General features: G+C 66.8%; 50 protein-coding genes, 1 tRNA gene and 1 pseudogene (2 of these 52 only partly in view). 19 read left to right on the plus strand and 33 right to left on the minus strand.

The genetic code is table 11. From position 1 onward, the window contains the following. Positions 1-496 carry the 5' portion of a TetR family transcriptional regulator gene (locus AB0J95_RS00795; RefSeq protein WP_364750413.1) on the minus strand. 131 nt of this gene lie to the left of the window's left edge, so only the first 496 of its 627 coding nucleotides appear in the window; its start codon is at positions 494-496; its stop codon lies off the left edge, out of view. A gap of 109 nt (positions 497-605) precedes the next feature. Between AB0J95_RS00795 and AB0J95_RS00800 the strand changes: the two genes are divergently transcribed. Continuing rightward, on the plus strand, positions 606-1,409 hold the full coding sequence (locus AB0J95_RS00800; protein ID WP_364750416.1) for a lipase: 804 nt from the start codon (positions 606-608) through the stop codon (positions 1,407-1,409). Here the strand turns inward: AB0J95_RS00800 and AB0J95_RS00805 are convergent. From AB0J95_RS00805 to AB0J95_RS00830, 6 genes are all read right to left on the minus strand, one after another. Continuing rightward, complete coding sequence (locus tag AB0J95_RS00805) at positions 1,399-2,202, minus strand: ABC transporter permease (protein WP_364750419.1); 804 nt, start codon at positions 2,200-2,202, stop codon at positions 1,399-1,401. The genes AB0J95_RS00800 and AB0J95_RS00805 overlap by 11 nt on opposite strands. Further along, positions 2,199-3,158 (minus strand): ATP-binding cassette domain-containing protein, encoded by a 960-nt coding sequence (locus tag AB0J95_RS00810; RefSeq protein WP_364750422.1) that lies wholly within the window; start codon positions 3,156-3,158, stop codon positions 2,199-2,201. The genes AB0J95_RS00805 and AB0J95_RS00810 overlap by 4 nt, the downstream gene beginning before the upstream one ends. A 107-nt stretch (positions 3,159-3,265) precedes the next feature. Further along, positions 3,266-4,678 (minus strand): hypothetical protein, encoded by a 1,413-nt coding sequence (locus tag AB0J95_RS00815; protein ID WP_364750424.1) that lies wholly within the window; start codon positions 4,676-4,678, stop codon positions 3,266-3,268. A 15-nt stretch (positions 4,679-4,693) separates the two neighbouring features. Next, on the minus strand, positions 4,694-6,106 hold the full coding sequence (locus tag AB0J95_RS00820; protein WP_364753378.1) for a HAMP domain-containing sensor histidine kinase: 1,413 nt from the start codon (positions 6,104-6,106) through the stop codon (positions 4,694-4,696). Continuing rightward, positions 6,106-6,801 carry a response regulator transcription factor gene (locus tag AB0J95_RS00825; RefSeq protein WP_364750427.1) on the minus strand — a complete coding sequence of 232 codons (696 nt, stop codon included), beginning with the start codon at positions 6,799-6,801 and terminating at the stop codon, positions 6,106-6,108. Before AB0J95_RS00825 ends, AB0J95_RS00820 begins: the two co-directional genes overlap by 1 nt. Positions 6,802-6,849: 48 nt before the next feature. Continuing rightward, positions 6,850-7,458: a trimeric intracellular cation channel family protein gene (locus AB0J95_RS00830; RefSeq protein ID WP_364750430.1), complete on the minus strand. Its 609-nt coding sequence runs from the start codon at positions 7,456-7,458 to the stop codon at positions 6,850-6,852. A 146-nt stretch (positions 7,459-7,604) separates the two neighbouring features. Between AB0J95_RS00830 and AB0J95_RS00835 the strand changes: the two genes are divergently transcribed. The 4 genes from AB0J95_RS00835 to AB0J95_RS00850 all read left to right on the plus strand — a co-directional run bounded on the left by AB0J95_RS00835 (position 7,605) and on the right by AB0J95_RS00850 (position 11,121). Beyond that, positions 7,605-8,576 (plus strand): SGNH/GDSL hydrolase family protein, encoded by a 972-nt coding sequence (locus AB0J95_RS00835; protein WP_364750433.1) that lies wholly within the window; start codon positions 7,605-7,607, stop codon positions 8,574-8,576. Between the two features lie 15 nt (positions 8,577-8,591). Next, positions 8,592-9,239 carry a histidine phosphatase family protein gene (locus tag AB0J95_RS00840; RefSeq protein ID WP_364750436.1) on the plus strand — a complete coding sequence of 216 codons (648 nt, stop codon included), beginning with the start codon at positions 8,592-8,594 and terminating at the stop codon, positions 9,237-9,239. Between the two features lie 78 nt (positions 9,240-9,317). Next, positions 9,318-9,482: a 50S ribosomal protein L33 gene (gene rpmG, locus AB0J95_RS00845; protein WP_364750439.1), complete on the plus strand. Its 165-nt coding sequence runs from the start codon at positions 9,318-9,320 to the stop codon at positions 9,480-9,482. A 154-nt stretch (positions 9,483-9,636) separates the two neighbouring features. Next, on the plus strand, positions 9,637-11,121 hold the full coding sequence (locus AB0J95_RS00850; RefSeq protein ID WP_364750442.1) for a GGDEF domain-containing protein: 1,485 nt from the start codon (positions 9,637-9,639) through the stop codon (positions 11,119-11,121). Here the strand turns inward: AB0J95_RS00850 and AB0J95_RS00855 are convergent. Further along, a complete protein-coding gene (locus AB0J95_RS00855; protein WP_364750444.1) occupies positions 11,097-11,744 on the minus strand; it encodes a response regulator transcription factor in 648 nt (215 codons plus the stop codon). The genes AB0J95_RS00850 and AB0J95_RS00855 overlap by 25 nt on opposite strands. A gap of 225 nt (positions 11,745-11,969) precedes the next feature. Between AB0J95_RS00855 and AB0J95_RS00860 the strand changes: the two genes are divergently transcribed. Beyond that, the gene (locus AB0J95_RS00860) at positions 11,970-15,185 is read left to right on the plus strand and encodes a penicillin acylase family protein (protein WP_364750447.1); all 3,216 of its coding nucleotides are present in this window, start codon (positions 11,970-11,972) and stop codon (positions 15,183-15,185) included. 346 nt (positions 15,186-15,531) lie between these two features. Here the strand turns inward: AB0J95_RS00860 and AB0J95_RS00865 are convergent, their stop codons facing one another. From AB0J95_RS00865 to AB0J95_RS00920, 12 genes are all read right to left on the minus strand, one after another. Beyond that, positions 15,532-16,893, minus strand: coding sequence for an integrase (locus tag AB0J95_RS00865; protein ID WP_364750450.1), 1,362 nt, complete (start codon positions 16,891-16,893; stop codon positions 15,532-15,534). Further along, positions 16,890-17,102, minus strand: coding sequence for a helix-turn-helix domain-containing protein (locus tag AB0J95_RS00870; RefSeq protein WP_364750453.1), 213 nt, complete (start codon positions 17,100-17,102; stop codon positions 16,890-16,892). The genes AB0J95_RS00865 and AB0J95_RS00870 overlap by 4 nt, the downstream gene beginning before the upstream one ends. Before the next feature lie 14 nt (positions 17,103-17,116). Continuing rightward, positions 17,117-18,697: a replication initiator gene (locus AB0J95_RS00875; RefSeq protein WP_364750455.1), complete on the minus strand. Its 1,581-nt coding sequence runs from the start codon at positions 18,695-18,697 to the stop codon at positions 17,117-17,119. Positions 18,698-18,717: 20 nt separating this feature from the next. Further along, complete coding sequence (locus AB0J95_RS00880; protein ID WP_364750458.1) at positions 18,718-19,107, minus strand: hypothetical protein; 390 nt, start codon at positions 19,105-19,107, stop codon at positions 18,718-18,720. After that, positions 19,104-20,588 (minus strand): FtsK/SpoIIIE domain-containing protein, encoded by a 1,485-nt coding sequence (locus AB0J95_RS00885; RefSeq protein ID WP_364750460.1) that lies wholly within the window; start codon positions 20,586-20,588, stop codon positions 19,104-19,106. Before AB0J95_RS00885 ends, AB0J95_RS00880 begins: the two co-directional genes overlap by 4 nt. A gap of 327 nt (positions 20,589-20,915) precedes the next feature. Next, on the minus strand, positions 20,916-21,146 hold the full coding sequence (locus AB0J95_RS00890; RefSeq protein ID WP_364750463.1) for an AMED_5909 family protein: 231 nt from the start codon (positions 21,144-21,146) through the stop codon (positions 20,916-20,918). Positions 21,147-21,161: 15 nt separating this feature from the next. Beyond that, the gene (locus AB0J95_RS00895; protein WP_364750466.1) at positions 21,162-21,350 is read right to left on the minus strand and encodes a hypothetical protein; all 189 of its coding nucleotides are present in this window, start codon (positions 21,348-21,350) and stop codon (positions 21,162-21,164) included. Then, the gene (locus AB0J95_RS00900) at positions 21,347-21,577 is read right to left on the minus strand and encodes a hypothetical protein (protein ID WP_364750468.1); all 231 of its coding nucleotides are present in this window, start codon (positions 21,575-21,577) and stop codon (positions 21,347-21,349) included. The genes AB0J95_RS00895 and AB0J95_RS00900 overlap by 4 nt, the downstream gene beginning before the upstream one ends. Before the next feature lie 4 nt (positions 21,578-21,581). Beyond that, positions 21,582-22,028, minus strand: coding sequence for a hypothetical protein (locus AB0J95_RS00905; RefSeq protein WP_364750470.1), 447 nt, complete (start codon positions 22,026-22,028; stop codon positions 21,582-21,584). 11 nt (positions 22,029-22,039) lie between these two features. Continuing rightward, on the minus strand, positions 22,040-22,336 hold the full coding sequence (locus AB0J95_RS00910) for a hypothetical protein (RefSeq protein ID WP_364750473.1): 297 nt from the start codon (positions 22,334-22,336) through the stop codon (positions 22,040-22,042). Positions 22,337-22,434: 98 nt separating this feature from the next. Further along, positions 22,435-22,998 carry a flavoprotein gene (locus AB0J95_RS00915; protein ID WP_364750475.1) on the minus strand — a complete coding sequence of 188 codons (564 nt, stop codon included), beginning with the start codon at positions 22,996-22,998 and terminating at the stop codon, positions 22,435-22,437. Next, positions 22,998-24,239, minus strand: coding sequence for a helix-turn-helix transcriptional regulator (locus AB0J95_RS00920; protein WP_364750478.1), 1,242 nt, complete (start codon positions 24,237-24,239; stop codon positions 22,998-23,000). Before AB0J95_RS00920 ends, AB0J95_RS00915 begins: the two co-directional genes overlap by 1 nt. Positions 24,240-24,704: 465 nt before the next feature. Between AB0J95_RS00920 and AB0J95_RS00925 the strand changes: the two genes are divergently transcribed. The 4 genes from AB0J95_RS00925 to AB0J95_RS00940 all read left to right on the plus strand — a co-directional run bounded on the left by AB0J95_RS00925 (position 24,705) and on the right by AB0J95_RS00940 (position 27,761). Further along, positions 24,705-24,869, plus strand: coding sequence for a YegP family protein (locus AB0J95_RS00925; RefSeq protein ID WP_364750481.1), 165 nt, complete (start codon positions 24,705-24,707; stop codon positions 24,867-24,869). A 191-nt stretch (positions 24,870-25,060) separates the two neighbouring features. Continuing rightward, the gene (locus AB0J95_RS00930; RefSeq protein WP_364750483.1) at positions 25,061-26,086 is read left to right on the plus strand and encodes an S-4TM family putative pore-forming effector; all 1,026 of its coding nucleotides are present in this window, start codon (positions 25,061-25,063) and stop codon (positions 26,084-26,086) included. Positions 26,087-26,112: 26 nt separating this feature from the next. Continuing rightward, positions 26,113-26,973 (plus strand): nucleotidyltransferase, encoded by an 861-nt coding sequence (locus AB0J95_RS00935; RefSeq protein ID WP_364750486.1) that lies wholly within the window; start codon positions 26,113-26,115, stop codon positions 26,971-26,973. Between the two features lie 715 nt (positions 26,974-27,688). Then, positions 27,689-27,761, plus strand: a tRNA-Arg gene (locus AB0J95_RS00940). Between the two features lie 194 nt (positions 27,762-27,955). On the opposite strand, the gene AB0J95_RS00945 is transcribed toward AB0J95_RS00940, so the two are convergent. Next, on the minus strand, positions 27,956-28,861 hold the full coding sequence (locus tag AB0J95_RS00945; RefSeq protein ID WP_364750488.1) for a MerR family transcriptional regulator: 906 nt from the start codon (positions 28,859-28,861) through the stop codon (positions 27,956-27,958). A gap of 44 nt (positions 28,862-28,905) precedes the next feature. On the opposite strand from AB0J95_RS00945, the gene AB0J95_RS00950 reads away from it, so the two are divergent. After that, positions 28,906-29,640: a maleylpyruvate isomerase family mycothiol-dependent enzyme gene (locus AB0J95_RS00950; protein ID WP_364750490.1), complete on the plus strand. Its 735-nt coding sequence runs from the start codon at positions 28,906-28,908 to the stop codon at positions 29,638-29,640. Positions 29,641-30,012: 372 nt separating this feature from the next. On the opposite strand, the gene AB0J95_RS00955 is transcribed toward AB0J95_RS00950, so the two are convergent. Continuing rightward, complete coding sequence (locus AB0J95_RS00955; RefSeq protein WP_364750493.1) at positions 30,013-30,459, minus strand: DinB family protein; 447 nt, start codon at positions 30,457-30,459, stop codon at positions 30,013-30,015. 737 nt (positions 30,460-31,196) lie between these two features. On the opposite strand from AB0J95_RS00955, the gene AB0J95_RS00960 reads away from it, so the two are divergent. Then, positions 31,197-32,468, plus strand: coding sequence for an MFS transporter (locus AB0J95_RS00960; RefSeq protein ID WP_364750496.1), 1,272 nt, complete (start codon positions 31,197-31,199; stop codon positions 32,466-32,468). Positions 32,469-32,478: 10 nt separating this feature from the next. Here AB0J95_RS00960 and AB0J95_RS00965 read toward each other — a convergent pair whose 3' ends face one another. The 4 genes and pseudogenes from AB0J95_RS00965 to AB0J95_RS00980 form a co-directional block, all read right to left on the minus strand. Next, positions 32,479-32,988, minus strand: coding sequence for a hypothetical protein (locus tag AB0J95_RS00965; RefSeq protein ID WP_364750498.1), 510 nt, complete (start codon positions 32,986-32,988; stop codon positions 32,479-32,481). Positions 32,989-33,061: 73 nt separating this feature from the next. After that, the gene (locus AB0J95_RS00970; protein ID WP_364750500.1) at positions 33,062-34,099 is read right to left on the minus strand and encodes an aldo/keto reductase; all 1,038 of its coding nucleotides are present in this window, start codon (positions 34,097-34,099) and stop codon (positions 33,062-33,064) included. 33 nt (positions 34,100-34,132) lie between these two features. Then, positions 34,133-34,975: pseudogene (locus AB0J95_RS00975) on the minus strand (NAD(P)-binding domain-containing protein); the annotation flags it as partial. Then, positions 34,966-35,865, minus strand: a complete 900-nt coding sequence (locus AB0J95_RS00980; RefSeq protein ID WP_364750503.1) for an NAD(P)-binding domain-containing protein — start codon at positions 35,863-35,865, stop codon at positions 34,966-34,968. The gene AB0J95_RS00980 and the pseudogene AB0J95_RS00975, both read right to left, overlap by 10 nt. Positions 35,866-35,925: 60 nt before the next feature. Here AB0J95_RS00980 and AB0J95_RS00985 point away from each other — a divergent pair, with 60 nt between their 5' ends. The 4 genes from AB0J95_RS00985 to AB0J95_RS01000 all read left to right on the plus strand — a co-directional run bounded on the left by AB0J95_RS00985 (position 35,926) and on the right by AB0J95_RS01000 (position 42,853). Continuing rightward, positions 35,926-39,015, plus strand: coding sequence for a BTAD domain-containing putative transcriptional regulator (locus tag AB0J95_RS00985; RefSeq protein WP_364750506.1), 3,090 nt, complete (start codon positions 35,926-35,928; stop codon positions 39,013-39,015). Positions 39,016-40,559: 1,544 nt separating this feature from the next. Beyond that, a complete protein-coding gene (locus tag AB0J95_RS00990; RefSeq protein WP_364750509.1) occupies positions 40,560-40,922 on the plus strand; it encodes a hypothetical protein in 363 nt (120 codons plus the stop codon). 60 nt (positions 40,923-40,982) lie between these two features. Continuing rightward, positions 40,983-41,318 (plus strand): hypothetical protein, encoded by a 336-nt coding sequence (locus tag AB0J95_RS00995; RefSeq protein ID WP_364750511.1) that lies wholly within the window; start codon positions 40,983-40,985, stop codon positions 41,316-41,318. A 68-nt stretch (positions 41,319-41,386) separates the two neighbouring features. Then, positions 41,387-42,853 (plus strand): amidohydrolase family protein, encoded by a 1,467-nt coding sequence (locus AB0J95_RS01000; protein ID WP_364750514.1) that lies wholly within the window; start codon positions 41,387-41,389, stop codon positions 42,851-42,853. Between the two features lie 89 nt (positions 42,854-42,942). Here AB0J95_RS01000 and AB0J95_RS01005 read toward each other — a convergent pair whose 3' ends face one another. From AB0J95_RS01005 to AB0J95_RS01015, 3 genes are read right to left on the minus strand one after another with little or no spacing between them, the layout of a single operon-like run. Then, positions 42,943-43,458: a DinB family protein gene (locus tag AB0J95_RS01005; RefSeq protein ID WP_364750516.1), complete on the minus strand. Its 516-nt coding sequence runs from the start codon at positions 43,456-43,458 to the stop codon at positions 42,943-42,945. Positions 43,459-43,468: 10 nt separating this feature from the next. Continuing rightward, positions 43,469-44,917 (minus strand): carboxylesterase family protein, encoded by a 1,449-nt coding sequence (locus tag AB0J95_RS01010; RefSeq protein WP_364750519.1) that lies wholly within the window; start codon positions 44,915-44,917, stop codon positions 43,469-43,471. Between the two features lie 15 nt (positions 44,918-44,932). After that, complete coding sequence (locus AB0J95_RS01015) at positions 44,933-45,292, minus strand: helix-turn-helix domain-containing protein (RefSeq protein WP_364750522.1); 360 nt, start codon at positions 45,290-45,292, stop codon at positions 44,933-44,935. A gap of 263 nt (positions 45,293-45,555) precedes the next feature. Between AB0J95_RS01015 and AB0J95_RS01020 the strand changes: the two genes are divergently transcribed. Next, entirely contained in the window at positions 45,556-46,365 is an 810-nt protein-coding gene (locus AB0J95_RS01020; RefSeq protein ID WP_364750523.1) for an NADP-dependent oxidoreductase, read from the plus strand. Here the strand turns inward: AB0J95_RS01020 and AB0J95_RS01025 are convergent. Both AB0J95_RS01025 and AB0J95_RS01030 read right to left on the minus strand, forming a co-directional pair. Beyond that, positions 46,340-47,293, minus strand: coding sequence for a ring-cleaving dioxygenase (locus AB0J95_RS01025; RefSeq protein WP_364750526.1), 954 nt, complete (start codon positions 47,291-47,293; stop codon positions 46,340-46,342). The two genes, AB0J95_RS01020 and AB0J95_RS01025, sit on opposite strands and share 26 nt — an antisense overlap. Positions 47,294-47,366: 73 nt before the next feature. Then, complete coding sequence (locus tag AB0J95_RS01030; protein ID WP_364750528.1) at positions 47,367-48,872, minus strand: CocE/NonD family hydrolase; 1,506 nt, start codon at positions 48,870-48,872, stop codon at positions 47,367-47,369. A 157-nt stretch (positions 48,873-49,029) separates the two neighbouring features. Here AB0J95_RS01030 and AB0J95_RS01035 point away from each other — a divergent pair, with 157 nt between their 5' ends. Continuing rightward, entirely contained in the window at positions 49,030-51,372 is a 2,343-nt protein-coding gene (locus tag AB0J95_RS01035; protein ID WP_364750531.1) for a Tex family protein, read from the plus strand. 529 nt (positions 51,373-51,901) lie between these two features. On the opposite strand, the gene AB0J95_RS01040 is transcribed toward AB0J95_RS01035, so the two are convergent. Both AB0J95_RS01040 and AB0J95_RS01045 read right to left on the minus strand, forming a co-directional pair. After that, complete coding sequence (locus tag AB0J95_RS01040; protein WP_364750534.1) at positions 51,902-52,648, minus strand: tRNA(His) guanylyltransferase Thg1 family protein; 747 nt, start codon at positions 52,646-52,648, stop codon at positions 51,902-51,904. Positions 52,649-52,714: 66 nt separating this feature from the next. After that, the gene (locus tag AB0J95_RS01045) at positions 52,715-53,665 is read right to left on the minus strand and encodes a LacI family DNA-binding transcriptional regulator (RefSeq protein ID WP_364750537.1); all 951 of its coding nucleotides are present in this window, start codon (positions 53,663-53,665) and stop codon (positions 52,715-52,717) included. A 2,576-nt stretch (positions 53,666-56,241) separates the two neighbouring features. On the opposite strand from AB0J95_RS01045, the gene AB0J95_RS01050 reads away from it, so the two are divergent. Then, a protein-coding gene (locus AB0J95_RS01050; RefSeq protein WP_364750540.1) for a BTAD domain-containing putative transcriptional regulator crosses the window boundary here: on the plus strand, positions 56,242-57,671 show its 5' portion. Its footprint extends 1,921 nt past the window's final position; only the first 1,430 of its 3,351 coding nucleotides appear in the window; it begins with the start codon at positions 56,242-56,244; its stop codon lies off the right edge, out of view.

Genomic DNA, 57,671 nt, shown 5'->3' on the forward strand with positions numbered 1-57,671 from the left:
GTTCCTCCACCAGGTGCAGCAGGCCGAAGCCCAGTCCGAGGGCGACGAAGGCGCGCGCACCCGAGGTGCCGCGGGGAGCCCCGGCCGCGTTCAGGCCCGCGACGGCCCAGTCCTGATAGGAGCGCAGGGCGTTACGCGCGGCGTCCTGCAGTTCGGGGGTGCGGGCCGCGTTGAGCAGAACCTCGTAGAAAGCCAGGCGTTTTCCCTTCTCCAGGCCCATGACCTGGTTCGCGTACCACTCGGCGACCTCGGCCGGCGGCGCCTCGTCGACCCGGTCCCCGGGCAGCGCCATCTCCTCGGCGCGCTGCCGGACGAACGCGGTCAGCGCCTCGGCGATCAGCTCGTCGATCGACGAGAAGTAGTAGCTGGCCGTGGCCAGCGGGACTTCGGCGCGTTCGGTCACCGCCCGGTGCGTGGTGCCGGCGACCCCGCGTTCGCCCACCACCTCCACGGCGGCGGCTAACAGGGCGTCTCGTCTCTGGGAGCGTCGGGCCATGCTGGAACGGTACCGAACAAATTTCTTGGATGTAATTCTTGGAAGGTCTTCCAGATTTGGGGTAGCGTCCGCCGCGTAACCGGATTCCCACGCTCAGTGAGGAGTGCAGATGAATCGGGTGCTCCGGCGGTTTGTCGCCCTGTCCACCGCCGCCCTGACCGCGTTCGGGCTCGCCGCCGCACCGGCGAACGCCGCGAGCGGAGGCATCAACGACTGGTCCTGCCGACCTTCGGCCGAACACCCCCGTCCGGTGGTGACCGCGCACGGCCTGTTCGGCAACGGCCCCGGCAACTTCCTCGCCGTGGCACCGATGCTCGCCGGCCAGGGCTACTGCGTCTTCACCCCCACCTACGGCCAGTCCGTCCTGCCCGGCGTCGGCGGCACCGACTACGTGCAGAACTCCGCCAAGGAGTTCGGCCAGTACATCGACAAGGTGCTGGCCGCCACCAAAGCGTCCACAGTGGACGTCGTGGGTCACTCCGAGGGCGGCATCATGCCGAGGTTCTACCTGAAGTACCTCGGCGGCGCCGCCAAGGTGCACCACTTCGTCGCACTCGCCCCGCCGAACCACGGCACCACCATGAGCGGCATCGCCGAGCTGGCCAAGCTCTTCCCCGGCGCCAGCCAGATCCTGGTCGGCGGCCTGTGCCGGGCCTGCCTGCAGCTCGTCGACGGCGCCGACTTCGTGCGCGACCTCAACGCCGGCGGCGAAACCCAGCCGGGCGTGCGCTACACGGTGATCGTGAGCACCACCGACTTCCTGGTGACCCCGATCGCCACCTCCTTCCTCAACGGACCCAACGTGCGCAACATCGTCATCCAGGACGAGCACCCGGGCGCGGTCATCGGCCACATCGGACTGGCCTACGACCCGATCAGCCTGGGCTACATCTCGGCGGCGCTCAGCGGCTGACCGCCTTGCGGTACCGGAGGATGGCCAGCGGCACGAAGATCGCCAGGATGATCGCCGTCCAGATCAGCGATGCCAGCACCGAGTGCCGCAGCGGCCACGCCTCCGGCACGCCTAACGCCGGATGCGTGTTGCCGAACAGTTCCCTGGAGGCCTGGGTGACCGCGGAGACCGGGTTCCACTCCGCGATCACCTTGAGCACCGAGGGCAGGTTCTGCGACGGCACGAAGGTGTTCGCCACGAACGTCAACGGGAAGATCACCATGAAGCTGGCGTTGTTGAACACCTCGGGGCTGCGGATCCACAACCCCACCACGGCCATCATCCACGACAGCGCATAGGCGAACAGCAGCAGCAAGGCGAAGCCCGCCAACGCCTCCAGGATCGACGAGTGCACCCGCCAGCCCACGATCACGCCGGTGACGGACATGACCACCAGGCTGATGATGTTGATGACGACGTCGCTCGTGGTCCGGCCGACCAGCACCGCGGACCGGGCCATCGGCAGCGAGCGGAACCGGTCGATGATGCCCTTCTGCATGTCCTCGGCCAGGCCGAGCCCGGTCCAGGTGGCGCCGAAGACCGCCGTCTGCACGAAGATCCCGGCGATCAGGAACTCCCGGTAGGGCACCCCCGGGATGGAGATCGAGCTGCCGAACACGTACGCGAACAGCAGCACGAACATGATCGGCGACAACGTCGTGAACACCAGCAGGTCCGGCACCCGCTTGATCTTGATCAGGTTGCGCCGGGCGACGGTCATCCCGTCGCCGAACGCCATGGCCACGCTCGTCACTTCTCCCCCTCGTCCTCGACCGCCTCGTGCCCGGTGAGCGCGAGGAACACGTCGTCCAGCGTCGGCCGCCGCAGGCCGACGTCCAGCACCTTCACCGACTGCTCGTTGAGCAGCGCCAGCGCCTCCACCAGCACCGTCGACCCGCCGCTGACCGGCACGGTGACCCGTTTGGACCCGCCGTCGATCTGGATCTCGCCCACCGAGACCGCCGTCAGCACCGATCGCGCCGTCTCCAGGTCCGCGGCGTCGCTGAGCACCAGCTCCAGCCGCTCCCCGCCGACCTGGTCCTTCAGCTCGTCGGAGGTGCCCAGCGCGATGACCTTGCCGTGGTCGATCACCGCGATCCGGTCGGCGAGCCGCTCCGCCTCCTCCATGTACTGCGTCGTCAGCAGCAGCGTCGTGCCGCTGGCCACCAGCCCTTCGACGACGTCCCAGAGGCCGAACCTGGCCCGCGGGTCCAGCCCCGTGGTCGGCTCGTCCAGGAACAGCACCTTGGCGCTGCCGACCAGCGCACCGGCCAGGTCAAGCCGCCTGCGCATGCCGCCGGAGTAGCCCTTGACCGGCCGGTCGCCCGCTTCGACCAGGTCGAACTGCTCCAGCAGCTCCCGGGCTCTCGCCCGGCTGCGTTTGGCGCCGAGGTGGTAGAGCCTGCCGACCATGTCCAGGTTCTCGAACCCGGTCAGGTGCTCGTCCACGGCCGCGTACTGCCCGGACACGCCGATCTGCGAGCGCAGCTCGGTCGCGTCGGCGACCACATCCAGACCGGCCACAGTGGCGCGGCCGCTGTCCGGCTGCAGCAGGGTCGTGAAGACGCGCACCGAGGTCGTCTTCCCGGCCCCGTTGGGTCCGAGCAGCGCCATCACCGTGCCTTCCGGCACCGTCAAATCCAGTCCATCAAGGGCCGTGACCTGGCCATATCGCTTGACCAGTCCTTCCGCGAAGATCGCGTCCGCCATGTCGCTCCCCAGGGGCTTCGTCGTGGTGAGGACATACTGCACCCACCCACCGACAATTTCCGTTTCACTCGGTTTGCCGGTTTCGCGACCCTAGTCGGCGACCGCCGCTACGGCATCGGCTTTTGCGCGCTGACCGCCTTGTCCGCGGCCCGGCGGGCCAGCTTCGCGATCCGCTTGTCGGGGTGGACGTGCCCGATGTAGCTCAGCACCGCCTCGGCGTCGGGATGCCGGACCCGCCACATGGCGTCGAACAGCGACTCGTCGCTGGCCTCGACGCTCGCCGCCGCGCGTTCCGGGTCACCGACGGACACTCCCGCGGCGACCGTGTCCACGGCGTACCAAGCCTGGTCAGCGGTGTCCAGCGGCTCGCCGAGCGCCATCCTCGCGTACGGGCGCAACACCTCGTGCTCCAGCAACTCCTGCCACACCGCCTCGGCATCCAGGTCCGCCGCTACCGAGGTGGCCCAGACTCGTTCCACCGCATCGCCTTCGGCCGCCAGCGCGAGCAATTCCATTGCCGCGCCTACGGGTTCACGCAAGGCCAGCCAGGCGGCCAGCTCCTGCCGGTACTCCGTCTCCGGCACACCGAACGCGAGCATGGCCAGGTATGCGGGCGTGAGCTCGTCCGTGCCGGGGATGAGATCCACCTCGACCCCGTCGGCCAGCAGCTCGTCACGGGTCGCCGACAGGCCGAGCGGTGTCATGATCAACCGGTCATCGTCGATCCGCAGCGCGCCGTGCTCCACCAACCGGTCCAGCCAGGGCCGCATCCCGTCCGCTGTGGCCCCGTCGAGCAGGCTGCCCAGCGGCGCACCGGCGCCGCGCGCGAGGTAGGCCGACAGATACACGGCCAGCCGCGAGGTCAGCAGCTCGTCGGACTCATCCTCCGGCGAGCCGAGCACCAGCACACCGGTCGCGCGGGCCCAGAGGTCGTAAGCGATCTCATCGTCCTCGGCCGGCCACACCCGCTGCTCGTCGTCGAACTCCAGCTGTGCGACCAGATGACTCTCGTCGCCGTCCTGGTACGACTGCCACGCCTGTGCGAGGACCGGACTCCGACGCGCCTGCTCGGCAAGCTCGGCCAGTTCGGGCAGCCGGATCGGCGGCAACACGTCGACCGGCAGGCCGAGCGCCGCGAGCATCTGCTGGAACAGCCCGGGCTCGCCGTCCTCGCCCATGTCCAGCACGTCCTCGATGAACTCGTCCTCGCCCTCGGCGAGCTCATCGGCCAGCGCGAGCGCCCGGTCGGCGGGTATCCGCTCGGTGTCCCCGAGGAACGCGAGCAGGTCACCGGCGGCCTGCACCATGCTGGTGGCGTCTTCGACCGTGTCCAGTTGCAACTGGTCCCACATGACGTCCAGCAGAGTCGCCATGTCGCCCGGTTCGAGGTCGCCGGGCTCGGCGCGGTCCAGCTCGTCGCGCGACAGCTCGAGCACCGTCCGGACATCGTTCAGGACGACGGTGCGTCCCTTCTGTTCCGCCCACTTGCCGATCTCGTCGAGGATCGCGTTGTCCGCCATGGCGGCGAAGCCTACCTACCCCGGCATCCCCGGCAGCCGCATGCTGAACAAGGCGCCGCCCTGGACCGACCGCCCGGCCAGCACCTCGCCGCCGTGCCGCAACGCGGCCTGCTGCACGATCGCCAGCCCCAGCCCGGATCCCGGTAAAGTCCGCGCCTCCTGCGAGCGGTAGAACCGGTCGAACACGCGCGGCAGGTCCTCGTCGGCGATGCCCGGTCCCTCGTCGGCGACCTCCAGCACCGCGAACCCGTCGCCCGCGGATCCCAGCCGGACGTGCACAGTGCTGCCCGCCGGGGAGAACTTCACCGCGTTGTCCAGCAGGTTCAGCACGGCACGTTCCAGCGCGGGGCCATCGCCGATCAACCGCCATGGCGAGAGGATCACGTCGAACTGGATGTCCCCGGCGCGCCTGCGGGCCCGGTCCAGCGCCTGCTCGACGACCTCGGTGAGCTCCACCGGTTCCCACACTGCCTGGGCGGCATCCTCTCTGGCCAGTTCGACCAGGTCGCCGATCAGCTGGGTCAGCTCGTCCAACTGGCCCCGCAGGTCGTCCTGGATCTCTTCCTTGTCCTGCGCGGACAACGTCGGCGCGCCGGGCGCCTCGGAGGCCATCAGCAGTTCCAGGTTGGTGCGCAACGAGGTCAGCGGCGTGCGCAGCTCGTGCCCGGCGTCCGCGACCAGGTTCCGCTGCCGGTCCCGGGCCACCGCCACCGCGCCGAGCATCGTGTTGAAGCTGGTGGACAACCGGGCCAGCTCGTCGTCGCCGGTCACCTGGATCGGCCGCAGATCCCCGGTCCTGGCAACACGTTCGGTCGCCCGGGTGAGCCGTTCCACCGGCCGCAGACCGGTTCTGGCCACCGCGGTACCCGCCAGCGCGGCCACCACCACGCCCGCACCACTGATCAGGATCAGCACCAGCGCGAGGTCGGCGAGCAGGCTCTTGGTGGGCCCCAACGGTTGCGACACCACCAGCGCACCCGACCTGGTCCCGGAGCTGTCGCTGAACTGGACGCTGATCGAGTAGACGCGGTCGCCGTGCGAGTCGGTCCGGATGTCGTCCGGCTTGGTGCCCGCGGCGACCGCGCGCTCGACAGCGGAGATCGGCGGCCGGACCTGGCCGAAGTCCTTGAGGTTGCGGCCGTTCGCGTCGATCAGCGCGAACTTGACGTCGTTGAGCGCGGCGACCAGCGAGGGCAGGGTGGTGCCGTTACCGGTGTCCGAGCCGAACGCCGGGGCGCGCAGCGCGGCCTTCGCGCGGTCCGACAGGTTCTGGTCGACCTGCTGGTAGAGGTTGTTCGACACGGTCAGGTACGCGCCCAGCGACACGAGCGCGACCGTGCCGGCCACGCACATGGCGGCCAGCAGAGTCACACGGGTTCGAAGCGAGATGCGTTGACGGCGCCCAGCCTGGTGGTGCGGCGCGAAGATCACGGTGGGGTCTCCCGGAGGACATAACCGACCCCGCGGACAGTGTGGATCAGCCTCGGCTCGCCGGCCGCCTCGGTCTTGCGGCGCAGGTAGCCGACGTACACCTCGAGGGCGTTGCCCGAGGTCGGGAAGTCGTACCCCCAGACCTCCTCCAGGATGCGGCTGCGGGTGAGCACCTGCTTGGGGTGCGTCATCAGCAGCTCCAGCAGGGAGAACTCGGTCCGGGTCAGGCTCATCGAGCGGTTGCCGCGCTTGACCTCCCTGGTGCCCGGGTCCAGCACGAGGTCGGCGAACTGCAATGACGGCTCGGCCTTCTCGGCGGCGGCCGTGTCGGCGGCGGTGCGACGCAGCAGGGCCCGCAGCCGCGCGAGCAGTTCCTCCAGGGCGAAGGGCTTGGGCAGGTAGTCGTCGGCACCCGCGTCCAGGCCGGCCACCCGGTCGGACACCAGGTCCCGCGCGGTCAGCACGAGGATGGGCAGGTCGTCGCCGCTGCTGCGGAGCTGGCGGCACACCTGCAGGCCGTCCAGCCGGGGCATCATCACGTCGAGGACCATGGCGTCCGGCCGGCTGCCCGCGATGGTGTCGAGCGCCTGCTGACCGTCACCGGCCACTTCCACCTGGTAACCGTTGAACTGCAGCGACCGCCGGAGGGACTCGCGAACGGCCCTGTCGTCGTCCACTACCAGAATGCGCATAAGAGCAGTGTTCCTCTTCGGTCTGAGATATGCCTGAGAAACGCCCAATCAGCTGCCAAGACCCCGCGCGACCGGCGCGTTCCAGTGCCGCCACAGCGCCAGCAGCCGGATCAGCACGGTGATCGCGGCGCCGACGATGGTGACCGGCCCGCTCGGCCAGTCCAGCCAGTCCCCGGCCACCACCACGGCCGCACCGGCCAGCGCCGCCAGCGCGTAGATCTCCTTGCGCAGCACCATCGGGATCTCCCGGATCAGCACGTCCCGCAGCGCACCACCGCCGATGCCGGCCGTCATCCCGATCAGGCAGGCCGTGTAGGCGGGAGCGCCCCACGCCAACGCGGTCGCCGTACCCGATGTGGTGAACAGTCCGAGCCCGATCGCGTCAGCCAGCAGCACCGCCCGCCGCAACCGGGCGACTTGTGGGTGAAACCAGAACACGATCAGGGAGGTCACCACCGGGACCAGCAGGTACCGCCAGTCCCGCAGCGTGGTCGGCGGATGCACGCCCAGCAGAACATCTCGCATGATGCCGCCGCCGAGCGCCGTGGTCATCCCCAGCACGGCGACACCGAACGTGTCCAACCTGGCCCGGACCGCGGCCAACGCCCCGGAGGCCGCGAACACGGCAATGCCCACCAGATCCAGCACTACCAACATGGGCTCGGATTGTCCGTCGCCCGGCCGTCCACAGTGGTGACACGGCGATACCGGAAGTTGACCCGATTGTGCGACAAAACAGCAGAATGCCCGCTGATCGGGCGACTGACCTGGACAAACGCCGAACAGCGGTGTGCAGTGTGACGGTGAGCACACTGCGCGTGATCATGGCCACCGCTGTTCTGTTCCTGTCCGGAACCGCGGTCGCGACAGCGGCCCCGCAGTACGAGAGATACGTCGCGCTCGGCGACTCCTACACCTCCGGTCCCGGGATCCCCTGGCCCCGGCTGGACCGGCTGACCTGCTACACCTCCACGAACAACTACCCCGCCCTGCTCGCCGACAACCTGGGCCTGCCCTCCTACACGGACGGCAGCTGCGGCGGCGCGGACACCACGAACATGACCCAGCCGCAGACCCCGCCGATCCCGATCGGCCAGCACCCGCCGCAGTTCAGTTTCCTGCGCGCGGACACCGACCTGGTCACGATCGGCATCGGCGGCAACGACTTCGGCGTGTTCGGCCAGCTCACCGGCACCTGCCCCGGGCTGCGCTCGTCCGACCCGACCGGGTCGCCGTGCAAGAACCAGTTCGTGGTGAACGGTGTGGACACCATGAAGGAGAAGGTCGCCATGACCGGCGGCCGGGTCCGCGAGGTGCTGGCCGGTGTCCACCAACGGTCCCCGCAGGCGAAGGTCGTGCTCGTCGGTTACCCGCGGATCGCGCCGCCGTCCGGCACCTGCCCGAACGTACTGCCGTTCGCGGACGGCGATCTGCCGTGGCTGGACGAGGTCGAGCAGGCGCTCAACGCCGCCCTGCAGGGTGCCGCAGCAGCCGACGGGAACACGACGTTCGTCGACATGTACCCGGCGTCGCTGGGCCATGACGCCTGTGCCGGGCGCAACGCGTGGATCCAGGGCAAGGACACGAACCTGTTCGCGGCCGTGGCGTACCACCCGTTCAAGTCCGGGATGGTCGGTATGGCGAACCAGATCAGCACGGTCCTGGGCGCCAAGATCGGTGCCGGCAAACGAGCGGTGCCCAGGTCGGTAGACCCGCGCGTGGTGGGTGACGCAGCCACCGTGACCCGCCTCACCAAGGCGGGCTACCACGGGTGACGGCACCATGAACAGGTGCGGATCATCCTGTTACGGCACGCGGAAAGCCTGGGCAACGTCGATGAGCTGGCCTACTGCCGGATTCCCGACCACGCCCTGCCGCTGACCGCGCGCGGCGAGGAGCAGGCGCGCGCCGCTGGACCACGCGTGCGCGAACTGCTCGGTGAAGGCCCTGTCGCGGTGTACGTCAGCCCGTACGTCCGCACGCAGCGAACGCTGGAACTGCTGGAGCTCGGCGACCTGGTGGCCCGCAAGGTCGCCGAGCCCCGGCTGCGCGAACAGGACTGGGGCAACCTGCAGGACCCGGTCGAGCAGGAGATCCAGAAGCTCAAGCGGCACGAGTTCGGGCACTTCTTCTACCGGCTCGCGCACGGCGAGTCCGGTGCGGACGTGGACGACCGGGTGGCCGCGTTCCTGGCCGAGCTCAAGCTGCGGATCACCGAGGAACCGTCGCATCCGGACACCGTCCTGCTGGTCACGCACGGCCTGACCATGCGTTTGCTGTGCCGGCGCATCTTCTCCTGGAGCGTCGACCTGTTCGAGTCACTGTCCAATCCGGGCCAGTGCGAGACGCGGACGCTGACCTACTCCGGTTCGGTGTGGACGCTGGACCGTCCGTTCGCGCAGTGGCGGCCGTCGCCGGACGGCACGGCCCAGGCCTGAGGTACACTTCTCGGGAATGAAATTCATTTCCACTACGTTGGATTGGTATACCTACGCCAAACGAGGGGAGCGATTGTCATGGCACGCAACGAGATGCGGCCCGTGATCAAGCTGAGGTCCACCGCTGGCACCGGTTTCACCTACGTGACCCGCAAGAACCGGCGCAACGACCCGGACCGGCTGGTGCTGCGCAAGTTCGACCCGGTCGCCGGGCGGCACGTGGACTTTCGCGAGGACCGCTGAAAAGTCCACAGTGGAGTCCCGATACACCACGTCACACTATTAGTCCGAAAGAGTTATAGATCGGCGCATTGGTCTGCGGGGCGGCCGGGCACGGGCGCTCCGCGGGTAATCTGCGGTCGGGGTGCGTGCGGGGCTACAGGTTGCTGAGGCCGGGTTGGACCATGACGAGCAGTGGGACAGTGCGGGTGCGGTCATCCGGGAGGACCGGGAGATCCGCCTGCTGCTGAATACTGACCAGGCCACGGAGGCCGGCGCCCGGTTCGACGCGTCGCTCGCGGCCATGCCCGCCGACATCGACCGCTGGTCGCGGGCCGCCGTCCTGATGGGCCGGGCGGTCACCGCGTGGCGCCTGCGCCGGATCCCGCTGGCCCTGGAGCTGGCCGCGGAGGGCTGGACGGACATCGATGCCGAGCACCCGTCCGGTTCCCGGGCAGCGCTCGCGATGGGGCTGCTCGGTTACCTGCTGACCGGGATCGGGCATCGCCGCGCCGCCATGACGATGATGCGGCTGGCCGTGCATGCCGCGCGCGACGCCGGGGACGAGGCCGAGCTGGCGATCGCGCTGCAGCGGCTGGCCGGCACGATCAACTTCGAGGCGCTCGACGGCCCGGCCGGCGAGGCGGGACCGATGTTCGCCGAGTCACGGGAGCTGCTCGCCGAGGGCCTCACGCTCAACAGCCAGGAACAGACCCGGCGCGGGCTGCTGGGCGCGTATGCCGCGTCTCTGGTCGGCTGTGGTGACCTCGAAGCGGGCGAGAAGGCGGCCAAGGAGACCCTGGAGGCCGGGTTGTCCTCGGGCGACCGGTGGAGCACGGCCGTGGGGCACTGGGTGTTGTCCAGCATCCGGCGCCAGCAGGGATCCCTGGTCGAGGCAAGGACTTTCGCCAGCAACGCGGTCCGCGATGCCGAGCTGATCAACGACGTATCGCTGCTGACCCGGTTCTCGGCCGACCTCGCGGAGATCTGCGCCGAGCTCACCGACTTCGCGGGCGAGGCGACGGCGTTGCGCCGCAACGTGGCCGCCCGCCAGGCGGCGATGGCGACCATGCAAGAAGGTCTGGGCCAGGCGCTCGAACAGCGACGGCTCGCCATCCAGGCACAACGGCTCGCCACCGCCGCGCAGGAGGCCGCGGTCCGCGACCCGCTCACTGGTCTGACCAATCGACTGGGTCTCGAGCACGCGGCGCCCGAGGTTCTCGCGGACGCGGCGGCGAGGGGATGCACCGCCTGGCTGGTGCTGATCGACATCGACTGGTTCAAGGAGATCAACGACGACGCCGGGCATGCCGCGGGCGACAGTGCGCTGCGCGAGATCGCCGAGCTGCTGCGCAACGAGTGCCGCCCGGTCGACCTCGCCGCCCGATGGGCCGGCGACGAGTTCATCATCCTGCTGGTCGGCGAGAACGACCTGGGGCTCGCGGTGGCCGAACGCGTCCGCGCGGCAGTGAACCGGCATGACTGGCGGTCCCGGCTGGGCGCGGCACGGCGCCCGACGGTGAGCATCGGGGTGGCGAGCGGAAGCGGCAGCCTCGAGCACCTGTTCGCGGCCGCCGACACAGCTCTCTACCTGGCCAAACGAAACGGCCGTAACCGGGTCGAGCGACCCGATCTCGATCAGGCGATGAGCCCGCCGCGGTAGGCCACCAGCGCCGCCTGCACCCGGTTGACCGCGCCGATCTTGCCGAGCACGGCGGAGACGTAGCCCTTGACGGTCGCCTCGGACAGGTGCAGTGCGCTGCCGATCTCGGCGTTGGACAGGCCCTGGCCGATCAGGCCGACGACCTCACGCTCCCGTTCGGACAGTGACGCCAGCAGGCGGCGCGCGGGTTCGGCGGCTCGTTCACCGTCGGCGACCGTGGACAGCACCCGGGCCGCTACGCCCGGGTCGAGTACCGCGCCGCCGGCCGCCAGATCCCGGACGGCGCGCACCAGCACAGCCGGCTCCGTGTCCTTGAGCAGGAACCCGCTGGCGCCGATCCGCAGCGCCTCCGTGACGTACTCGTCCACGTCGAACGTGGTCAGCATGGCGACCGCCGGGGGCTCCGGCAGGGCGCGCAGCCTGCGCAGCGCGAACAGGCCGTCCGCGGAGCGCATCCTGATGTCGAGCATCACGACGTGCGGCCGGTGCTGGCGGGCGAGGTCGGCCACGTGCAGGCCGTCGTCGCACTCGGCGACCACCTCGATGTCCCCCGCGCTGGTCAGGATCGTCCGAAGTCCCGAACGAACGAGGTCCTCGTCGTCCGCGAGCATCACCTTGATCACCTTTGGCGCCTCCCCGTTCGGGTTCCGTCCCACCGGTTCCGGCGGCCGGACGGAGTCCAATGGCCCTTTTTCTCACCCAATGGGCTGAAGGTCAACCTCTAACGGGTCACAATCGTCTACCCAGCGATCGTAACTGATTGCATACGGTTAAACATGAGGGTCTTTCGCGATAGCTTTACTCCCCGGTAACGTGCTCTTCGTCACGTCCCCGAGAGGAGCACGGCAATGCGCGGACGTTTACTCGCCGCCTTCACCGCCTTAGCCGCCGCCACATATGGCCTGGTAGCGGCCGTTCCAAGCGTCGTCGCGGCGCCCGATGCCGATGCCGCGACCCCGGTCGACTACTGCATGGGGCAGTGTGGCGACATCCTGCCGCCCGGCCAGAACGGCAACGCCACGCTGGCCGACATCCTGGCGCACAAGGTGTTCGGCACCCGGCCCGCGCACGCGTCGGACCAGCTGGCCAAGTACGACTCGCTCGCCTCCGGCTACGGCGGGCTGACGGTCGACAAGATCAGCCAGTTCTTCAACAACTCGTCCCTGGGCGTGCCCGCCGACCAGGTCGAGAGCACCAGCAAGCCGCGCGCGGACGTGACCATCGTGCGTGACAAGCTCGGCATCCCGCACATCACCGGCACCACCCGGTCGGGGACCTCGTTCGGCGCCGGCTACGCCACCGCGCAGGACCGGCTGTGGCTGATGGACCTGTTCCGCCGCGTCGGCCGCGGCCAGCTGACCCCGTTCGCGGGTGGCGCCCCGGCCAACCGCCAGCTGGAGCAGGATTTCTTCAAGGCCGCCCCGTACGACGAGCAGGAGCTGCAGGCCCAGATCGACCGCGCGGCAGCCTCCTCCCCGCGCGGCGCCCAGGCGCTGGCCGACGCGAGGTCGTACCTGGACGGCGTGAACGCCTACGTCACGCAGTCCTACAACGCCCGCAACTTCCCCGGTGAGTACGTGTTGACCGGACACATCGACGCGATCACCAACGCGGGCAAGATCGAGCCGTTCACCCTGCCCGACCTGGTCGTGCTCGCCTCCGTGGTGGGCGCCCAGTTCGGTGGCGGCGGGGGCGGTGAGGTCCAGTCGGCCATCGCGCGCCTGGCGTTCCAGGAGAAGTACGGCGTGACCGAGGGCGAGCGCCAGTGGCAGGCGTTCCGGGCGCAGAACGACCCGGAGGCCATCACCACCCTCCACAACGGACAGAGCTTCCCGTACGCCCAGGCCCCGGCGAACCCGCAGGGTGTGGCCATGCCGGACAAGGGTTCGGTGACGCCGCAGCAGCTCGTGTTCGACCAGACCGGCTCGGCCGGGACCGCTACTCCGGCGACGGTCGAGGTCTCCGCCCCGGCGGAGCAGAGGCCGGCGCAGGGCATGTTCAACGACGGCGTGCTGCCCGGCAACCTGCTGAGCGAGAAGCACGGCATGTCCAACGCCCTGGTCGTGTCCGGCCAGTACACCGCCAGCGGGCACCCGGTGGCCGTGTTCGGCCCGCAGACCGGGTACTTCGCGCCGCAACTGCTGGTGCTGCAGGAGCTGCAGGGCCCGGGCATCAGCGCCCGCGGCGCCTCGTTCGCCGGGATCAGCTTCTACGTGCTGCTCGGCCGCGGCCAGGACTACTCGTGGAGCGCGACCACCTCGGCGCAGGACATCATCGACACGTTCGCGGTGGACCTGTGCGACCCGACCGGCAAGCCGGTGACCAAGGACTCGGCCTACTACATGCTGCGTGGGCAGTGCGTGCCGATCGAGACGCTGGAGCGCAAGAACGCGTGGAAGCCGACGGTCGCCGACGGCACCGCTGAGGGTTCGTACCGGCTGGTGAGTTTCAAGACGGCGTACGGGCCGATCACCGCCCGCGCCACCGTGAACGGCAAGCCGGTCGCGTACACGAGCCTGCGGTCGAGCTACAAGCACGAGATCGACTCGATCATCGGCTTCCAGGAGTTCAACGACCCCGACTTCGTCAAGTCGGCGGCCGACTTCCAGCGTGCGGCCATGGACGTGAACTACACGTTCAACTGGTTCTACGCGGACTCCCGCGACATCGCGTACTTCAACTCGGGCGGCAACCCGTCACGCAAGGCGAACGTCGACCCGAACATGCCGATCAAGGCGGACCCGGCCTACGAGTGGAACGGCTGGGACCCGGCAACCAACAACGCCCAGTACACCCCGTTCGCCCAGCACCCCCAGGCGATCAACCAGGACTACTTCGTCAGCTGGAACAACGCGCAGGCCAAGGACTACGCGAACGCGGGCTACGACAAGAGCGCCGTGCACCGCGGCGACCTGCTCGACGCCCGCGTGAAGAGGCTGATCACCAGTGGTACCAAGGTGACCAGGGCGAACCTGACCCAGGCGATGGCGGACGCCGCACTGGCCGACCTGCGGGCTGAGCGCGTGCTTCCGGAGCTGCTGCGGGTCATCGAGAGCCAGCCGGTGACCGACCCCGCGCAGAAGAACGCGGTGGCCTCGTTGAAGACCTGGCTGTCGCACGGCGGTCTGCGCAAGGAGACCGCGCAGAGCAGCCACAAGTACGCGGACGCCGACGCGATCAAGGTGCTCGACGCGTGGTGGCCGCTGCTGGTGAAAGCGGAGTTCCAGCCGGGCCTGGGCTCGACGGTCTACAACGCCCTGGTGGACACGTTGGAGATCAACGAGTCGCCGTCCGGGTACCAGAACGGCACGCCGGACTTCCACGTCGGCCAGCCGCACAAGGGTTCCTCGTTCCAGTACGGCTGGTGGGGCTACGTGCGCAAGGACATCAAGTCGGTGCTGGGCGACCCGGTGGCCGGTCCGCTCGGCCAGAAGTTCTGCGGCGGCGGGACCGTGTCCGGCTGCCGGCAGGTCCTGCTGACCACCCTCGGCCAGGCCGCGGCGGCCCCGATCAACCAGATCTACCCGGGTGACGCCAACTGCAGCGCGGGCGACCAGTGGTGTGCCGACACCATCATCCAGACCCCGCTCGGCGGCATCACGCACGACAAGATCACCTGGCAGAATCGCCCCACGTTCCAGCAGGTGGTCGAGTACCCAGCGCACCGCGGTGACAACATCGCGAACCTGTCACCCGGCCGCACCGCCACGGCATCCTCGACCGAGGGCAACCTCGTCGCGGCGAACGCCATCGACGGCAACCCATCAACCCGGTGGGCGAGCGACTGGTCGGACAACCAGTCGCTCACGGTGGACCTCGGCGCGAGCCAGCAGGTGTCCCGGGCCGTACTGCGGTGGGAGGCGGCCTACGCCAAGGGCTACCGCATCGAGGTGTCCCAGGACGGCATCAACTGGCAGCAGGCCTACACCACCACAACCGCCGACGGAAACACCGACACCGTCACCTTCACCCCCACGACCGGCCGTTATGTCCGCCTGACCGGCACAGCGAGGGGCACGAACTACGGCTTCTCCCTGTACGAGTTCGAGATCTACGCCCACTGAGACCAGGGTGTGCCGTCGGCCCGGCGCGGGGCCGACGGCACACCCCCGGCAACTGGGTGGCGAACCCCCACCACCCGCCCCGTATGATCGGTCCCGCGGTTCAGATTCTGGACAGCACGACCAGCCCTCGTAGCTCAGGGGATAGAGCATCGGTTTCCTAAAGCAGGCTGGACCATTCGTGGCCACCAACTATCCACTGTGGCTCGACCTGCGAAACCCGTTGCCACTGAAGCAAAATTTTCACCTCGTGTCCTTCTTGGACGATCCTCTTGTCTGCCACTCGCAGCCGTGATCATGAGGTGTCTGCCGCCGTTCGCGGCACAGCTGCGGCATGAAATGTGGATCTTCAGTACAGCCCTTCGATGGTCTGGTTGATGGCTTCTCGCTGACCGTCAACGCACTTGGCGTACACCCTCAGCAGGACGTCCACCGACTGCCCCGCACGCTCGGCCACTTCGGTTGGCGGCACGCCACCGTTGAGCCACAAGGACACCGCCGCATGCCGCAGGTCGTACGGCCGCCGCGCGAGCGGTGACGCCACCTGAGCAGGCGTGAACGCGTAAGTCCTCGCCCTCGCCCAGGTATTGCGGTAGGACGACGAGGACACCATTCCACCATTGGGCGCCCGGAACAGTCTGCCGTCCGGAGCGGTACCAAACCTGTCCAAATGCTCACGCAGGATCGCCACGAGCATCGGCGGAATAGGCACGAACCGAACCTCTTTCGTACCGCGATGTTTCAAGCCTCGCCGGTCGTGTACTTCTCCCGAATCCGTCCACCTCTTCCCGGCCGCTGGACGAGATTCACCGAGCGCCAACTGTCCCCAACCCGTCTCGGGCAGAGTGCAATCCGTCTCCCGCAGAGCCAATGCTTCGGCCGGGCGAGCCGCCGCGTAGTAGAGAGTCGCGTAGAACGACCGGAGGTGTTCACCGCGTTCCCGGACGCGAGCGCCCACGTATGTCGCCGCTATGAGAAGTCGTGAAACTTGATCAGGGTTGGCGACTACTCGAGGGTCAACCTCTCCAACAACTTTGTCCGCCTTCCGCTTGATTCGGGTCAGCGGGTTGTCGGGCAAGATCTCCTCTTCGACCGCATACGACAACAGATTGAACAGCACTGCTCGCTTGCGCTGATAAACCGTCGCGGCCGAGACCCCACCATCAAGCCTCACCGCCAACGCGTCGAGCACGCTCCGAACCAACTTCGGATCGGTGAAATCGTGCACTGGCCGAGATTGCCGAAGAATCCAGTCGATCACCGACCGCTGTTCGGCGCTGACCTCGTTGCCTCGCGTGACAGGCGGAATCAGAACACCGGTCAAGGCCCTTCTCATATCTCTGAGTTCCGGCCGTCCCGCCGCATCCTTCACGAATACGGCCGCCACCGTGGCCAGACCGTCAACAGTGCTCGCCCTAGTTTTCGCCGCAGAGTTGGGCCACTTCATGTCCATATAGGACTGAGCAAACGTCACCAGACTCACCGAGTCGCGTTGCTTCAACTCCGAGATCGGAAGCCCGGACTCGATGTCGAATGCTTCCCCGCTCCGCGCAGCCTGCATCAGCTCCGAAAGCCGACTCTTGGCATGGGCCTTGTTCTCGAAGTACTTCGAATGCCGCTCGGTGCCGGTGACCCACCGGACGCCATACCTCCGCTTGCCGGACTTCAGGACTCGGATCTCCCAGAACCGAACCTCGTAGGTGGTGTTCACGCCGCACCACCGAGCTTCGTGAGCCACTCGGCGAAGTCAGCGGCCATGCACCGTAGTTCCCCGTTGGGCAGGGTGAAGCACCGAGGTCCCTTGCCCGTCTGCCGCCACTTGTAGAACGTGTCCCGCGAAACGTCCAAGATCTCCAACATCTCCACGACAGTGAGCAACTGAGCCATCTCCAGCCCACGATCACTCTTCGCTGCGCCCATCTCTCCCCCTCTGTCTAAGCCGCTGACTGAGTTGCCGAAAGTTCTGGAGGCCCCGCAGCCGCCAGCAGCGCGGAGTCGTACTCAGCCCGCCATCGGATGCGTTCGGCGATCGCGTGCATGAGCAGGTGTGCCCTCGGTGGGGCGTTCTGGTCGGATGGGTCGACCTTGCGCCAGATCAGCCGAGACGTGTCGGTGACCGGCTTGACGATCCCCACCGCCGCCAACATGTCGGTGACGAACGCCCGCCGATCAGCCTTGTGGTCAACCAGCGTCTTGCCCGACCACTTCCGCGACACCAGCACCCGCCGTCCGGGCAGTCCGAGCGTGGTCCGCCGATGAGCCTTGCCCTTGCAATGACCGGGAACGGTCTTTCCGTTGGCACCCTTGGGATTGATCCCGTACAGCAGCCACACCGCACACGTCGGCGAGCAAGGCGTCACCTGAAGCTCAGCGTGCAGCCGGTCATGGTGCGCCGCCTGCCGCACAGTGGTCGCTTCCACGACCTCACCGGTGGACTTCGTGAGGTACTTGGTCAAGTAGCCGATATGCCGCCCGGCCTCCTCCGTGCCGCCGAGGATGCCCTTCGAGTGCACCTGAGCCCCGAACCGAGCGACGTGGGCCGGTTCGTCGACCTGGCGCACGGCCTCATCCCAGTCCGTCAGCGGCAGCTGTGTACCCGGGTCGACGAAGACCTTGACGCGGCTGTCCCAGATCGGCAGCGGTTCACCGTCGAGGTAGACCCGTTCGTCATGCGAGGGCCACCACACTTGATGGTAGGTCGCCGCCGTGACGAGTTTCAGCAGCTCATGCGGGATCGAGCCGCGGACTGCCGCATGCAGGTGCGGAGCCGCCCGCTTCTGTGGCTCAACGGTCGCGAAGTACTGCACATCCCAGCCCACGACCCGGCGAAGGTTCTGCCACCACCGATCCACCAGCGCCGAGAAATGCACCGCATCCCGCGCCGCCCGCCGATAGTCATAACTGTGCGGATGTACCGGCGTGCCGTCCTCGTGCACCCGCCCGTAGGTGTCGAGCGTGAGTGTCACGAACATGGATGGCCGGTACTTCCCCGCGTACTCTCGCCCGACCGTGGTCTTCGCGACCCGCTTACGAGGCAAGTCCGGAGCATCCTGCCGCCGCTTCGTGGACCGCTTGACCGCCTGTTTGGCCGGGGCATCTGGCGAGGGCAGCCGGCCGCGCATGCCGAGTTGCCGAAGATCTTCGTCGGTCCGAGTGATCTCCTCCCGCAGCTCCTCCGCCTCACCCAACTCGCCCTCTTCGACGGCCCGCTGGTAAGCCGTGAACAGGTCAGCCCGCAGCGTCAGCAGTGCGGCGTGATCCTCAGTCGGCTTGTCCGGCGTGAAGTCCGGTTCCTCATCGAGGTGCCAGCCCTCCCGGCACTGAGTGATCCGCAGCGCGCGAGCTTTCTTGGCACACGGCCCACACACCGATTCCACAGTGGACCCGCATGGCACCGCGATGTACTTCAGTTCGCCGGTGTCCGGGTCGCCTACCTCCATCGTGAACGGCCGAACACACACCCCGTGCTGCTCGGCCGCAGCCTTCACCACATCAGCCGCGAGCGGAACCCGCATACGCTCTGCCCGAGTCTCGCTCACGCCGCCACCCCCTCATTCAACGTGGACCACTCACGCAGGCACGCCAGCGACACCGGCCGCCGCTCATCCGGCTCCAGACCAAACCGTGTGTGCGGCTCCACGCCGTCGAACACGGCCACGGTCGTGCCATCCGCCATCCGCCCCTCAACGGACAGGTGCACCGAGTAACCGCCAGGAACCCGCCACACCTCAGTGCTGACATCGGTCAAGGTGTCGGACCACGCCAGCAGGGTTGAGGCCGCATGAGGCAAGGCACTGCCTCGCAGCTGAACCAGAATGCGGTCCCGCTCGCCCGCGTAGGCGCTGACCTTCACGCTCCACGGCTCCGGCAGGTCGAACGTGGTCAGATGTTCCAGGATCACGGCGAGAAGTTCGATGTTCGTCATGCTGCCGCACCTCCCGCACCGCCGGTCGGTCCCGGGAAGGGCACCACCTCAGCCGTGAAGCCGGCTACGAAGCCTCTCAGCTCCGCCAGGTCGCTATCCGAGGCGTAGAAAGCTCTGGCGCGCACCGGTTCCCGCTTACCGTCCTCTTTGGCCCAGGCCACGCCCGGAGTCAGCTCCGAGATCTCGTGAGCCTCAGCTCCACGCTCCCGCACACCGTCACCCAGGACCATGTCCACCTGGGTCGCCTCATCCAGCCGCATCGCGATCCGGGTCGTGAACAGGTTCCGGAACGGCACGATCTCCTTGCGCGGATCCTGCACGAGGGCCAGGACCCCGAACCCAGGCGCACGGCCTTGGGACGTGATGGTCTGGATAGCCGCTTGTGCACGCTCCTTGAGTTTCTTGTCCGTCTGGTAGGCGATCACGTCCGCCAGCTCGTCGACGATCAGCAGCGTGAACGGCTGCCCTGACTCCCGCGACCACCACCGCCGGATACCTCGGTACTGCCCGGCCCGCTCACGGACCTCAGCCGCCAGCTCCTCAAGCAGTTCCACCGCGTCCGGGCCGTTGTCGAACACGACCTGGTGGAAGATCTCCGGGCACTGCCCGAGTTCCATCCCGCCCTTGGGATCGATCCCGTACAGCCGCACTGTGCCTGACTTGATCAGCGGCGCCAAAGCCCAGACAGCCGACCAGAGCACCGAGCCCTTGCCCGCGCCTTGCACACCGACGACGAGAATCTGGTTGCCCAGCAGGCGAATCCGCCACGGCTTGCCCGTCTCCGTGCGCCCGATCACGATCCGCTTCAAGTCCACCGCGGACTCATCCCCGCTGAGCTGCGGCAACGCCAACACTCGCTTCAACGGATCGGAGTGGATCAAGTCCAGTTCGATCCGGCCCGGCTTGATCACCCGCACCCGACACGCGGTGGCATGGAACGAGTGCGCCAGCCCCGAGGAGCGTTCCGCCCACTGCTCCGGAGCCTGGCCCTTGATCATCGAGACTCGAACCTTGTCCCGCCACCCCTCCGCACGGACCCGCTTGAGCTTCGGCCGGTACTCGCGCCCCTTGGCCGTGCCAGTTAGGTTGGCCAGCCGCATCACGGTGCGCCACTCCCAGGCGTAGATACTCAGCCGGCGTGTCTCCGACCGCAGGAACCGGCACCACCGCGCGTACGACTCCGCCGACACCCACCACCACACGAACAGGCTCATGATGACGATCGAGGCGACTGAGCCGACCAAACCATGTCCGGCCCACCAGTCCAGCAGCAGCGCCGCAACTGTGAGCGTGGCTAGAACCGGGTAGTACCAACACAACCGAACCAGCTTGGCTACTAGCCACACCGTCACCCACACCAAAGCGACCGGCAGCAGCACGAGCTTGAACCAGCCCGGCAGCAAGGTCCACCACGGCAACCGAGGCCGAGCGATCTCCAACGGCGCGGGATCAACCCACCGCGAACCCTCACGACGTGCCATCACCAACCACCCCGCAGCGAGGCGTTCCCCGTGATGTCGCCGAATTCCAACGCCAGCACACCTGTGCACGCCGAGCACTGCGTGTCCCCGGGCAACAAGCGGGCGAATTTCTTGCACTTCTCACACCGCGTTCGGGTGACCCCACTTGCGGGCACCGCGGGTGTGGGCTCTACGCTTTCCACTGTCTACTCCAGGTGGGTAGGCAGCACAGGAGCGGAACAGGTTGGTAGCCAAGGGTCCGCTTCTGTGCCTACGGGTTCGTTGCAGGGCAACAAGACGTGCGTCATCGCCGCACGACCCATCGCACGTTATTTGTCTAATGTGGATTCAGCTTGAGGCGTACCGGTCCGCAACCTCCTGTTCCAGACCGGCATACGCCAGCGCTTCCCAGTAGTGATCCGGGTCCGTCTTGGCGACGCTGCGGTACATGTCCGCACGCCGCTGATAGAAGGCGCGCTTCTCCGCCGACGTCGCATCGGTCGGGGCCGTCATCGGGGTGACAGCGTTCGCCTGCTCAAGCGTCACAGGCACGTCGCGCCCTGACCGTCGCACGTTCACTGGCCACACCTCCCCTCAGCCGATCAGCGTCTTGATCAGGACCGCCGTGCACCGCAACTCGCAGGCGGTCTCACGGGCAATGACAGACACCGTAGGGTCGACGTCGGCCAGCAGATCCATGACGCTTGCCTTCCACCTCAACAAAGTCACGCGTTCCGCCACCGTCAGCTCTTCGACCGGAACCGTCCACAGTGAAGTTGTCACCGGTCCTCACCGTCCAAGCGTTCGGCCAGCTGCGTTGCCGCTTCGGCCAGGTCCAGCAAGAAGTTCGCGAACAGCATCCGGTCACCAGGGTTGAGCGGCGAAGGCATCAAGACGTCCCCAGGATCGAGCGACAGCGCCAGACCGGGCGGCTGCCGAGGACTCCACTGGAAGACCTCAGCCGTCGCCCCAGGGCCGACCGCCCACAGGGTGTGTCGTAGGGATGTCATGACATCAGGCCGCCGCTGGCTTCTCGGCCGCCTTGGAGCCACGACCGGCCGGAGCGTCAACGGCCCGCATGCCGGTCGCCCGAACCACCCAGGTGATCCACTTCGCCTGTCCCGTCGACTCCGCTCGAGGCTGAACCGACAGGCCCTCCAGGATCACCGGGCGGAACGGCATCCCGGGCATGGCGGCCGGGGGAACCGGCTGGACCTTGGCGGCGAACAGCACCGCGAACGACTTGTCCCGGTCCTTCTCCGCCGATGGATCGGCGAACATGCCCTTGAACAACGGCATGCCCGTGGCCTCGTCGATCCGCGGCCGGACCGGGCGGTTGCGGGCACGGTCCTCCTGGGACTGGTATTCGGTCAGCGGCTGGATCTCGCCGACCAGGTAGACACCCTCCGGGAACATGACGTCGTGGTCGATCGGGAACGACATTCCGTGCGGTACAGCCATGATCAGTTACCTCAGCTCTTGTGGTCGTGGGGGCGCAGGGCGCGGACCTCAGCCCAGCTGTCGCCCGGTTCGTGAGTGAAGCTGCGGGTGCTGTTCTGCTCCTCGCACCAGGCCGCAAAAACCGTTGCCGCGTCAGCAAGAGCACGCGCAAACGTCGCGGTGTCGGACAGCCCGCCGACCCGGGCGGGGACCTGAATGGACAGACCCGCCTCGTCATTGCCCGCGATGAGTTGCCGAACACCCGGGGAGGGTTCGAAGACTTCGGCGACGTACCCCGCCGCCGGTTGGATGACTACATGAACGGTCATGGCGCCTCCGGTCCTTGGACCGGCACCCGGTCGAGTGCCGTGCCACAAGAATCCCGGCGATCACGCCTTACACCCCGGACAAACTGTCCGGGTACCCCTCAGCGGGGTGTTTGACCAGCGGAAACGATGGCGTCCATGATGGCCGACCAGGGCAACTCACGACCCGACGGCGCCTCCCGCGGCTTGTACAGCGGCCAGACGTCCTCGCCCATCACCAGGTGCACACCCGCCCGAGTCAGGGCCGCGATGTGGTCCTCCCAGGCTGGCTGGTTCACGTGTGCCGCGTTGACCCGGGGAAACACCACCACCGGAACCTCACCAAGCCCGATCGTTTCGCAGACCTGGGTGAGCGCCTGGTTGTCCGCGATCCCGAGCGCCATCTTCGCGACCGTGTTGGAGGTGGCCGGGACGACCGCGTAACAGTCGATCTTCGGGTGCGGACTGTCCTCCCACGGCATCCGGGGCTTGTGCCTCACCGGCAAGCCGGTCAGCGCTTCGATCTTCTCCACGTCGCCGGTCGCGTCCAGCCAGGACCACGCCGTCGGGGTCAGCGTTACCGCGACCCGCCAACCGCGCTCCAACATTGGCGCAACCAGCTTCGGCACGATCTGTTCCAGACCACCGGCCGCACATCCCACCAGGCCCAGCACCGGAGCGGTCATCAGCTCTCGCTCACCGCACGGCACCGCTCCGCTAGCGCGAGCAGCAACGAGGACTTCTTGCCACCCGTCACCGGCGCCCGTCGGTACAGCGTCCTCACTACTTCGCGCGCGATTGCGCTGTGCCGCAGCAACTGTGGCGACTTCTGCTCCGCGGAGAGCAAGACCTGAAGCGCATCTTGGTCCTTGGCGAGCAGGCTCAACGCCCGCGCCAGATCAATCATGTGGGTGACCTGGCGTTCCACCGGTAGGCCGGCGGTGTCCACACCGGCCCCTTGGTCGGCGACGAACGCGATGTCACCCAGGTCCAACGACGCCGACAGCTGGTGCAGCACCACATTGCGAGGCCCAAAGCCCGTCTGCCAGTAATTCGCATCCTGGCCGAGCGCGGTCGCCGCCTCTTCCGCCTTGCTTAGCAGCTCGTTCGCCGTCGCCCGCTCCTGATGCCGGGCCGCAGCCACCGCCGCCCGCAGGTGCAGCATCCCGTAGAGGCTCAGCGCACCCGGGTCGCCCTCACGCATCCTCGGTTCCAGATACCGAGCCGCCGCGTCCCCAAGCTCCAGGGCGTCCTCAAACCGGCCCGTCGCCAACAACGCATGCGTCCCGGACCGCGCGGCCGAGGCCAACACCAACGGATCATCAGCCACGTCCGCCGCATGCATGGCACGTTCGGCCGCGATCCACGCCAGGTCAGCCTCACCGATCTTGCTCAACGTCGTCGCGGCCAGATGATGAATACGCGCCGACACCGCCGCAGCCTGCCGCTTGTACGCGTCATCCACACTGGAAGACTCCATCTGCTGAGCCGTCTTGATCAAACGCGGCAACACGGCCACCACACGCCCGATCTGCCCCGCCTGGTAGTCCATCCACGCGGCCTCAGCCCACTTCGTCACCGGCCCCGGATCCACATACTCAGGCGACACCGACGGCCCGAACAACGTCTTCGACAACCGGTGCGGAGTCATCAACGCATCCCGAATCGCCGGGACATCATCGTTCTTCTGGTCATCCTCCAGAAGCACCGGCTCCCCGAGCAGATCCCCCAGCGAGACCCGCAGCGCCCGCGCCACCTCCACCAGCACATCCAGCCGGTTGACGTCCCGCTCACCACGCTCGATCTTCGACAACCAGTCCTCAGACCGCCCCACCAACCCCGCAAGCGTGGACTGCGCCAACCCACGACGCCGCCGGTAGAACGCGATACGTTCCCCGACCGTCAACGGATCACCAGCCCCACGCACACATCCGAGGCTACAGCCAGGCTCGCTTCACCGAGCCTTTCACGAGCGTGAACGTATGCCTCCAGCCAACGGTGCACGTTCCGGTGTGCTTGATCCATGAGCACACGCGTGGCGTCATGTTAGCCCACCGTCCATACCAATCCACATCTTTGTAAGGATAGGCAGCCCTCACTTGACTCACGCTCGCACCAGGCCGACAACCGTCGTTCGGGTATAGTTAACGTGACGCTAGTCACTTCCACCTTGGGATTGGTAGTACGACTGAACGAAATTACAACCGTGTAACCCCAGGTGGGATCGTTTGCAGAGGTTGGACCTCAACACAACATACTCGTGAGAAACATATGTTCGACACTAGATGTTGGGGTTGTGAGGTCCAGGTAAGTTGCGAAGGACGCAACGGCGTGGTCCACTTTGTCATGAACGCATCGACCACGGTGCGTCACCAAGGAAAGTGGTCAGAAGATGATCTTCCAGATTCTCCCTGCCCTGAACGGTCAGTGGTTCTTTCGGATCAAGTCGGGCGCCAACATCCTGGCCCACAGCGAGACCTACAGGGACAAGGCCAGCGCTCGAGCGACAGCCCAGCTGATCATCAACAACGCTGGCAACGGTCGGATCGTCGAGTAGTGATCGTCAGGTAGCGAAGACGCGCGAGCCCCCGCGTTCCGAAGTGATGCAAGCACCTCGGAGCCGCAGGGGCTCGCCACACCGTACCGCTCAACCCTCGAGGCTTGGCAGAGCTTCTCGCGAGTCAGTGAGATGGCGGTCGCTGACGAAGAAATACATCCGACCATGAAGGCTTTTCAAAATTCATAAGGGTGAGAAAATATATTCGAACCCGTCACAGCAACGATAGATATATTGGACGTGCGTTTACTTCAGAGGATACTGCATTCTGCGATTCCTCAACATGGTGGTACGCAGGAGCAACGAGAGGGGCTTCTAAGTTGCAGCAGCCAACAAACCCAAGGATAAACGCTGTCCAAAACCAAGAATTTTCAATTCGGCTCCTCGCAGCGCAATGCCGACTGTATTCGGACGCCAAGGTGATCCACCATCTGCGCCTATGGATCATTATTGCCGGAACCGTACTCGGCATCGCGGCCGGATTCGCATTCCCAGAAGGTCGAACAGCTATCGGCCTGTCCTGCGGTTGCATGCTTCTACTTATCGGAGTCCTTGGAAGCATCCGAGAGAAGAGAAAGACAAAGGATGCCGCATCCATCCAAGAGGAACTCGATACGTATCTCTTTCAACTCTCATGGAATAGCATTCTCGTGGACCGTCCGAGTATAACGCTCATCGCAGAAGCATCCCGTCGCTACAAGGGTCCACGTCTTGAAGATTGGCATCCTGACACGAACCACATACCACGCCCTTTGGACATACTCGTATGTCAAAGGAGCAACCTTGGCTGGGGAACCACTCTACACCAGCGATGGCGATTCGTTCTTCTCGCCACACTTCTCGGCACAATATCGATCTTGGTAATTCTTGCTACTGTCATTCGCCTGCAATTCGTCGAATTTCTAGCGTCGATATTCGTGCCAAGCCTGCCACTCATTCGTGAGCTATTGGACCAAATACGCGCTCACAACGACAGTGCCATCAGCAAGTCGTCCGCCGAGGGCAAGGTGCTAACACTATGGAGGCAAGGGCTTGATGACTTAAGCAAAGTATCCGCTGCAGACTGTCGCGCCATACAGGACCAGATATTGACCTATAGACAGACTCACGCACCAATTCCTGACTGGTTTAACCAAATCTATCACGCAGCGAGCCATGAAAGCATGATCGCTAGCGCCGACTTGCTCGTCAAACAAGCAAAAGAGCGCCTGGGCTAGCAAAGATAGGGAATGCGAGGAGACAAGTGACCACAACAGCTCAAGCCTTCGACCTTCTCCTAGAGGAGATTACACCTACGGACTACCAGAAGAACACGATGGTTCCGGCCCGGAAAGAGTCCGTACGCGCTAAATTGAGCGAATCTTTCCCAGCAAGCTGCGACATGCCGTTCTGGAAGATCGAATTGATCGGATCTGCAGCCAAGAGCACGGCAATTCGCCCCATCGATGACATTGACGTGCTAGCCGTCTTCTCTGACGAAAAAAACGCGTACTCGAAGTACCAATTCGACTCACAGAAATTCCTGTACAGGATACGTGAAGCTTATGCTGGAGTCGAAACCAAACAAGTAGGTTCACGCGGACAAGCCGTCCGCGTATTCTACCAATCTGGAGGTCACGTAGATATAGCTCCAGTGTTCTTCAAGGGTGGCGACGACTACTACCTCCCTGCCGGAGACGGAAGTTGGATCACTACAAGTCCACTTAAAGCAAATGAATGGTTCAACCGAAAGAACTCCGAACTTTCCTACCATCTTAGACCAGTGGTTCGATTTGCGAAAAAATGGAATAAGGAGCATTCGAAGCGGTTTCGTTCGTTTCACCTAGAAACAATGGCCGCTTCATGTTTCTCATCGCTCGGGTCCAATTATCGCTCCGCAATGGCGCGCTTCTTTGAGTGGGCGCCTAGCTATCTTGATGTCTACGACCCAGGAGGTCACAGTGGCAACCTCAGCAGCTACATGACCTGGCAGCAGAGGCAGGACGCGATCGCTTCCCTCCAAACAGCCCATAGTCGAGCCGATAAGGCCTTGACCGCCGAGGCTCAAGGAGACCACGACGAGGCTAGAAGGCAATGGAGCATTGTTTTCGACGAAACTATGTGACCCACATATCCAGCGATGGGCCCTCTCTGCAGCAAGCCATCGTCGTATGACGGTCTCGTCGGTAGCGCCTCGAGGCTTCACTGTCGGCGCTTCAATACTGCCGAATTTGGCTCTATGGGATCAAGGCACGCCGCCGTCGGCGGCGCGCGTCACGCTTGCGGCGCGGGTGCCGTCCATCGCGACACGACCGGGCTCCCGCTTCGCTACACCCGGTCGGTCGCCCGGACAGGCCCGCGCCGCCGCGTGAGTAAGCAGGCCGCCGGCGACGCGTATGGCCCAAGAACCGAAGAGCCAGCCCACACCAGGCCGTGACGATCGCGGAGTGGCCGACCTGGACGAGCTGGGCGCGGCGATCGGCGCCCGTCGACGCTTCGCGCCAACGGCCAACGGGCAGTCGGAAGCCCCTCGGCACTGAGCGTCTAACGCCAGGCCACCAGCATCAAGGGCGCCGATGGCGTCGCTACGCGATGGGCAAGCCCACCCTTGACGCCGATGTCCCGGCGCTGAGGATGGGCCTGTACGAGGGGGCGGGAGGGAACTAGGTGGCGGAGGCCCACCGGGTGCCCCGTATGATCGGAGCTGCCAATCCGAACGTCGAGAGTCTGGAATCACGGCACGCGGCATAGGTGCGGCACAGCGAGCGTCAGACAGGTGGTCCGAGTCCACCGCGGAGCACGGCGATACCGTCGCTGACCTGCGAAGATGCGAGCAACCAGCCCTCGTAGCTCAGGGGATAGAGCATCGGTTTCCTAAACCGTGTGTCGGAGGTTCGAATCCTCTCGGGGGCACTCGTCTTTCACCGGGCGAAACGGCCTCCTACCAGCGGAAACGCAGGTAGGAGGCCGCTAACATGTTGTCCGGTTGTATGCGGCGATGACAGGTCGGTTATGGCTGTTCTTGCCCGATAGCTGCTCAAGTTCCCCACGGCTGCCCCGCTTCCGCCAGCGTCGCCCTTACGCAGGTTTCCAGCTCGGGTGACGCCTTAGCTGACGGAGTGGTTGAGGGCGTCGAGGAGCCAGGTGTGGGTGATGCCTGGTGGGGCTGGGTCGGTGGTGATCTCGCCGACGAGGTGCCAGTAGCGGCGTACTTGGGGATGACGGTCGGAGGCGGTGCGGTGGTTGAGGGCTCGGCGGAAGCGTGGGGTGTCGTGGGTGCGGAGGGCGGCGGCATGGGCGGCGACGAAGTGGTCGAGTGCGCGGCCGGGGATCGGTGCGGTTCCGGCGGCGACGTCGGGGAATGCCAGTTCGCAGGCTGCGCCGACGTCGGCGTGGAGGGCGCCGAGGTCGGCGATGCGGTCGTGGTTGACGAGCGTGCTGGTCCGTAGGTGGGTGACGAATGCCCGGTCGGAGGCCAGCAGGACAAGCTCGGCGTAGGCGACGACCTGCGCAGGAGTCGGTAGTTCGGGCGGCGGTGGGGCGCTGACCTCAAGGAACATCTGAGCCGAGTCGGGTGGGATTGGTCCGGTGGTCATCGGATACCAGAGGCGGATCAGGGTGTCATGCGCGGCGAAGCCGTCCTGGACCGCGGACAGCAGCTCGAGCCGGGCGGGGCGGTCGGTCAGTGGCGCATCTTCGACCGCGCGGAGCGCCGAGCGTCGCCAGGCCAGCGTCGCCATCTCGCGGTCGAGGGCAGCCCGCTCCACGGCCACCGCTTCGTCGAGCGAACGTTGGCCGGCGAGGACATCGGCGATGGACCGCAGACCCAGCCCAAGCCCGCGCAGCCGCCGGACCAGGTTCAGCCGGTCGACCGTGGCGATGTCGAACCGACGGTGGCCACCAGCGCTGCGCACGGGCTCCAAGAGCCCCTCGTCGCAGTAGAAACGAACCGTGCGGACGGCCACGCCGGTCCGCCGGGCCAGTTCGCCGATTCCGAGTGTGTCGCCGGTCACTATCGGTAGAACCTCCAGCCGAGTGGAATTCCTACGGTACGGCCATGGACTACGAACGACTTGCCGAGGGACTCCACGAGCACACCGCCGCGTTCGCCGACGCGGTGGCCGGCGCCGACCCAGACACCAACGTGCCCACGTGTCCAGAGTGGTCACTGCGAGTGCTGGTCGGACACATCGGCCAGGCACACCGATGGGCCGCGAGCATCATCCGCTCCGGCCCGAGCCCAGTGCCCGACCCGTTCGACGCGGTACCTGGCTCCCCCGAGGGATGGTCCGACTGGCTCCACGCAGGCGCAGCAGAACTTGCCGACGCGGTTGCCACTTCCAAGGGTCCAGTGTGGACATTCTTCGGCTCCCAGTCGGCAACCTTCTGGCTACGCCGGATGTTGCACGACACGACTGTCCACAATGCAGACGCCGCGTTTGCCACAGGAGCCACATTCGAGGTGGCACCTGATCTCGCGGCCGACGCGATCAGTGAATGGCTGGAAGTACTGTCCAATCCGGTCACACCAACGCTCAAACCGGCGTTCGCCGAACTTCGCGGCACCGGCCAAACCCTCGAACTCCGCCCGTACACCGGCATGGGCTGGCTGATCACCCGCACCCCCAACGGTGTCCAATGGGAACGGTCCACGGACACAGCCGACGTGACATTGGCCGGCCCCATCAAAGACCTGCTCCTGGTGTTGACTCGAAGGCTGCCAGTCGACCAAGTCACCGTCACCGGCGACCGTAGCCTGGCCGACCACTGGCTGGCCCACACTGCCGCATGAGAACCGCAAAGTGCGGTCGAATCACCGGCCTTCCGTTGACGCATGCTCGCGTTGACTTGATTCACCTTCTGTCCAAGCTGTCGCGGGCGTGCCCGTCCCATCCTTCGGCGAGCACGGCAAAGACGATGTTCAGAACGTCGGCCCGTTTTGTCAGCATCCGCCTAGCGCTCCTCGATCGTCGTCATTTTGCCGTCGGCACCTTGGACAGCTGACAGGACTCCGGCGATGGGCCGACCCCTCGCCCGGCCTCCGGATTCCCTTCAGCAGCGATGAACACTCAGACCGTCAAGGGTCTCCTTTCGAGTGGTAGGCCAGGGAATCGGCCACTGCAGCCCGTTCGGGTATTCCTGGCCTGAACCATGTCGTTCGGCGTCAGAGCCCCACCTGTCCGTCGATGTGTTCGCGCAACAGGTCGGCATGACCATTGTGACGGGCATACTCCTCCAGCATGTGCATCAGGACCCAGCGCAATGAGACCGGGCCCTCACCGGGTTCGATCCCGACAATGTCCAGGTTTGGCGCTGTGGCTGCGAAATGATCGGCGAACGCGATCCCGGCCTGCCATGCCTCCCACGCCTGAACCACTTGTTGCGGGTCCGCGGCAACGTCGAACGCGGCCGCAGGCGATGGGAACAGCGGGGCAGGTTCCTCGCCCGCCATGACCTGGCGGAACCAGAAGCGCTCCGACTCCGCGGCATGCCAGACGAGCCCGAGTAAGGACAGGGCCGAAGGACCCACGGACCGTTCCGCAAGCTGCGCTGGGCTGAGACCGGCGCACTTGAGCCTCAGCGTTTCCCTGTGCCAGCCCAGGAACGCCAAGATCGTCGTGCGCTCATCGGCCCGCGGTGGCCGCTTGGCCCGGGAGCCACCGTCACTCCCCGCAAAAGGCGTAGGGGGCACCTGATTCTCCCTCGTCAGTGATCCACATGTGCGTGAGCACAGTCCGCCCAAGCCAGATCAACGCCGCAGCCCGTTGCCAAGCGCAGGCGCTCTCGTCGGAAAGTGCCAGTCAACCAAGATCTTCCTTTCATCGAACCAAAGACCGGCTCCGGCAGCCCGAAACCCCTGCCCGCGCGGCCAACGATGCCGACCTTGGCGCGCTGATCCGCGACAAGTGCCGGTAGCCGTCCCGTCCTGGCTATGTCTGTAGGCAGGACCCGGAAATGCCGTCCCATCCCACGCCGACACCACTTTCATGGCTCGGCCTTGGCTCCACGAACCACGCCGGCCCTCAAAGTCGATTGGCGTGCTTTCGCCGATCGCCCACGATCACGTCCTGCCGCGCACCAAGATGCTCTTGACACCTTCGTAGTTCATTCCCCCTGGTTCCAGTAGTTGAAATCGCATCCATCCAGCGGTCACACAAAGCGCCCGTTCATCGGGCCAATTGGCCCATGTCCGTGCTGTGACCAGCGGATGCCAGGCCGGCCTCGGCCAAGTTGACATTCGGCTGATTGGAGCCACCGCGGTCACCGGCATTATGCGGGTGAGCGCCAACTGGGCGATTCTGCCCGTTGCGGATTGTCAGACCGTGAGCGATAGCTCACCCTGAGGCCATGTCGGGGATACGTAAGGTCGCGGTCGCGAGCGCGGTGGGCAACGCCGTGGAGCTGTACGACTTCCTGTTGTACGGCACGGCATCGGCGTTGGTGTTCGACAAGCTGTTCTTCCCACAGGTCGACCCCAGGATCGGGGTTCTGTTGTCGTTCGCGACGTTCGGGGCGGGATTCCTCGCCCGGCCGTTGGGCGGCGTGGTGATCGGGCACTTCGGCGACCGCATTGGACGGCGCACGATGCTGGTGCTCACGTTGACAACGACGGGTTTGGCCACCGCACTCATCGGCGTGCTGCCGACGTACCATTCGGTGGGCATTCTGGCGCCGATCCTGTTGGTGTTCCTCCGTGTGGTGCAAGGGTTCTTCATGGGCGGTGAGCAGGGCGGCGCCTCGCTCATGGCGGTGGAACACGCTCCCGCGGGCCGGACCGGCTGGTACGGCAGCTGGATCTTCATCGGGTCGCCGGTCGGCCTGGTACTGGCGAACCTGGCCATGGTGCTGGCGACGTCGATCTCCGGGCCGGACTTCCTGAGCTGGGGCTGGCGGCTGCCGTTCCTGCTCAGCCTCGTCCTGGTCGCGATCGGGCTGTATGTCCGCATGTCGATCCAGGAAAGCCCGGTGTTCGCCCGGACCGAGGCCGTGCGTCTGCCGATCGCCGACGTGCTGCGTGACGACTGGCGCCGTGTGCTGCTGGGCGCGGGCGTCAACCTCGGCTTCAACATGTTCATCTTCGTGCTCGCCACCTTCGCGGTCTCCTTCAGCCGCAAGCAGTTGGGAATGTCCCAGAACACCGTGCTCTGGGCGATCCTGGTCGGTTCGTTCGCGCAGGCGGTGTCCGTGCCGTTGTTCGCGCGGTTGTCCGACCGGATCGGCAGGTTGCCGGTGATGCTGGGCGGCGCCTTGTTCATCGTGGTGTTCGCGTTCCCGTTCTTCTGGCTGCTGGACGGCCGTTACCTGATGATCGCGATGATCCTGGGCTTCGTCGGGTCGGGCGCGCTGTTCGGGCCGATGCCCGCCTACTACGCGGAACTGTTCCAGACGAATGTGCGCTACAGCGGGGTCTCGCTGAGCTACCAGCTGGGCGCGGTGCTCGGCGGCGGCCTGTCGCCGTTCATCGCCACCTGGCTGATCAACGACACCGGCGGAACCTGGTCGGTCGCCACCTACCTGGTCGCCGGAGCGATCGTCAGCGCGGTCTGCCTGCTGGCCATCGGCTCGCTGCGCCCGCAGCTTGCTCGCGAGGACAGCGTGGCCGAGCCCAGCACCACGTGACCAGGACAGTTCACAAAGGACGATCGGGTGGACTGCCCGGCCTGACAGCCACTGTCAGGTCGAAACAGTCCGCCCGTCTGAGCCGTACCGTCGCCGCACTCCCGATCCGCACGGAGCCGGCCGCCTTCTGGTAGTCCGGGGGCGTTCCGTCGATGTCGAGCAGAACATCCGGCCTGCCCCGGATCCTCGGCACGACCGACGTGGTGAACCGCATGGTGTCTGTCCCACGCAGCACAACATGCGGCGTGAACTCGTCGAGCGAGATCCCCAGTCCCGCGAGGATCTCGCGCTCGCGCCGAAGATCACGGAACACCGCTACCGGCTCCCGCGCGTGCAACGGCACCCGCACCCGCCGCTCGCCGAGCTGGTAGATCCAGTCCCAGTTGACCTCCACCTCGTGCCTGGGCCCGTAGAAGGCGCTCAGCACCAGATGCACGACGCGCAGGCCGAACGAGCCCAACCGCTTGGCAGGACGGGTCTCCAGCAGTTTCCCGAGGGACTGTTCCCATGGCGATGACATGATCGCTACGCTAGCGGGCCCCACCGACAGTTTTGCTCGTTCGCTGGTCAGGCCGCCTTTTCCGGCCACAGCACTAGCGCTCAGCCGCCGGACGCCGCAGTGCGGCCGGGGTCAGCGACCGTGGGCTCCACGCACCGTCCGCCCGGTACATGTTGGTCCCCGGCGGGACGATCTCGTCGATCCGGTCGAGCGTCGCGTCATCCAGCACGACCGAAACCCCTTTCAGCAACGAGTCCAGGTGATCCATCGTCCGTGGCCCGGTGATCACCGACGTCACCGCCGGATGCGTGAGCGTGAACGCGACCGCAAGCTGTGCCAGCGTGCAACCGATCCCGTCGGCGACCTCGACAAGCTTCTCGACGACCTCCAGTTTGGCCACGTTCTCCGGCAGGCTCGGATCGAACCGGTGAGGTGTGATCGTCGGCCGCCCTGCCGACATGTCGATCGGCTGGTCCTTGCGGTACTTGCCCGACAGGAAGCCGGCCGCGAGCGGACTCCAGGTGAGCACACCCATGCCGTACCGCTGGCAGACGGGCAGGACAGAGGACTCGATTCCCCTGGCGAGCAAGGAATACGGCGGCTGCTCGGTCCGGAACCGCATCAGGCCACGGCGTTCGGCCACATGATGTGCTTCGGCGATCTCCTCGGCAGGAAAGGTCGAACAGCCGAAAGCGCGGATCTTGCCTTGGCGCACCAGATCACTCAGCACCCAGAGGGTCTCCTCGATGTCAGTCGTGGGGTCAGGCCGGTGGATCTGGTACAGGTCGATCCAGTCGGTCTGCAGCCGTTTCAGGCTTTCCTCCACCTCCCGGATGATCCACCGCCGCGAGTTGCCGCCACGGTTGAGTCCCTCGCCCATCGGGAAGTGCACTTTGGTCGCCAGGACCACGTCGTCCCGGCGGCCACGAAGTGCCTCGCCCACAATGACTTCCGACTCACCAGCCGAGTACATGTCGGCCGTGTCTACGAAGTTGATGCCCTGATCGAGGGCCGCGTGGATGATGCGGGCGCAGTCGTCATGGTCGGGGTTGCCGACCGCGCCGAACATCATCGTGCCCAGACAATGCACGCTCACCTGAATACCGGTGCCACCCAGAACGCGATATCGCACGGGCGCATCCTAGGAGCTGGAGTGCGCTCCAGATCAAGCCTTGAGCAGCTCCGCCAGGACCGTCCAGCTGGCCCTGCCGTGGCCCGCCGCGATCGCCCGGTCGTAGAGATCTTTCACCGCATCGGGTAGTCGTGGGTCTACGCCGAGCTCCTGGCTCGTGGCCACAATGTGGTCAGCCGTGGCACCCATCATGGTGACGCTGGCCAGGTCACCCGGATGCTCGCCGGCGTCGATCCGGCTGGCCGCATCAGCCACGTACATGGACAACGAGTTGAAGTTGTCCTCAGCCAATCTGGTGAATGCCTGTGCCGAAACACCCGCAGCGCGGAGCATTGCGGTCGCATGCAGGTATGACGCCAGCGACGTCAGAAAGATGCCGAGCTGCGCCTGGTAGTACAGCTGCGCCAGGATATGGTCCGCGCCAAGGTACTCCGGCCGACCAATCACCTTGAGCACCGCTTCGTACTGGTTGAACACGTCCGGAGGCCCGCTGTAGAACACGTACGCCTGCTCGCTGCCGACCAGCGGAGCCGGAACCATCACGCCGCCGACAATCAGCCGCGCATCCTTGTCCGCCAGCCACTTCACCGCCTCGCGAGTCCGGCCCGTCGAGTCCGAGCTGAGATTGACGATCACCTTCCCGGCCAGGTCGTGTCCCGTGAGAATGTCGTACATGGCCTGGTAGTCGGTCAGGCTGAGCACTATGAGGTCGTTGGCAGCCAACGCATCCGCCACACTGGCCGCGATATCAGCGTTGAGACCTTCCGCCCGGCCGGCCGTCCGGTTCCAGACCGTGACCGGATGTCCCGCCTCGTTGAACGCCCGCACCATCGCCCGGCCCATCGGCCCGAGGCCGATCACTGTGATCACCGCTCCCCCTTCCGGAGGATCCTGACGAGTCCCTCGATTCCTTCGGCGCCATGCCCATCCGCGACCTGTTCGTCGAGCAGCCCCTGCAGGGCAACGAACAGTTCCGGACTGACACCTTGGCCTGTGGAGGTGTCAAGAAGGTTCGAGTACGCGGCCGCTTGCATCTCGACCGGCGACGGACTCGCAACGCCCTGGCCACGCTCCAACGCCTCGCTAGTCCCCGCGACCGCGTCCATCATCGCTGTCAGCCACCGGGTGAGCATCGGCGCGAACCCACTGGCGGACAGACCTTCACTCGTGATGAGGGCGAATGCCTGGACGATTCCCATGAACATTCCGTACATCCCGCATAGCAACGAGACGTCGTACAATGCGGCGAGCCCCGGATCCGTTCCCAGGTAGTGGCTTTCGCCGAACACATCCAGAACCGGCCGGTAGGTGTCGAACGCGCTACGTGAACCGCTGTACAGGATGAACGCGCTTGGGCTGCCTATCATCGGCGGGATCGCCATGATGCCGCCCTCCAGCAGGTCCGCGTCCCGCTCCGCGAGCCACTTCGCCAATGCACGTCCTTGCGCTGGCGTGCTGTTGGTCAAGTTGACGACGATGCGCCCCGTCAACTCGGTGCCGTCGAGAACGTCCACTACGGACTGGTGATGCCGCAGGCAGACGACCACCAGCCTGTTCGCCGCGACTGCTTCCACCGCGCTGGTAGCCACTGCGGCGCCCTTGTCCGCCAACGCTTCTGTCTTGCCTGGGGACCGGTTCCACACGGTGACCTGGTGACCCCCAGCCACCAGGGACGCGGCCAGGGCGGACCCCATCGAACCCAGCCCGAGTACGGTCGCCGAAAATTTCTTTTCTTGCACCTGACCAGGGTGAACGTCCCTACGCACGATCCGCTGGGGGTGCTCGCACGACCGAAACTGTCGGTGCTCCCGGATACCGTCGGAGACGTGAAATTCGGAGTGCTGGGGCCGCTGGCCGTGTGGACCGCCGACGGGCGCGAGGTGCGCGTGCCCGAGGCGAAGGTCCGCATGCTGCTCGCGGCCCTGTTGGTCAGCGAGGGCCGGCCGGTGTCCGCCGACCGGCTGGCCGACGATCTGTGGGGTGACCGTCCGCCGGGCAACCCCGCGAACACGTTGCAGACCAAGATCTCGCAGCTGCGCAGGGTGCTGGAGGCGGCCGAACCCGGTGGCCGGTCGCTGGTGGCGTTCCAGGCGCCCGGGTATCTGCTGAGAGCGGACGTTGACGTGGCGCGGTTCCGGGAGCTGGTGGCGCAGGCCGGGACCACGCATGATCCACGGATGCGGGCGGAGGTGTTGTCCGATGCCTTGGCCTTGTGGCGTGGGCCGGTGCTGGCGGAGTTCGCCGACTCTGCTTTCGCCGTGCCCTTTGTGCAACGCGTCTCTGAGGAGAGACTGGCCGCGTGGGAGGAGTGGGCATCCACCCGGCTGGCAATGGGCGACCACGCGCAGGTCCTGGGCGAGCTCGGTGAACTGGTGGCCGAGCATCCGCTACGGGAACGGTTGCGGGGCCTGCAGTTGCGAGCGCTGTACCAGGCGGGCAGGCAGAGTGAGGCGCTGGAGAGCTTCCGGCAGCTGCGCGCCTTACTGGCCGAGGACCTGGGAATTGAGCCAGGGCCGGAGCTCTCCGGCCTGCATCGGGCCATCCTGCTGCAGGATCCGGCGCTGGCCGTCTCGCTGCCCACGACGAACCTGCCGTCGCCACTGACCGCGTTGGTGGGCCGGGATGCGGCGGTCGAGTCGGTGCGTTCGTTGATGGGTGAGACGCGGCTGGTCACGCTGACCGGCCCAGGCGGAGTGGGCAAGACACGGCTGGCGATCGAGACCGCGCGGCGGCTGGGCAACGCCTGGCTGGTCGAGTTCACCGATCGAAGTAGTCCGTCCGGTGACTGGGTCTACGAGTTGACAGCGGCCGCGTTGGGTATCCGCGACGATCCCGGCGCATCCGGCACCCTCGCCGATCGGTTGGCAGAGGCGTTGCGCGCCAAAGAGATCGTGCTGGTTCTCGACAACTGCGAGCGCGAGATCAGTGCGGTCGCACGGTTGGCGTCCGGGTTGCTGCAAGCCGTGCCGGGCCTGCGGATCCTGGCTACCAGCCGGGAACCTCTCAGCGTGGCGGGCGAGGTGCTCTGGAACGTGCCTGCGCTGGACGTTCCGGCGCCCTCGGACACAGATGTCCTCGGGTTCAGCGCTGTGCGGTTGTTCCTCGATCGGGCGATGGCGGCCGGGTTTGTGTCCTCGCCTGAGGATGCACTCACGATCGCTGCGATCTGCCGCAGGCTGGACGGGATCCCTTTGGCGCTGGAACTGGCGGCGACGCGGGCTCGTGCTCTCGGCGCGGGCGAGGTATTGGCCCGGCTCGACGACCGATTCCGCTTACTGGCCAGCGGCAGCCGTGACGCCCCGGCGCGGCAGCGCACATTGCGGGCGACCATCGATTGGAGCTGGGATCTTCTGTCGGACAAGGAAAGGACGGTGTTGCGCAGACTTGCCGTGCCAGACGGTTGCGCGCTCGATGCGGCGGAGGTCTTGTGCGCCGGTGGCGACGTTGAGCGTGGTGATGTTGTCGAGCTGATGGCGAACCTGGTCGACCGTTCGCTGGTCAGTCCGGGGCCGCGGTACCGGTTGCTCGAATCGGTGGCCGCGTACTGTGCGGAGCGGCTTGACGGAGCAGGTGAGACGTCGGACCTGCTGCTGCGTCATGCCGAGTACTACACATCGCTCGCCGAACGCGCTGATCCACTCCTGCGGACGAATGAGCAGCGCCAGTGGCTCGAACGACTGGACGTGGAGAGCGGCAACCTCCGGAAGGCGCTGGACACGGCTGTGCTTGCGGGCGATGCGTCGCTCGCGTTGCGACTCGTCAATGCGATGACGTGGTACTGGTTCCTGCGCGGACGGATCGGTGAGGCATGTAGGTCGATTCAACGGGCGTTGTCTCTGTCCGCGGACGCCAGGGCTGTTGCGTGGCTTGCTGGGCTGGCGGTTCTGAGTGGGGAGCCCGCAGACGAACACGCCTTCGCGGCAGCACAGGACATTGTGGACAAACAGGAGCGTGCGCGGGCGCTGTGGTTCCTCGCCTATGTCATGTCCACCATGGGTGACAGATCAAGCGTTGCACTGAATGACCTGGCGCTCGCTGGTTTTGAGGAGTTCGATGACAAGTGGGGAATCGCTGCGGCACTGGACAACCGGGTGACTCAGCTCAGTGTGCAGGGAGACTTCGCCGACGCCGAACGGGATGCCGCCCGGGCGGCAACGCTGTTCGACTCTCTTGGCGAACGGTGGGGCCAACTGCAGGCTTCCTTCTCGCTGGGCATGCTCGCACAGGTCGTCGGCGACTCGGGCCGGGCCGCCGAGTTGCACCGCAACGGTTTACGGATGGCCGAGGAGCTCGGCCTGTGGACGGAGGTGTCGTACCAGCTTTCCTGGCTGGGCCGGACGAGCATGCACACCGGTGACTACGACCAGGCGTGGGAGTTTCACTCGCGCGCGATGCGGCTGGGCGCTGAACAGGGCTTCAAACCCGGTGAGATGTACGCCGAGACCGGTCTGGGCCTTGGTGCGCGCCGTCAAGGCAGGTTCGACGTCGCCGAGAAGCACTTGCGCAATGTGCTCGACTGGCACCGGCAGGGTGGCTTCGAGTCCGGCAGCGCCTTGATCCTGGCGGAGCTGGGGTTCATCGCCGAACAACGTGGCGACTTGGCTATGGCCCGGCAACTGCAGCTCGATGGGTTCACAGTCGCCCGCGCTACCGGCGATCCCCGTGCGCTGGCTCTTGCCCTCGAAGGACTCGCGGGTGTGCAGGCGCTGGCTGGTTCCTATGTGGACGCTGCTCGGTTACTCGGGGCGGCAGCCCAAGCCCGCGAATCAGTAGGCCGTCCGCTACCGAAGAACCAACGAGGTGACATCGATCGAATCACTGCAATCGCCGAAAACGCCCTCGGCACTGACACTTTCACCGCCGAACACACACGAGGCGCACACCTGGAGATCGATGCCTTGATACCCACAAACTGAATAGACCACCGTGCTTGGGCGGCGAAACGACAGGCGAGGTCATCCGAGCTCGTGACCATCCACGGATTGCCAGGACTCCGCACGACCGCACACCGGACAACCGCACACCGGACAACCGCACATCTGACAACCGCACATCTGACAACCGTGCACCTGACGACCGCGCACCCGATGATTGCGCATCCGATGATTGCGCATCCGATGATTGCGCATCCGACGACCGGTATCTGGTGACCGGTGCTGGACAATCGGCATCTGACGATCAGGGAGTTGGCGGTCGGGCGTTAACGATCGAGTACAGCAGATCGGGAGCGCCATCTCGGAGCACTAATCCCGCTCGTGGCCACCAGCAGGCCATGTGGCGGCCACGGCCACCGGATTCATGCGACTGCGATCCAGGAAGACTGCGGCCGCCTAGACCGGAGCTGCTGGCAGGAACCATCTACAAGGTTTTCCTTGGCGGTGATCGGCAAGGAAGGCACAGCGCCTTCATGCTGGCCGAGGCCTGGCAGGTCGGTACAGGCAGCAAGTTCGGTATAGCCAGCAGGGTTGGTGCAGTACAGGCGGCCGGTCGGTACAGGCGGCAAGCTAGGTTCGGTATGGGCGGCAAAGCTAGGTTCGGTATAGGCGACGGATAGCTATAGGCAGGCCGGTATCGGCAGGTCGATATCCGCGCACTTTTGCAGCCGGCTTCGCCTTGTTCTCCACGGCACCTCGACCGGACCTGCTGCCAGCGAGTCCGGGAGTGGCGGGTTGGTGTAGACGGCAGGCCTTGCAGGCGAGCACCTTCCGATGGCGTCGTCGAACCGGCAGACGAGTCATGGCACCACGTGCGTCTCCCAGCGCAGTCACCGGACTCGATGGACGGCCGCGGCGCGTCGGTGAGCCACGTATTGAGCTGGACCCTTTGCTGGGCAAGCGGACCCGTGCCAGAGCAAGCCGGACGGCGACCTCGCGACTGTCGCGTTGTGCCCGCAGCCGTTGAGGTTGGTCGACCGGTCCATCGCGCAGACCTTCGGCGATCGGGATCGACCCGCAGGGTCTCGATGCTTCCACGGACCGGTCATGGCCGCCGCCCGCGCTCGTCGGCACAGCCGCCACGGGCGCCTGTGGCAAGCAGGATCGCTTGTGCGGCATAAGTTTTCGGCGACTCCCTGGCGAGATCACCTACTCCGTGCGCTTCCATGCGTGAGTCGGAGCGACGTCGCGCGGTGGACGTCGAGCGACCGTTCCTCGGTGGGGGCGCGGGCTGGCTCAGTGAGTCGACTCGGAATCTCGGCACGGGTTCGTAGGAATGCGAATCAATGCCGACAACGGAATCGAGTTCGCGTTGATTCGACAACTGCTGCCGTTGGGCATGACGTGAGCGGGATCAACACGTCACCCCTTCGGAGAACTTCGCTAGCAGGCCTTTCCACCTGCTGGGATCAAGACGACGTAAAGGAACGTGCCGAATGCGTCAGGACGCCGCCAGTGCGTAGCGCGAGCACGCTCCCACTGTGGGTGAATCGAGCGTTGACTTCGACAACGAAGGGTGCACTGCTATGACCAGCAGCACCACCAGTTGGCCCCGAATCTCCGGTCCGCTCGGATCAGCGGCCGGGTTCGCGGCGGGCATCGTCGCGGCCGTCCTGGCGTCGATCGCGGGGGCCGTGGAGCACCACAGCATCGGACTGTTCGCGCTCGCGCTGGCGATCGCCGGGGTGTCTGCGATCACGACAGTCGCCGGCGCTCTGGCGACGGCCGCGCAGTGCTGGTTGCTGTACGCCAGCTTCATCGTGGGCCGGTCCGGCAGCCTGGTCTTCGACGAGTCGTCGGCGGACACCGCGGGAATCTTCGCGATCATCGCGCTGGCCGCGACCGGGCTCAGCCGGGGTCGCGTCACCCAAGTCCTGAGCAGGCATTAGTCCCCCAACAGGGTTAAGACGATTTGCTTGCCGGCGCACCTACAGCTCAGGATCGAACGCGTGTTCGAGATCGATGCTAGGCGGGCGGCGCGCGACATCAGGCTGGCAGCGGACGAGATGCGAGACCTGGCGCGCAACGCACCGCCCGGGCCGTGGCAGGTGACCCATGGCGTCGACTCGGTGCACCTGCTCGCCTTGGAAGGCCACGAGATCGCGGTGCTCACCGGCATGTGGGCGACCGGCACGGCGAAGTACCTGGCGACCGTCAGCCCGAACGTCGCATACCTGTTGGCCGAGTTGCTCTGGTTGAGCGAAAGCCTTGTGCGTAAACGGGAATTGCCGTCGCGGGTGCAAGCCTCGTTGCTGGCTCTCGCGCGCGCTATCCGAACCCCCTAAAGTGCCAGTGGGTCACTTTCAGCTTGGGGGTTGAAATGGAACGTCGTAGTTTTCTGCGCTGGTTAGCCATGACCGGGATCGTCCTCCCGGCGGTTCTGGGTTCGTCGAACGCTGAGGCGGCGCCCGAGGACGTCACCGTGCTGACCAACGCAACCGTGATCGACGGGACTGGCGCGCCGGCCCGGCACGGAATGACGGTCGTGCTGATCGGCGACCGGATCGCGTGGATCGGCCGGTCCGTGCCACCCGCCGGAGCCGCGGCCGCTGCGTGTGTGCTCGACCTGCGCGGCAAATACGTCATCCCCGGCCTGTGGGACATGCACACCCACTACGGGTCGGACGACAAGATCACCATCCCACTGCACATCGCCAATGGCGTCACCAGCGTGCGCGAGATGTGGGGGTTCCCGGAGATCCGCGCGATGCGCGACCGGATCGACAACGGCGAACTGCTCGGCCCGCGGTTCACCATCGCCAGCACCATCATCGACGGCGCCAATTCCGTGTGGGCACCCGATTCCACCCAGGTGGTGACCGCCGCCGAGGCGCGGGCCGCTGTGCGGCAAGCAAAAGCCGAGGGCGCCGACTTCCTCAAGATCTACACGTACATCGACCGCGATGCGTTCTTCGCGCTCGCCGACGAGGCCCGCCGCGTTGGCTTGCACGTCGTCGGTCACCATCCCGCACGGCTACGGGTTCGTGACGTGAGCGACGCGGGGATGCGCAGTTTCGAGCACCTCTACAGCATGCCGATCGCGACCTCCGACCGTGAGGACGAGATCACCCACCTGCTGAACACCACGTCGATCGACCCCGCGAACCCGCGCGGCTACTACAACTACATCCGCGAGCTCGACCGTCAGGCCGCGTTGGCGCACAACCCCGGCAAGGCGGCCGCGTTGTTCGAACGGTTCGCCCGCAACGGAACCTGGCAGTCGCCGACGCTGACCGTCGTCCGCGTGATCTCACAGCCCGCCGACACCTACGCGCACGACCCGCGGCTGAAGTACATCGACAAGCCCACCCAGGCGTTCTGGGCCGAGCACGTCAAGAACTTCGCGCCCAAGACGCCCGAGGAGATCGCGCAACAGCGCGAGTTCCTGCGGTTCCGCCTGGACATGGTCCGCCGCATGGACCGCGCCGGGGTACGGATCATCGGCGGCACCGACACGCCGAACCCTTACGTGTTCCCGGGTTTCGCCGCGCATGACGAGCTTTCCCTGTTGGTGCAGGCGGGTCTGTCGCCGATGCGGGCGTTGCAGACCATGACCCGCGACGCCGCGACCTACCTCGGCCTCGACCGCACGATGGGCACGGTCAGCCAGGGCAAGGTCGCCGACCTGCTGGTGCTGGACGCCAACCCGTTGGCCGACATCACGAACACGCAGAAGATCCACGCGATCTTCAGCCGCGGCAGGCTGATCACCGCCGAGGACCGCGCCAAGATCCTCGCCGACGTGGAGGCCTTCGCCGCCTCGACGACCCCGGTGACCGCGACCAGGAAGTTCCGCGCGGTCTGCGCCTGCCACGCCTGATACCACACCCCACCGACAAAAACGCGCCCCGTTCTGAGCACCCCCGATGTCCCAACCTACAGCGGGGGTCTGACAGAACCGGGTGCGTTCTACTCTCCGGTGATCCCGTCGGCCAGTTCGCGGGCGATGTCGAGGTGGCCGAGGTGGCGGGCGTATTCCTGCAGGACGTGGAACAGGATCCAGGCGAGTGTCGGCGCGTCTTCGGCGGTTGCGAACCGGCCGCCCGCCGCTGCGCGGTCGTCCAGCGAACCTTTCGCGGCGATCGCGCGGGAGTGCGCGCATTGCTCGCGGAAGAAGGCTTTGACCTCGGCGACCGTTTCGCCGGGCTCGACGTACCACTCGCCTTCGTTCTGCGGCTGGTCACCCCACGGCTGGTCGACCTGTTCGGCCGCGAAGCCCCAACGGAACCATCGCCGTTCCATGTAGGCAAGGTGTTTGAGCAATCCCAACGGCGTCCAGCCGGATGGCAGGCGGCTGTGCCGCGCCTCCCTGTCGGACAGGCCCTCAAACTTGCGCAGCACCCCGTCGCGGCAGTAGTCGAGGTACCCGGCCAGCAGCGCCGACGGGTCGGCGAGCGTCATCTCCGGTTCGGACACAGGTTCCACGAGCGCAACGCTATCTCAGCGGGAACCAGGTCCCCGGCTCCCACCGCACATCGCCCCAGGCGAGCCGTTCCTCCCGACGCGGATCGATCTCGACATGTGGGTCCTCGTCGAACACGTACACCGCGCGGTCCGTGTAGTACCGCGGCCACTCGTTAGACGGCACACCACTGTGCACGAAGTTCACCCAGGCCTGGTGCATCGCTGCGGCTGTGCGTTCCCGCTCGGGTTCGGGCGCGGCAACGGTGAACTCCGGCGCGACGTCCCAGACCATGCCCAGCTCCATGCCGTGCCCGCCGTCCAGGAAATGCGGAACGCCGGCCTGTGCGATGTCCATGCGGTAGTGATAGACGGTCCCATGCTTGGCTTGCGCGTACGCCAGCCGTTGCACGGGAATGCCGTACCGCTCGTCGCCCATGACAGCCACGACAGCATTGTCAGCACCACGGGTATCGCTGTAAGTCTCCAACAGCCTGGTGTCGCCGAAGATTGACGTCAGCACATCCGCAGTGGGCGCCGTGGCATCCTCACCGAGGAACGCCGCGTAGGTAGCCGCCTCGTTGCCGTTGTATCCCAGCATGAGCGCGATATCGCTGGCACTACCCGCGCCGATCAGCGTCGTCGGCATCGTCGGCAACACCAATGGATGCAACGTCGGCCGCCACAACCAGGTGGCGTGCAACGCGGGCAGAATCCGTTCCTGGGCGGCGAGAATCTCCTCCGCCGGAATCGACCGCAGTGTCCGGGCGTCATGACAGTCCAGCTCCGTCAGCAACCGACGTGCCACCGCAGTGCCTTGCTCGGGGGTGGCCACGAAGTCGCCGCCGCTACTGATAATCGCCTGCCGGAACATGGTGCGGGACAACGGGCTCGCCATCAGGTTGCCGACACTCTTGCCGCCCGCGGACACCCCGTACACCGTGATCCGCGTGGGGTCACCGCCGAAAGCGGCGATGTTGTCCCGAACCCACCGCAAAGCGGCAATCTGGTCAAGCAACCCGCAAACGCCCGCGTCGATCTCCTCCGCGCCGAAGATCCCGCCCAGATGCGCCAGGCCGAGCGCACCGAGCCGGTAGTTGACCGTCACCACCACGATCCCGGCCCGCGCGAACGCCGCACCCTCGCTGGGCCGGGTCCCGTTGCCGGTCCGGAAGCCGCCGCCATGCAGCCAGAACAGCACCGGCCAGCCACCCTCGGGCGCGGGACCGTCCGGCGCGCACACGTTGAGGTAGAGACAGTCCTCGCTGGACGGGGCGGGCGCCACGCCGATCTCCTCGGGCTGCAGCGACTGCGGGCCGAAATCGGTCGCCTTCCAGGTGCCCTCCCATGGCGGCGCCGGTCGCGGGGCGCGCCAGCGCAGGTCGCCGACCGGCGGCTGGGCGTACGGGATTCCGCGCCACACCACGTGATCGTCCTGCCGCAGGCCACCCAGCCGACCCTGCCCGATCGTCACGACCGCCACGTGTTCCCACTGTACTCAGGCATTGATGCGGTCCAGGTTCCGCTCGACCCACGACCGCAGCGCACCGAGCGGCTCGGCCACGCCGTGCCCCAACTCGGTGAGGTTGTACTCGACGTGCAGCGGCACCGCCGGATAGATCGTTCGGTCGACGAACCCCGCTTCTTCCAGCCGCCGCAGCGTCTGGGTGAGCACTTTCGGGCTGACCCCCTCCAGTTGCCGCTGCAGCTCGCCGAACCGGAGCGGGCCCTCCTCCAGGGCGCCGATCGCGAGCGCTGTCCACTTGTTGGCGAGCAGGTCCAGCACGCCCCGGCATGGGCACTGCGCCGCGTACACGTCGTGCTTGTCATGCTGGCCCGTTGGGCATGACAGCGCCATCTCCGCTCCTCTACCTGCATGCTTCCTTATGGGAAGTATGCGCCCTTGCGGGAAACTAGGCCCTTCTGGATAGCGTCACCGTACCCCCTGAAGAACAGGAGTTCGCCAGATGCGAGCGATCAGCCAGGACGAGTTCGGTGGCCCGGAAGTGCTGCGTGAGGTCGACGTGCCGCGCCCGGAACCGCTACCCACCGAGGTGCTCGTCCGAGTGGTGTCCGCCGGTCTCAACCCGGTCGACGTCAAGACCCGCGGGGGGGGGCGGCATGGCCGGCGTGCTCGGCAAGCCACCGTTCATCCTCGGCTGGGACGTGTCCGGCGTGGTCGAGCAGGTCGGCTTCGGCGTGCACACCCTGAAGGTCGGCGACGAGGTCTACGGCATGCCGTGGTTCCCGCGTCAGGCCGGCGGCTTCGCCGAGTACGTCACCGCCCCGTCGCGTCAGTTCACCCACAAGCCGTCCACAGTGGACCACGACACAGCCGCGGCGGTCCCGTTGGCGGCGCTCACCGCGTGGCAGATCCTGCACGACGCCGTGCAGGTTCGACGGGGCCAACGCGTGCTGATCCACGCTGCGGCAGGTGGGGTCGGCCACTTCGCCGTGCAGTTCGCCAAGAACGCGGGCGCCACCGTGATCGGCACGGCCCGCGCGGCCAAGCACGACTGGCTGCGTGAGCTCGGCGCCGACGAGGTCATCGACTACACCGCCGAGCGGTTCGAGGAGCAGGCCAACGGCATCGACGTCGTTGTCGACTTGGTCGGCGACCATGTCGACAACACGAGCACGCGTTCGCTGGATGTCCTGCGCCCCGGTGGGACTCTGGTGGCCGTCCCCAGCGGCGTCGCGCCCGAACTGCTCGACCGAGCCTCGGCCCGTGGCCTGACCGCGATCCCGTTCCTGGTCGAACCGGACGGCCCGGCGCTGAGCCGGATCGCCGACCTGATCGACGCCGGCGAGGTGCGTGCCGAGGTCGAGCAGGTCTTCCCGTTCGTCGAGACCGCGGCCGCGCACGAACGTCAGGAAAGCGGCCGTACGCAGGGCAAGCTCGTGGTCAGAGTTGCTGCTGAGGCAGGTTGAGCTTGGGCAGGATGCCCTCGATCTCCTCACGCCTTGGCTCCAGCCACGGCGGCAGTTTGAGCGCGCGGCCCAGTTCGAGCAGCGGCTCGTCGATGGCGAACCCGGGTTCGTCGGTCGCGACCTCGAGCAGCGTGCCGCCGGGCTCGCGGAAGTAGATCGACCGGAAGTACTGACGGTCCAAAATGGACGTGACGTTGACGCCCCGGTCGGCCAGCTCCTCACGCCACGCCGCCTGGGTGTCCTCGTCGGGGGCACGCCACGCGACGTGGTGCACGGTCCCCACCGCGACCCGCCCGCGCGGCTCGTCGGGCGTCACCAGAACGTCCACCAACGCCCCCGCGCCGCCCTCACCGGCGGCGAACCTCAGCCGGTTGCTGTCCTCGGCGACCTGCCGCAGGCCGAGGTCGCTGCTGAGGGCCTCTGCGGTCGCCTCTTCGCGGTCCACCGACAACGTCACCGAGTGCAGCCCGCGCACCGCGTGCTCGGGCGGGACGAACCCGTGGTCCCACGGCTCCCGGGGATCGTCCTGGCTGTGCGCGACCAACGCGATCACCAGGCCATCGGGGTCGCGGAAGGTCAGCACATCCTCGTCGTCCCGGTTGACCACCTCGCTGACCTCGACGCCGTGCTCGGCCAGATGCGACTTCCACCAGCCGATCGACGTCTCCGGCACGGAGAACGCCGTTGTGGTGGCCTGTCCATGGCCGTGCAGGCCCTGGGGCGCCTCCTCCCAGGGGAAGAAGGTGAGCAGCGAGCCGGGTTTGCCCGAGCTGTCGCCGTAGTAGAGGTGGTAGGTGCCCGGGTCGTCGAAGTTGACGGTGGTCTTGACCAGCCGCAGGCCCAGCGCTCGCAGGTAGAAGTCGACGTTGCGCTGGGGATCCCCGGCGATCGCGGTGACGTGATGCAAGCCGCTGGTCGCGATGGACATGGTGACTCCTCTCGCCGCGGCCATTGTCCTCTCGTGAGCACGGATCGGCGCGCCCACGAGAGGACAACCTGCGTCAGCGGCGCGGCACGGTCATGGTGCCGTCGCTGATCCGGACCATGCCGATCCGGCTCTCACTCGTGTAGCGGACGTCCTCCGTGTCCACGACCACCGCCAGGTGGTGCCCAGCGGGCACGTCCCAGGAGATCGACTCGAGCGGGAAGTCGACCGTGGCCGACTTGTCGCCGCGGATGGTGAACGGTTTGTGCGTGATGAGTGAGCCGACGCCGACGGCGTTGACGTCGTACAGATACACGAACAACGACGTGTCGTCGGCTGTGGAGGTGACCGTTGCCGTGAACCGTGGCTTGCCTACGACAGTTGTGGGCTGACTGTAGGCAGGCCCGTTCCATACACCGGCCACGGTAGGCAGCACTGCAGGAATCACTACACCCACAGGGATCTTGAGATACCCCTGCAGCGCGCCGCTCAGAATCGGTACACCGCTGTTGGCGATCGAGTCCACACCCGACCCGAACGTCCTGGTGCCCAACGTGAGCGTGTCGGTCCTTGTCGCCGCACCCGCCAGCGACGGGTACCCGCGCCAGGTGCTCGCGTTGGCTGACATCAGCTGCACCGGCTGGGTGCGGTCGATGCCGTTGTCGGCACCGTTGAGGTAGTGATCGAACCACTTCGTGGCCGTGTCCCACACCTCGTTGGACAGGCCCACCGCGCCGGGCAGCTCGGCGGTGGCGTGGTCACCGCCCTGCAACAGCAGGCGTTTGGGTGTGGTCAGCCGGTCGTAGAAGTCGATCGCCTGGTTGGGCGGGAAGATCGCGTCCTGCCACGAGTTCGCGATCAGGATGGCCGCGCCGTTGGCGTTGATCTGCGCCAGTTTCGACGCCGCGGAGCGCGACGGCGCGACCTGGCGAGCGTAGTCGATCTTGCCCATCAGGAACTCAGAGGTGATCCGCCGCAGGTCGGGACCGGGTTTGCCGGCCACCTGCGCGAGGGCGAGCAAAGCGCCCGCGGAGAGCTGGCTGATGGTCTGCCCGGGGTACAGGCTCGCCTCCAGGTCGGCCCAGGTGCTCATCGACGCGACCGCCTTGATCCGGCTGTCGTTCGCGGCCGCGAGCAGGCCGATGCCCGCGCCGTAGGAGATCCCGGCGACGCCGACCCGGGTCACGTCGGCATGGGCGTTCGCCACCGCCCAGTCGATGATCCGGCTGACGTCCTCGACCGTGTCCGGTCCGGCCACGTCGATCTCCCCACCGGAGTCGTAGAAGCCCCGGCTGGTGTAACTGATCACCACATCGCCGCTCTGCTCGGCGAGTTTCCGTGCCGCCCCAACGTATTCCACGTCGGGGACGCCCCAGCTGGCCGGCATGACCAGCAGCGGGAACGGGCCGTCACCACGACCGGTTGGGGTGACGACGAATCCCCGCATGGGCGTACCGCCCGCGCCGGGGATGGACTCATACGAGATGGCAGCGCCGAAGGACGCGGCGCTTGATGCGGGGGCGTGCAGGGTGCCCGCCGCGGCTACGGTTATCAGCAGGGTCAATATCCGTGAGCTGCGCATAAACCCTCCATTGGGTATCGCGTACCAGGTAAACGCGCAGCTCAGAGCGGGGTTACGGACAAGTAACCTACTGGACGTCACTTTCCTCCGTGTGAGTGACGACGCAGGTCAGGCGGGCTGTCGGCCCGCCTGTCGCCGCCGGGAGGGCTTAGGCAGAATGCTCGACGTGACTTTGTCGATAGACCAGCGGATCGCCGAAGAGCTGGGTGTCCGCGAAAACCAGGTGAAGGCCGCGGTCGACCTGCTCGACGGCGGCGCGACCGTGCCGTTCATCGCCCGGTACCGCAAGGAGGTGACCGGGACCCTGGACGACGCCCAGCTGCGCACGCTGGAGGAACGCCTGCGGTACCTGCGCGAGCTCGAGGAGCGGCGGGCGGCGGTGCTGGAATCGGTGCGTTCACAGGGAAAGCTCACCGACGAGCTGGAAGCGCAGATCAACGCCGCGGAGACCAAGGGCCGGCTGGAGGACATCTACCTGCCGTTCAAGCCCAAGCGGCGGACCAAGGCGCAGATCGCGCGCGAGGCGGGCCTGGAGCCATTGGCCGACCAGCTGCTCGCCGACCCCACGCTGGACCCGCAGGCCACCGCGGCCGGGTTCGTGGACGCCGAGAAGAACGTCGCGGACGCCGCCGCGGCCCTGGAGGGCGCACGGTCGATCCTGGTCGAGCGGTTCGGTGAGGACGCCGACCTGATCGGCGACCTGCGCGAGCACATGTGGTCGCGCGGCCGGCTGGCCGCCAAGGTCCGCGAGGGCAAAGAAGAGGACGGCGCCAAGTTCGCCGACTACTTCGACTTCGCCGAGCCGTTCACCAAGCTGCCGTCGCACCGGATCCTGGCCATGTTCCGCGGTGAGAAGGAGGAGATCCTCGACCTCACACTGAGCCCGGAACCGTCCGACGAGGTCGAGCCGGGCCCGAGCGACTACGAGGTGCGGATCGCCGCGAAGTTCGGCATCGACGACCGCGGCCGCCCGGCCGACAAGTGGCTGACCGACACGGTCCGCTGGGCCTGGCGCACGCGCATCCTCGTGCACCTGGGCATCGACCTGCGGATGCGGTTGCGCACCGCGGCCGAGGACGAGGCCGTGCGCGTGTTCGCCGCCAACCTGCGGGACCTGCTGCTGGCCGCGCCGGCCGGCACCCGCCCGACGATGGGTCTGGACCCCGGGTTCCGGACCGGCGTGAAGGTCGCCGTGGTGGACGCGACCGGCAAGGTCGTGGCCACCGACACGATCTACCCGCACGAGCCGCGGCGCGCGTGGGACGAGTCGATCGCCAAGCTCGCCGTGCTGTGCAAGCAGCACAACGTGGAGCTGATCGCGATCGGCAACGGCACGGCGTCCCGCGAGACCGACAAGCTGGCTGCGGACCTGATCAAGCAGCACGAGCAGTTGCGGCTGACCAAGGTGATGGTGTCCGAGGCGGGCGCCTCGGTGTACTCCGCGTCCGCGTACGCCTCGCAGGAGCTGCCGGGCATGGACGTTTCGCTGCGTGGCGCCGTGTCCATCGCGCGGCGGCTGCAGGACCCGTTGGCGGAGCTGGTGAAGATCGACCCGAAGAGCATCGGCGTCGGCCAGTACCAGCACGATCTCGCCGAAGGGAAGCTGTCGCGGTCGCTGGACGCGGTCGTGGAGGACTGCGTGAACGCCGTGGGTGTGGACGTGAACACCGCGTCGGCGCCGCTGCTGACCCGGGTGTCCGGCATCGGCGAGGGCCTGGCCGAGAACATCGTGCTGCACCGGGACAAGAACGGCCCATTCCGGTCGCGCAGCGCGCTGAAGGACGTGGCCCGCCTGGGCCCCAAGGCCTTCGAGCAGTGCGCGGGCTTCCTGCGGATCCCCAACGGCGACGACCCGCTGGACAACTCCAGCGTGCACCCGGAGTCCTATCCGGTGGTGCGCCGGATCCTGACCGCCACCAAGGTGGACCTGCGCGAGCTGATCGGCAGCCCGGCGCTGAAGTCTTTGCAGCCCAAGGACTTCGTCGACGACACGTTCGGCCTGCCCACAGTCACGGACATCCTGACCGAGCTCGACAAGCCCGGCCGCGACCCCCGTCCCGCGTTCAAGACGGCGTCGTTCGCTGACGGCGTGGAGAAGATCTCCGACCTCAAGCCGGGGATGACCCTGGAGGGCGTGGTCACCAACGTCGCCGCGTTCGGCGCGTTCGTCGACATCGGCGTGCACCAAGACGGTCTCGTGCACGTGTCGGCCATGTCCCGCACGTTCGTGAAGGACCCGCGGGACGTCGTCAAACCGGGTGACATCGTGCGGGTCAAGGTCCTCGAAGTGGACATCCCGCGCAAGCGCATCGGCCTGACCCTCCGCCTGGAGGACGAGCCCGGCAAACCCCAGCAACAGCAAGGCGGCGGCCGCCGCGACAACAACCGTCAGCAGGGCGGTGGCGGCGGACGCGGCAACCAGCAACGCCAGCGCCGCAACGAACCAGCCGCCTCCGGCTCCATGGCGGACGCCCTCCGCCGCGCCGGCTTCGGCAAGTAATAACCCACCCACAGGGCGGCGGCACCCCCGCCGCCCTGTGGACAACTCATCCCCAGCCACCCACCCCGTCAGTCCACCCCAGTAGCGTTGAACCCGGGGGCCGGAGGTCAGGCCCCAATCAAGATCAACTCAAGAAACCCTTGCCCTGCAAGGAATTCCGCACCTCAACGCCGACCATATTCCGCGCCGCTGCCCGCGCGCCTCACCGATCAGAGCACTCACGGCCGCAGCCCGCGCCACACACAATCCCCACCTCGCGAGACTCACGTCCGCACCGCGCACTGCGAGCCAGAGTTCACGCGACCCACTTCAGCCCTCGCCCTCGCCCTCGCCCTCGCCCTCGAAGCATCCCCGCAAGGCGCCCAAGGTCGGCCCAGCCTGTCAATCAACCCACAGCCTCCCGGCCCCGCCCAGGTAAGCCTCCGCTGCCCGCTCCTCCGCGGCCGCGAACTTGTCGGCGATCTCATCGGCGCCATCCAGGCTGCCGTCATCGACCACCTCGCGATATCCGGCAGCGACCAGACCGGTACTACGCGATCAACTCCGCGAGGAACTCCCGGTACCTCTCCTTCATCGGCAGCTCCCGGTCCTCCCGGATCCGGCGCCGCGTCGCGGTCACCGGAACCTCGCGCATCGGGTCGTACCCCGGCCGTTCGTAGGTCTCCCACCACAACCCCACGCCACGGCGCTGCCACATGGGAATGTCGTTGAAGTTCACACCATGGTCGAACAGCAGCTCGTTCTTGGCGGCGGCATCGGCGCCTTCCAACGCCCGCGTGGCCTCCTCGCGCGACCGCCCGTCCTTGCGCAAAGTCCAGTAGCACCAGCCGTTCAGCGCCGACCGCGCCGCATCCGCCTGCCGCCACGAGAAGTAGTCGAGTACGTCCGCGGGCCCGGTCCCCATCCACACCCGGCTGTCGAAGTGCGCCGGTTCGCCCATCGCGTGGGTGAAGGCCGCGGACGTGATACTCGCGGAGACCGACACGAGTTTTTCCACGCCCCGGCCGAAGATCTCGGTGCGCGGGTCGAGCAGGACGGAGATCTCGTCGCTCTCGGTGTAGGCGTACCGGGCGCCGAACTCGGTCAGCAACGTCCGCGCCGCCTCGACCATGAGCTGCGAGAACCGTAAGTCGAACGGTTTGTCGAAGCGCTGCTCGGTGAACCTGGAGAAGGCTCGGCCGTCAACGCGCAGGACCGTCCACGCTCCAGGCGGCACGGCCAGTGAGTGGAACCACTCGCGGGCCCGCTGCCCGGCTGCGAACTGCTCGCCGTCCACCCTGTCACCCTCCGCCCCCGCCTGACACTGTCCGTGACAGTATCGGGCACGGTCTACGGTGAGTAACTAGGTGGTTCCTCTCACGACAAGTCGCCCGGGGTCGACCGTGCGCTGTTCGGGGATCCCGGTCTTGAGGTGGTTCAACAGCAGACGCGCTGCTGAGGCGCCGTCAGCTGCGTCGTCGTGGTGGATCGCCGTGACGCCGGGGTGCACGAGCTGGCACACGTTGGAGTCGCCCCATGCCACTACCGCGAGCTGTGTGGGGATGTGGATGTTCAACATGGCCGCGTGTGCAACGGTCTCCGCTGCTGCCGCATCGTCGTCGTAGATCAACGCCGACGGCGGATCGGGCGTGGCGAGCAGTTCCCTGGTCGCTTCGAGCGCGCCTTCGGCCTCAACCGCCTCGCAGCCGAGAAGTTCCTTCGTCACTTGGCGGAACGCTTCGGCGCGGTGCACGTTGCGGCTCACTCCCTGGCCTTTGACGTGCCCGAGCCTGCTGTGCCCGCGTTCGATGAGGTGCTCGACCGCGCGCCGGCACTCGGCCGCCGGGTCGTCCAGCACCGCGGACATGTCCGGCGCACCGGCGCCGACCAGCACCGCAGGGACGTTCAGCTTGCGCAGCAAGGGAATGCGGTGGTCATCCGGTCGCGGGTCGAGCAGCAGCACGCCGTCGACGCGACGCGCGGCCCACCAGTCGCGGTAGGTCTCGGCCTCGGCTTCGGCGTCGCGGACGATCGCCAGCTGCAGCGCGACGCCGTCGATGGCCAGTTCCCGCTCGATGCCTTCGACCACTGTCCACGGCGCCGGCCCAGCGACCACGAGGCCCACGACACCCGCACGTTCGGCGGACAGCGCCAAGGCCGCGGTGTTGGCCCGCCAGCCCAGCGCGTGCGCGATTCTGGAGACCCGCTCCCTCGTCTCCTCGGAGACGCCGGGCCGGCCGTTGAGCGCGTAGGACACCGCTGCCTTGGACACTCCGGCCCGGCGGGCGATGTCGCCGATCGTCGGTCTTTTCATGGCAGCTCCCATCCTGGAACGAGCCGCTCAGGAAATACACCCGACTGAGGGACCAAACCCAGCTCAACAGCGAAACGACATGCGCTTTCGGGGTCGTGGCCCGAAAAAAGTGTCGGTGGGTGCCTGGAAGCTGTTCACACGGGCCACCCAGGCTCCGGAGACAAGGAGACCGAACCATGGGGATTCTCGACTGCATGGCCGAGACCACCGCGAACGGCAACGAGTACATCGTGCGCGCGGTGAAGCTGCCGCCGAGCGGAGAGCTCGGCGAACGAATAGAGGTGACGCTGTCCGGCGCCGACCAGAACGGCACCGCCAGCGCCACCGGCACCTTCATCGTGCCCGTCAGCGGCCTCACCGCCGTCGGCAGGCTGCTGCAGCAGATCATGAGCGGACTGTCCACATTGAACACACGGGCCCGTCGCTCCGGTGCCCCTCCGAACGCCAACACCCCCTGGACCGAGGAGCAGGACCAGGAACTGCTGAACCGCTGGCTCGAAGCCGGCGACACCCACAAGGCGTACACCGTGCGCCGCCGCCTCGCCGAGCACTTCGGCCGCACCGAGGGGTCCATCCGCGCGCGCCTGCTCCGCCTCGGCTGCAACCCCGACGCCCCCGGCCACCTCTACACCCAAACCTCCCCAGACCCCACACCCCACCCATCACCACAGGAAGCCGCCACCCCAGCCCAATCCACAGCCATTCCCATCTCAACCCCAGCCCCATCCACCCCTCACCCCATCCCCAGCTCACCCCCGACCCCAACCGACCACCCCGCCCTCCCCAATTCATCCCCGAACCCAGCCGACCTCCCAATTCCCTCCAGTTCACCCCCGAACCCAGCCGACCTGCCCGCCCTTCCCAGCTCACCCCCGAACCCAGCCGACCTGCCGACTCCCCTCAGTTCACCCCCGAGCCCGGCCGAACTCCCCGCCCTTCCCAAATCACCCCCGACTACAGCCGACCCTCCAACTCCCAGTTCAACCGCAGCCGCAAACGCACCCCAGCCCGTCCTCGCTTCAGCCGCCAGTCCCAGCTCCGCCCCAGGCGCAGCGGCTCCACCCGACCCCGGCACCAGCCTGGCCTCAGCCACCTCACCAAGCGCCGCCACCGATCCAAACCCGGCCCTCTCCGGCCAGCGGACCACCGATCCCACCTCAGCGTCCGCTGGTGACCCGACCAGCAATCCAGCTCCTACAACCAATCCGGCCAACAACCCCGCCCCAGCCCATTCGACCACCCCCATGACCGGCCCAACCCCAACACCAACCGACCCCGCCACCAAACCCGCAACCTCGGCCACCACTGCCGACCCGCTCAACGCCCCGCCAACCTCGATCTCTCCCGCCGACCCCGCCGACAAGAGTTCGGCTCCCCTCGCCTCGCCAGGCGTCACCACCACCCCAACACCGCCGCCGCGGGTCATCCCCCTGGCATCCACCGACCTCACTTCGGTCGCCGATCCCCCGGCGCCCGCACAGAAAACCCATACCCCGACACCCATCCACACCACACCCGCATCACCGCCACCTCAACCACCCACAACTGCCCAAACCGGCACGGCACCCTCATCCATGCCCACCCATCAATCCGCACCCGCTCAGCAAACCCAGCCCACCCCAACACCGATGTCACCCCAACCACCGACAACCTTCACGCTCGTCACTCATCCCTCCGCGTCCGCTCAGCAAACCCAGCCCGCCTCAACGCCTACGTCACCCCAACCACCGACGACCCTCACCCTCACTCATCCCTCCGCACCCAGCCATCAATCCCACCCCGCCGCCACATCACCATCACTCCTCACGCCGACAACAACCCGTGCCTCCATCGCCCGCTCCTCCACACCAGGCCCGCAAACCGAACTCACCGCACCCCTTCCATCGCCGCGACCACCGAAACCCACCCACGTTCTCACCGCTTTGCCATCCGCGCCCGCGCAAGAAGCGCAAGCCGCCACAACCTCAGCACCGTCATCCATCCCGTCGCCCCAACCACTGACCACCGCTCCCAGCCCCGCCGCGCAACCATCGGTGCCCACCCAACAAACCCGCACTCCAGCAGCACCACCGCCGTCTGCACCCGCCCCTGCCCAGGTATTGAACCTCGCGTTCACAACCCCCAAGGGAGTCTGATCAAGCCGTCCATCGGGGCATGCGGGTCCGGTCCGAGTGCCGACGCCAATCGTGCTCGGCATCCGGGCCGGGGATGTGTCCGAAACGGTGTACACCTGCGGGTACACGACGAAACCGAGATCACGATTCGTGGTGCGATCGCGTCGGCTAAAGGCCTTTCGGGAGGAGGCCGGCGACTCACATCACGAGGAATGAATTCGATTCACTTTTCACGGGTGCGAGTTTGTCCGATTCCGGACAGGAATAGAGGTCCCATGATCTGAGCACTCGTCCATTTGGACGCTGCAACCGGTTTCGAAACCGGGATGTACATCACTCATCCACGCCACACACGACTCTGACCTGCGGAGGTTGCCAGTTCACGACTCCTAATTTCATATGGTCGCGCATTCACCTAGGGCGCTGGCTAAACTGCCCTCCGCCCTTCTGTTCGGAGAGAACGTGACCGTGAGATTTGGCGTGCTCGGCCCGTTGACCGTGGTCGGCCCGACTGGCGAGCTGCGATTACGCGGCGACCATCAGCGTGCTCTGCTGGCGATGCTGGTGTTCCACGCGAACCGGCCGGTGACCACCGATTTGCTGGTGGGCGCTTTGTGGCCGGAGCTGCCGCCGAAGTCTTACGCGTCCAACCTGCACACGTATGTGTCCCGTCTGCGGGCGCGGCTGCGGGGGGTCGAGATCGACCATTCGGGCCGGGGCTACCGGTTGCATGTCCCCACCGAGGACGTCGACCTCCTGGTCTTCCGGGAACAGGCCGCGGCCGGCCGGAGCGCCGCCAGGGCCGGGCAGCACGAGAAGGCGGCGGGGCACCTGCGGCACGCACTGACGCAGTGGCGTGGGCATCCGTTGGGCGACATGCACGTTCCAGTGCTGGACGCGGAGATCACCCGGCTGGAGTCGGAACGGCTGGCGGTGTTCGAGGACTGCGCCGACGCCGAACTGGCGGCGGGGCGGCACGCGGAGCTGGCGGCCGAACTGCAGGCGGCGCTGATCGAGCACCCGTTGCGGGAACGCCTCGCTGGGCAGTTGATGGTGGCGTTGCAGCATTCCGGCCGTCAGGCCGAGGCCCTGGAGGTCTACCGGCGGACCCGGGCGACGCTGATCGACGAGCTCGGTGTGGAGCCCGGGGCGGCGTTGCGCAGGCTGCACGAGTCGCTGCTGCGGGGTGAGACGGACACCCCGTTGCCCAAGCCGACCTGGCCGATCTGCCAGCTGCCCGCGACGTCCGCGGACTTCTCCGGACGCGAGCAGTACCTGGCCGAGATCACGGGTCTGCTGAACCCCGGTGGCCACAGCGTTCCGGTGGTCGTGCTCAGCGGGGAGCCCGGAGCGGGCAAGACAACGCTGTCCATCACGGCCGCGCACCAACTGCGGTCGGTGTACCCGGACGCGCAGCTGTTCGTGTCACTGTCCGGTGTGGACTCGCCGCGGGATATCGGCGCGGTGCTCGCGGACCTGTTGCGCGGGCTCGGGGTCAGCGGACCGGCGATCCCGGACGACCTGCAGGCAAGGGCGGCGGCCTACCGCGGTCTGCTGACCGACCGGAAAGTGCTGGTGGTGCTGGACGACGCGGCCGAACCGAGCCAGGTGCGGCCGTTGCTGCCAGGCACGCCGGGGTGCGCGGTGCTGATCACGAGCCGGCGCAGGCTCAGCGGCCTGGACGGGGCCAGCCGGGTCGGGATCGGCCCGTTCAGCGACAGCGAGGCGCTTCGGGTGCTGGAACGGATCGCCGGACGTCAGCGTGTCGCCGCGGAGCAGCGGGATGCCGAGCGGATCGCGGCGGCGTGCGGGAACCTGCCGTTGGCGTTGCGGATCGCGGGCACACGTCTGGCGTTGCGGCCGAACCTGCCGCTCGCGGTGCTGGCGGCGCG

The organism is Actinocrispum sp. NPDC049592 (assembly GCF_040675465.1).
Classification (GTDB): Bacteria; Actinomycetota; Actinomycetes; order Mycobacteriales; family Pseudonocardiaceae; genus Kibdelosporangium.

What these genes read in the sequence shown, in the direction of transcription:
- AB0J95_RS00800 (WP_364750416.1), top strand. Translation starts at nt 606, where the DNA reads ATGAATCGGGTGCTCCGGCGGTTTGTCGCCCTGTCCACCGCCGCCCTG.
- AB0J95_RS00810 (WP_364750422.1), bottom strand. Translation starts at nt 3,158, where the DNA reads ATGGCGGACGCGATCTTCGCGGAAGGACTGGTCAAGCGATATGGCCAG.
- AB0J95_RS00815 (WP_364750424.1), bottom strand. Translation starts at nt 4,678, where the DNA reads ATGGCGGACAACGCGATCCTCGACGAGATCGGCAAGTGGGCGGAACAG.
- AB0J95_RS00825 (WP_364750427.1), bottom strand. Translation starts at nt 6,801, where the DNA reads ATGCGCATTCTGGTAGTGGACGACGACAGGGCCGTTCGCGAGTCCCTC.
- AB0J95_RS00830 (WP_364750430.1), bottom strand. Translation starts at nt 7,458, where the DNA reads ATGTTGGTAGTGCTGGATCTGGTGGGCATTGCCGTGTTCGCGGCCTCC.
- rpmG (WP_364750439.1), top strand. Translation starts at nt 9,318, where the DNA reads ATGGCACGCAACGAGATGCGGCCCGTGATCAAGCTGAGGTCCACCGCT.
- AB0J95_RS00860 (WP_364750447.1), top strand. Translation starts at nt 11,970, where the DNA reads ATGCGCGGACGTTTACTCGCCGCCTTCACCGCCTTAGCCGCCGCCACA.
- AB0J95_RS00870 (WP_364750453.1), bottom strand. Translation starts at nt 17,102, where the DNA reads ATGGGCGCAGCGAAGAGTGATCGTGGGCTGGAGATGGCTCAGTTGCTC.
- AB0J95_RS00875 (WP_364750455.1), bottom strand. Translation starts at nt 18,697, where the DNA reads ATGCGGGTTCCGCTCGCGGCTGATGTGGTGAAGGCTGCGGCCGAGCAG.
- AB0J95_RS00880 (WP_364750458.1), bottom strand. Translation starts at nt 19,107, where the DNA reads ATGACGAACATCGAACTTCTCGCCGTGATCCTGGAACATCTGACCACG.
- AB0J95_RS00885 (WP_364750460.1), bottom strand. Translation starts at nt 20,588, where the DNA reads ATGGCACGTCGTGAGGGTTCGCGGTGGGTTGATCCCGCGCCGTTGGAG.
- AB0J95_RS00900 (WP_364750468.1), bottom strand. Translation starts at nt 21,577, where the DNA reads ATGACATCCCTACGACACACCCTGTGGGCGGTCGGCCCTGGGGCGACG.
- AB0J95_RS00905 (WP_364750470.1), bottom strand. Translation starts at nt 22,028, where the DNA reads ATGGCTGTACCGCACGGAATGTCGTTCCCGATCGACCACGACGTCATG.
- AB0J95_RS00910 (WP_364750473.1), bottom strand. Translation starts at nt 22,336, where the DNA reads ATGACCGTTCATGTAGTCATCCAACCGGCGGCGGGGTACGTCGCCGAA.
- AB0J95_RS00915 (WP_364750475.1), bottom strand. Translation starts at nt 22,998, where the DNA reads ATGACCGCTCCGGTGCTGGGCCTGGTGGGATGTGCGGCCGGTGGTCTG.
- AB0J95_RS00925 (WP_364750481.1), top strand. Translation starts at nt 24,705, where the DNA reads ATGATCTTCCAGATTCTCCCTGCCCTGAACGGTCAGTGGTTCTTTCGG.
- AB0J95_RS00950 (WP_364750490.1), top strand. Translation starts at nt 28,906, where the DNA reads ATGGACTACGAACGACTTGCCGAGGGACTCCACGAGCACACCGCCGCG.
- AB0J95_RS00960 (WP_364750496.1), top strand. Translation starts at nt 31,197, where the DNA reads ATGTCGGGGATACGTAAGGTCGCGGTCGCGAGCGCGGTGGGCAACGCC.
- AB0J95_RS00965 (WP_364750498.1), bottom strand. Translation starts at nt 32,988, where the DNA reads ATGTCATCGCCATGGGAACAGTCCCTCGGGAAACTGCTGGAGACCCGT.
- AB0J95_RS00990 (WP_364750509.1), top strand. Translation starts at nt 40,560, where the DNA reads ATGACCAGCAGCACCACCAGTTGGCCCCGAATCTCCGGTCCGCTCGGA.
- AB0J95_RS01000 (WP_364750514.1), top strand. Translation starts at nt 41,387, where the DNA reads ATGACCGGGATCGTCCTCCCGGCGGTTCTGGGTTCGTCGAACGCTGAG.
- AB0J95_RS01015 (WP_364750522.1), bottom strand. Translation starts at nt 45,292, where the DNA reads ATGGCGCTGTCATGCCCAACGGGCCAGCATGACAAGCACGACGTGTAC.
- AB0J95_RS01020 (WP_364750523.1), top strand. Translation starts at nt 45,556, where the DNA reads ATGGCCGGCGTGCTCGGCAAGCCACCGTTCATCCTCGGCTGGGACGTG.
- AB0J95_RS01025 (WP_364750526.1), bottom strand. Translation starts at nt 47,293, where the DNA reads ATGTCCATCGCGACCAGCGGCTTGCATCACGTCACCGCGATCGCCGGG.
- AB0J95_RS01030 (WP_364750528.1), bottom strand. Translation starts at nt 48,872, where the DNA reads ATGCGCAGCTCACGGATATTGACCCTGCTGATAACCGTAGCCGCGGCG.
- AB0J95_RS01035 (WP_364750531.1), top strand. Translation starts at nt 49,030, where the DNA reads ATGCTCGACGTGACTTTGTCGATAGACCAGCGGATCGCCGAAGAGCTG.
- AB0J95_RS01045 (WP_364750537.1), bottom strand. Translation starts at nt 53,665, where the DNA reads ATGAAAAGACCGACGATCGGCGACATCGCCCGCCGGGCCGGAGTGTCC.